This window comes from Halomonas urmiana (genome assembly GCF_005780185.1).
Taxonomy (GTDB): Bacteria; Pseudomonadota; Gammaproteobacteria; order Pseudomonadales; family Halomonadaceae; genus Halomonas; species Halomonas urmiana.
Genome location: NZ_VBUI01000014.1, coordinates 1 through 56868, shown reverse-complemented (window position 1 = coordinate 56868; position 56868 = coordinate 1). Strand labels below are relative to the sequence as shown.

Sequence of the window (56868 nt, the reverse complement as noted above, 5' to 3'; positions counted from 1 at the left end):
CCAGCGTCGAGGTGGTGAAGGGCACGCTGCCCGACCAGGTGCTGCTGGAGGAGAACGGCGTGCGCTTCGTCGCGCCGGTGCTCGACGGCCAGAAGACCGGCTGGTTCTATGATCACCGGGTCAATCGCACCTGGCTCAACGGCCTGGTGGCCGGCAAGCGGGTGCTGGACCTGTTCAGTTACGTCGGCGGCTGGGGCGTGCAGGCCGCGGCCAGCGGCGCCAGCGAGGTGCTCTGCGTGGATGCCTCCGGCGCGGCCCTCGAGCGGGTCGCAGAGAACGCCACCCTCAACGGCCTGCAGGAGCAGGTGGCGGTGGGCGAGGGCGATGCCTTCGAGGTGCTCGCCGCCCTCAAGGCCGAGGGGGAGGAGTTCGACGTGGTGATCCTCGACCCGCCGGCCTTTATCCGCAAGCGCAAGGACATCCCCAACGGCGAGCGGGCCTACGGCAAGCTCAACCGCGAGGCGATGCGCCTGCTCGGCCGCGATGGCCTGCTGCTCTCGGCCTCCTGCTCCATGCACCTGGCCCCGGAGCGCCTGGTCGACGTGGTGCGCGGCGCGGTGCGCCACCAGGACCGCCAGGGCCAGATCCTCTTCCAGGGCCATCAGGGGCCGGATCATCCGGTGCATCCGGCGATTCCCGAGACCGCCTACCTGAAGGCCCTGGGCGTGCGCGTCTTCCGGGACTAGCTCGCCATGGTGCCCGGGTACGTTCGCGCCTTCGCCCATTCCAATGCGCTGCTGGTCAGCCACGTGCATAACGTGCTGACCGCGGCCGGCATCCCGGTGGAGCTGCGTAACCTGACCCTGGGCGGCGGCGCCGGCGAGCTGCCGCTGGGCGAGTGCGAGCCGGAGGTCTGGGTGGCGCCCCACAACCGCGAGCGGGCCGAGGCGCTGATTCGCCAGGCCCTCCACGGGGGGAGCGAGCGCCCGGCCTGGATCTGTCCCGGCTGCGGCGAGCGCCTCGAGGGCGCCTTCGACACCTGCTGGCACTGCGGCGCCACCCGAGAGGGAGCGGACTAGCCCGGTGAGCGGGCAGGGGAGGTGCCTGTCTCCCGTGCGTGGGAGGCATGGCCGCTCGTTCCTGGCCACAGGGTTTTCTGTAGACGCCTTTTCTCATAGAAGATTTTCTGGTGAAAAAGCCGGCGTTTACTCATCCTTTTTGTTCTTCTGCGTGGACTCTTCGTGTATCGACTGCCTGTGCTGTAATGGAGGAACACCGATTCCGTCACCCCTAGCAGGAGAGTGCCATGCAGATCGCCGTGCCCAAGGAAATCAAGAACCACGAGTACCGCGTCGCCCTGACCCCCTCGGGGGCTCGGGAACTGGTCGGCCGTGGCCACACGGTCACCGTGCAGGCCGGGGCCGGCGAGGGTGCCGGCTTCCATGACGCCGCCTATGAGGCCGCCGGGGCTCGCCTCGAGGCCGACGTGGCCAAGGTCTGGGGTGAGGCCGAGCTGATCCTCAAGGTCAAGGAGCCCCAGGCCGAGGAGGTCGCTCGCCTCACCAAGGGCCAGACGCTCTTCACCTACCTGCACCTGGCCGCCGAGGAGACCCTGACACGCGGGCTGATGACCAGCGGCGCCACCTGCATCGCCTACGAGACCGTCACCGATCGTCAGGGCGGGCTGCCGCTGCTGGCGCCGATGAGCACCGTGGCCGGCCGCATGGCCGTGCAGGCCGGCGCACACAGCCTGGAGAAGGCCCAGGGCGGGGCCGGCGTACTGCTGCCCGGCGTGCCCGGCGTGGCCCCGGCCAAGGTGGCCGTCATCGGCGGCGGCGTGGTGGGCGAGAATGCCGCCCGCATGGCGCTGGGCCTGGGGGCCGAGGTCACGGTGCTCGACACCTCCATTCCGCGCCTCGAGACCCTCGATGACCGCTATCAGGGGCGCATGAAGACCGTCTTCTCCACCGCTGACGCCATCGACGAGGCGGTGCGCGAGTGTGACCTGATCGTCGGCGCCGTGCTGATCCCCGGGGCGGCGGCGCCTAAGCTGATCACCCGTGAGATGCTCGCCGAGATGAAGCCGGGCAGCGTGCTGGTGGACGTGGCCATCGATCAGGGCGGCTGCTTCGAGACCAGCCGGGCCACGACCCATACCGACCCGACTTACCTCGTCGACGGGGTCGTGCACTACTGCGTGGCCAACATGCCTGGCGCCGTGGCGCGCACCTCCACCCAGGCACTGACCAACGCCACCCTGCCGTTCGTGCGGGCGCTGGCCGACAAGGGCTGGAAGCAGGCCCTGGCCGACGACTCGCACTTCGCCGCCGGCCTCAACGTCCACGACGGCCAGGTCACCTATCAAGCGGTGGCGGACGCCTTCGGGCTGGAGCATGTCGCGCCAGAAAAGCTGTTGGACTGAAACCCAGGCGCGCACTATCGAGGCGAGCGGCGCCGGGGGCAGGTCGTAGGGGAGGTCCGAGGACCAGGGATGGTCGAGGTAGCGTACAGGGACGTATTCACAGCGCCTCCCTGGAGACCTGTCGCCGGCAAGCCGCGGATCAGGGCCCGGTTGCCGGTTCAGCCAGCCCGGTCGCCTTGATCGGGGCCTCGCGTTACCATAGCGGCCATTCGAGAGTCAGCAGAGTCCCGCCTTCATGACCGCACCGTCCGACAAGACCCGTGTCCTCACCGGTATCACCACCACCGGCACGCCCCACCTCGGCAACTACGTGGGGGCGATCAAGCCCGCCATCGCCGCGAGCCAGGACCCGACCGTCCAGTCCTACTACTTCCTCGCCGACCTGCATGCGCTGATCAAGTGCCAGGATCCGCGGCGGATACAGGAGTCGCGCCTGGAGATCGCGGCGACCTGGCTGGCGCTGGGGCTGGATACCGACAACGCCATCTTCTACCGCCAGTCGGACGTGCCGGAGATCCCGGAGCTGACCTGGATGCTCTCCTGCGTCTGCGCCAAGGGTCTGATGAATCGCGCTCACGCCTACAAGGCGGCGGTGGCCGAGAACGAGGCCGCCGGCAACCAGGACCCGGACAAGGGCATCACCATGGGACTGTTCGGTTACCCGGTGCTCATGGCGGCGGACATCCTGATGTTCAACGCCCACAAGGTGCCGGTGGGGCGCGACCAGATCCAGCACATCGAGATGGCGCGCGACATCGCCGGGCGCTTCAACCACCTCTACAAGGGGCAGTACTTCACCCAGCCCGATGCGGTGGTGGATGAGCGAGTGGAGGTGCTGGGCGGCCTCGATGGACGCAAGATGTCCAAGAGCTACAACAACACCATCCCGCTGTTCGTCTCGGAGAAGAAGCTGCTGAAGCTGGTCCGCAAGATCAAGACCAACTCCCTGGAGCCCGGCGAGCCCAAGGACCCTTCGAGCTGCACGCTGTTCCAGATCTTCGCGGCCTTCGCGACGGCCGACGAGACCGAGGCCATGCGCGGCGAATACGCCAACGGCATCGGCTGGGGCGAGGCCAAGAATCGCGTCTTCGAGCTGCTCAACGAGCAGCTGCGCGAGCCCCGCGAGCGCTACCAGGCGCTGATGGAGGACCCCGGTCATATCGAGCGGGTGCTGCGCCAGGGCGCCGAGCGGGCCCGGGCCGAGGCGGCGCCCTTCATGGATCGCCTGCGCCAGGCGGCGGGTCTCGGTCGCTTCGTCTAGGCGTCGTCCGGGCGACGCCCATGGTCACGGGCCGGCCCCCTTGGGGTCGGCCCTTTTATTGCCGGATCGAATGAAAACCATACAGGCAATGATTTCACGTTCTTGCCGGGATTCGTTAGGCTGCGTTTCTTTCCCGGGCTCGGCCCGGACGATTCTGGAGGAGTCGCCATGAGTGCTTTCGCCCTGACGAGACGTTCCCGCCTGGCCCTGCCGGCCATCGCCGCCGCGGCTCTGCTGCTGGGCTCGCTGGCGGTGGGATCCGCCTTCGGCGCGCGCCTCGGGGCGCTGATGGTGGTGGGTGGCCTGCTCGGCATGGTGCTCTACCACGCCGCCTTCGGCTTCACCGCCGCCTGGCGGGTCTTCATCACCGAGCGTCGCGGCCGCGGCCTGCGCGCCCAGATGGTGATGCTGGCCATCGCCGTGGTGCTGTTCTTCCCGGCGCTCTCATCCGGCAGCCTGTTCGGCCAGTCCGTCTATGGCTTCGTGGCTCCCATCGGCGTGTCGGTCGTCGTCGGCGCCTTCCTCTTCGGCCTCGGCATGCAGCTGGGCGGCGGCTGTGCCTCGGGTACCCTCTTCACGGCCGGCGGCGGCAATGCCCGCATGCTGGTCACCCTGCTGTTCTTCGTGGTCGGCTCGGTGATCGGCACCGCCCACTTCGCCTGGTGGCAGAGCCTGCCGGCCTTCCAGCCGGTCTCGCTGGTCAAGACCGCCGGCGCCGGGGGCGGCATCGCGATCAGCCTGGCGCTGTTCGCCGCCATCGCGGCCCTGACCGTGGTGATGGAGCGGCGCCGCCACGGCCAGTTGGAGCAGGCGCCCCGGGTCGATGCCGGCAACTGGCGCTGGCTCACCGGTCCCTGGCCGCTGCTGTTCGGTGCCGTGGCGCTGGCGCTGCTCAATTTCGCGACCCTGTCGCTCGCCGGTCGCCCCTGGGGTGTGACCTCGGCCTTCGCGCTCTGGGGCGCCAAGGGCTTCGAGCTGCTGGGCGGCGACGTCGGCCAGTGGGGCTACTGGCAGGCTTCCTGGAACGCCAAGGCGCTGGAGGCCAGCGTGTGGGGCGACATCACCACGGTGATGAATATCGGCATCATGGCCGGCGCCCTGGTGGCGGCCGCCCTGGCCGGCAAGTTCGCGCCCAACTTCCGCATCCCGGCGAGGTCCCTGCTGGCCGCGGTGATCGGCGGCATCCTGCTGGGCTACGGGGCCCGCCTGGCGTTCGGCTGCAACATCGGTGCCTACTTCGGCGGCATCGCCTCTGGCAGCCTGCATGGCTGGGTGTGGCTGGTGGCGGCCTTCGCCGGCAACATGCTCGGGGTGAAACTGCGGCCCTTCTTCTTCGAGGGGCAGGTCGCCCGGGTGCCGGCAGCGAAAGGTTGCTGAGCTCCCCTGTCATCGACATCTCTGGCGCCCCGGCCACCGGTCGGGGCGTCGTCGTTTTCGGCGTGGTAGAGTGTCGCCAATGGCGCCGGGAGAGCGCCAACGGCCCGTTCCAGTCACCCTATCGAGGCGAGAGATGACCATCGAACACAAGCGCCCCCTCTACATTCCCTATGCCGGCCCACCGCTGCTCGAGATGCCGCTGCTCAACAAGGGTAGCGCCTTCACGCGTGAGGAGCGCCTGGAGTTCAACCTGATCGGGCTGCTGCCGCAGAATGTGGAGACCATCGAGGAGCAGGCGGAACGGGCCTATCGGCAGTACAGCCAGTGCCAGAATGACCTCGACAAGCATATCTATCTGCGAGCGATCCAGGACGACAACGAGACCCTCTACTACCGGCTGGTCTCCGAGCACCTCGAGGAGATGCTGCCGATCATCTACACCCCCACGGTCGGCAAGGCGTGCGAGGAGTTCTCCAACATCTACCGCAACCACCGCGGTCTCTTCATCGCCTACCCCGACCGCGATCGCATGGATGACATCCTGCGCAGCGCCACCAAGGACAACGTCAAGGTGATCGTGGTCACCGACGGCGAGCGCATCCTGGGGCTCGGCGACCAGGGCATCGGCGGCATGGGCATCCCCATCGGCAAACTGGCGCTCTACACCGCCTGTGGCGGCATCAGCCCGGCCTATACCTTACCGATCATGCTCGACGTGGGCACCAACAACCAGGCGCTGCTCGACGATCCCATGTACATGGGCTGGCGCCACCGGCGGGTCTCCCAGGAGGAGTACGACGCCTTCATGGCGGAGTTCATCGCCGCGGTGAAGCGCCGCTGGCCCGGCGTGCTGCTGCAGTTCGAGGACTTCGCCCAGGCCAACGCCCTGCCGCTGCTGGATCGCTACCGCGACGAGCTGTGCTGCTTCAATGACGACGTCCAGGGCACGGCCTCGGTGGTGGTGGGCACCCTGATGGCGGCCTGCCAGGCGCGTGACGAGGGCATCGGCCGGCAGCGGGTGGTGTTCGTGGGCGCGGGCTCCGCCGGCTGCGGTATCGCCGAGCAGGTGGTGGTGGCCATGCAGGCGGAGGGGCTGACCGAGAAGGAGGCGCGCTCGCGCATCTACATGGTCGATCGCGAGGGCCTGGTCACCAACGAACAGGCCTGGCTGCGCGACTTCCAGGAGCGCCTCGCCCACGATCCGGCCCTGGTGGCCGAGTGGGATGGCCAGTCGCTGCTCGAGGTGGTCCGCCGCATCGAGCCCACGGTGCTGATCGGGGTCTGCGGCATGCCGGGCATCTTCACCGAGGAGGTGGTGCGCGCCATGCACGCCAACTGCGAGATGCCGCTGATCATGCCGCTCTCCAACCCGACCTCGCGGGCCGAGGCGGTGCCGGAGGACGTGATCCGCTGGACCGACGGCCAGGCCCTGGTGGCCACCGGCAGCCCCTTCCCGCCGGTGGAGTACGAGGGGCGTAGCATCCCCATCGCCCAGTGCAACAACGCCTACATCTTTCCGGGCATCGGCCTCGGTGTGGTGGCGGCCGGAGCGAAGCGGGTCACCGATGCCATGCTGATGGCCTCGTCCCGGGCGCTGGCCCGCGAGGCGCCACTGGTCAAGGAAGGGAAGGGCGCGCTGCTGCCGCCCCTCTCCAAGATCCGGGAGCTCTCCACGGCCATCGCCTTCGACGTGGCCGCCCAGGCCCAAGGCGAGGGCGTGGCGCTGAAGACCAATGGCATCAAGCTGCGCCAGGCCATCGAGCGCAACAGTTGGATGCCGGAGTATCGGCGCTATCGTCGCCGCTCCTTCTGACGCTTCGCCTGGAACGACAAAGGCCCTGCCGGATAACCCGGCAGGGCCTTTTGCTGCTAGAAGGACTGTGCCCGGGTCAGGCCGCCCCGATCATCTTGCGCAGCACGTAGTGGAGGATGCCGCCATGGCGGTAGTACTCCAGCTCGTTGGCGGTATCGATGCGGCACAGCGCCTCGACCTTCTTCTCGCCCTGGTCGGAGGCGATGGTCACCTTGACCTTGCCCCCCGGGGTGAGCTCGCTGAGCCCCTCGATGGAGACTCTCTCCTCGCCGGTCAGGCCCAGCGTCTTGCGGCTCTCGCCTTCTGGGAACTGCAGCGGGACCACGCCCATGCCGATCAGGTTGGAGCGGTGGATGCGCTCGTAGGACTCGGCCAGCACCGCGCGCACCCCGAGCAGGCGCGTACCCTTGGCGGCCCAGTCGCGGGAGGAGCCGGTGCCGTACTCCTTGCCGGCGATCACCACCAGCGGGGTCCCCTCCTGCTGGTAGCGCATGGCGGCATCGTAGATGGGCATCTGCTCGCCGGAGGGCACATGGCGGGTCTCGCCACCAACCACGCCATCGAGCATCTCGTTCTTGATGCGCACGTTGGCGAAGGTGCCGCGCATCATCACCTCGTGGTTGCCGCGCCGTGAGCCGTAGGAGTTGAAGTCCACCGGCTTCACACCCCGCTCCTGAAGGTAGCGCCCGGCAGGGCTGTCGGGCTTGATGGCGCCGGCCGGGGAGATATGGTCGGTGGTCACGGAGTCCCCCAGCAGGGCGAGTACCCGGGCGTCCCTGACGTCCTCGATGGCGTCCGGCGTGCGGCCCATGCCCTCGAAGAAGGGCGGATGCTGGATGTAGGTGGAGTCGGTTGACCACTGGTACACCTTGCTCTGGGGCACCTCGATGGCCTTCCAGACCTCGTCGCCGTCGAAGACCTCGGCGTACTCCTTGCGGAACATCTCGGTGTTGACCTGCTCCACGGCCTCGGCGATCTCGGCCTGGCTGGGCCAGATGTCCTTGAGGAAGACCGGCTTGCCGTGATGGTCGGTGCCCAGGGGCTCCCGGATCAGGTCGAGCTGGACGTTGCCGGCCAGCGCATAGGCCACCACCAGGGGCGGCGAGGCAAGCCAGTTGGTCTTGACCAGCGGATGTACCCGGCCCTCGAAGTTGCGGTTACCGGAGAGCACCGAGGCCACGGTCAGGTCGCCCTCCTCGATGGCCTCCTCGATGGGGCCTGCCAGGGGACCGGAGTTGCCGATGCAGGTGGTGCAGCCATAGCCGACCAGGTTGAAGCCCAGGGCGTTCAGGTCCTCCTGTACGCCTCCGGCGACCAGGTAGTCGGTGACCACCTTGGAGCCCGGCGCCAGGGAGGTCTTCACCCAGGGCTTGGTGTGCAGCCCCTTCTCGCGGGCCTTCCGGGCCAGCAGGCCGGCGGCCATCATCACGCTGGGGTTGGAGGTATTGGTGCAGGAGGTGATGGCGGCGATCACCACGGCCCCCGGGTTCAGCCGGAAGGCCTCGCCGTCGAGGGCCACGTCCTGGCTGTCGTGGTGCTCGTAGCTCTCCTCGACGCCCACGGCGGTCTGGCCGCCTTCGGAGAATAGCCGGCCCTTGTCCTCGGAGGGCGTGGCGGACTTGCCGTCGTCCTCCATCACCTTGGCGAAGGCCGACTTCATGTCCTTGAGTGCCACTCGATCCTGGGGCCGCTTGGGGCCGGCCAGGCTGGCCTCGACCTCGGTCATGTCCAGCGCCAGGGTGTCGCTGAAGATGGGCTCGTCGCCGGGCTCGCGCCACAGCCCCTGGGCTTTGCTGTAGGCCTCGACCAGCGCCAGCTGGGCGTCGTCGCGGCCGGTCAGGCGCATATAGGTGAGGGTCTCGTCGTCCACCGGGAAGAAACCACAGGTGGCGCCGTACTCCGGGGCCATGTTGGCGATGGTGGCGCGGTCGGCCAGCGGCAGGTCCTTGAGGCCGTCGCCGTAGAACTCGACGAACTTGCCCACCACGCCCTTCTTGCGCAGCATCTCGGTGACCGTCAGCACCAGGTCGGTGGCGGTGATGCCCTCGCGCAGCTTGCCGGTGAGCTTGAAGCCCACCACCTTGGGGATCAGCATCGAGACCGGCTGTCCGAGCATGGCCGCCTCGGCCTCGATGCCGCCGACGCCCCAGCCGAGCACGCCCAGGCCGTTGATCATGGTGGTGTGGGAGTCGGTGCCGACCAGGGTGTCGGGGTAGGCCAGGGTCTTGCCGTCCTGCTCCTTGGTCCATACGGTCTGGCCCAGGTACTCGAGGTTGACCTGGTGGCAGATGCCGGTGCCGGGGGGCACGACGCGGAAGTTGTCGAAGGCCTGCTGGCCCCAGCGCAGGAACTCGTAGCGCTCGTGGTTGCGCTCCATCTCGATGGCGACGTTGTCCTTGAACGCCGTGGGGTTGCCGAACTTGTCGACCATTACCGAGTGGTCGATGATCAGGTCCACCGGCGACAGCGGGTTGATGCGCGCGGGATCCTCACCGAGCGCCTCCACCGCGGCGCGCATGGAGGCCAGGTCGACGACGCCGGGCACGCCGGTGAAGTCCTGCATCAGCACCCGGGCCGGGCGATAGCCGATCTCGCGATCGGAGTGGCCCTGCTGCTGCCAGTCGACCAGTGCCTGCAGGTCCTCGCGCTCGACGCTCTCGTCATCGGCGAAGCGCAGCTGGTTCTCCAGCAGGGTCTTCAGCGTCTTGGGCAGTCGATCGATGTCGCCGAGCGTCTCGGCGGCCTTGGGCAGGCTATGGAAGTGGTAGGTATGACCGCCGGCGTCCAGCGTCTCAAGGGTATCCGGTAGGGCGTCGTTGCTCATGCTGTCTGTCCTCCTTTCGCATCGCGGGGAGTAGGGGCCACCTTCCTGGCGCCTCTCTGCTACATGGTCATGATAGAGGGCGTTTTCAAGCAGTGCCCGGGGACGTCGGCGCTCGGGCACCCTTGAAATGGCGGACGTGGCCCTCCATATTGCTGCAACATCACATGAGGGCGGTGAACGCCGAATGAACGAGGAACAGCTCGAGTCGCGGGAGGTGCACTGCCCCTACTGCGACACGCCGTTCGACCTGCTGGTCGACCTCTCCCAGGGCAGCCACGCCACCTGGGAGGACTGCCCGCGGTGCTGCGCCCCGATCCAGCTGCGCATCGAGGTCTCGCCGATCAGCGGTGAGCTCGACTCGCTGGCGCTGGGTCGCGACGACGACGTGCTCTAGCCGGCGCTGCTCGCCGGGGCCCTAGGAACGCCGCGGCGTAGAACGCACGGCACTGATGTCACCTAGAGTGAGCGGCCTGCGCCATGCCGGCATCCGTCGGCATCGCCCAGCCCACTGTGCCATTCCCGACTCCACGAGGTCATTCCATGAGCGACGCGCGTCACGAACGCCTGATCATCCTCGGCTCCGGCCCCGCCGGCTACACGGCGGCCGTCTATGCGGCCCGTGCCAACCTCAAGCCGCTGCTGATCACCGGCATCCAGGCCGGCGGCCAGCTGACCACCACCACCGACGTCGACAACTGGCCGGGCGATGACGCCGGCGTCCAGGGCCCCGATCTGATGGAGCGCATGAAGCGCCACGCCGAGCGCTTCGACACCGAGGTGCTGTTCGATCACATCAACGAGGTCGAGCTGCGCGAGAAGCCCTATACCCTGAAGGGCGATGGCGGCACCTACACCTGTGACGCGCTGATCATCGCCACCGGCGCCAGTGCCCGCTATCTGGGACTGCCCTCCGAGCAGGCGTTCATGGGCCAGGGCGTCTCGGCCTGCGCCACCTGCGACGGCTTCTTCTATCGCAACCAGGAGGTCGTGGTAGTCGGCGGCGGCAACACCGCCGTGGAGGAGGCGCTCTATCTCTCCAACATCGCCTCGAAGGTGACCCTGGTGCATCGCCGCGACAGCCTGCGCGCCGAGAAGATCCTCCAGGACAAGCTCTTCGAGAAGGCCGAGAGCGGCAACGTGGTGCTCGAGTGGAACCAGACTCTCGACGAGGTGCTGGGCGACAACAGCGGCGTGACCGGTGTGCGGTTGCGCTCCACCGAGACCGGCGAGACCAGGGAGCTGGCGGCGCCGGGCGTGTTCATCGCCATCGGCCACAGCCCCAACACCGGCATCTTCGAGGGGCAGCTGGAGATGGCCGGCGGCTACATCCGAGTGCAGTCCGGCCTCGCGGGCAACGCCACCGCCACCAGCGTGCCGGGTGTGTTCGCCGCCGGCGACGTCATGGACCATGTCTATCGCCAGGCCGTGACCTCCGCCGGCACCGGCTGCATGGCGGCGCTGGACGCCGAGCGCTACCTGGACGAGCTCTGATAGCGCCCTCCGGGCAGCGGCAAGTCGCAAGCGCCGAGCGCCAAGCTGATAAGTGCCGGCAGGGTTGTTGGTGCTGAAACAACACTGACCCCGTTGGTTGTGAAAGCCAACGGGGTTAATTATTGACGCAAGCCAGGCGTCAGCGATGATTCTGCGGCGCTCGGCGCTCGGCGCTCGGCGCTCGGCGCTCGGCGCTCGGCGCTCGGCGCTCGGCGCTCGGCGCTCGGCGCTTGTGGCTAGTAGTGCGGCGGCCGCTCGTCCTCGGGGCGTGAGGCGGCCGCGTCGCCCCCCTGCAGCGCCCGCTGCTGGCCGCGCAGTCGCTCCTGCATCAGCGCGTTGATCCGCTCGAGCTGGGTCAGGCGCCGCTCCTGGCCGGCCACCGCCTCGTCCAGGGTGTCGAGCCAGTGCTCCTGATAGGCGATCCGGCTCTCCAGGGCCTCCAGGCGGCGGGCCAGCTCATCAGGCGTCGTTGCATCGCTCATGATAGAATCCTTGTGCTGCGTGTCACCGTTCATCGTGGCACCTTCATGCATGAGGGTCCCTTTCTTCCTTTCACCACTACCAGAGAGTTTTACAGGTCCATGAATCGAAAGGTCGTGTTTCGTTGCAGTCTCATCAGCCTGCTGCTGGCCGCCCCGGCGCCGTTGCTGATCGCCCTGCTCGTCCATCTCACCGGCGGCGTGCTGTCCCGTGAGTTGTTTGCCAGCCTCGAGGTCGGCGGTGTAGCCGCGGTCTATTTCGCCGCCGCGGTCGCGGTCTTCCTGCTGCTGATGATCGCCACCCTGGCGCTCAACGCCCTGACGCCCCAGCTGGTCAACCTGGCCGAGGTCGAGGACGACGATCGCGAGATCGGTGAGGTCAAATGGTTCAACGTCAACAAGGGCTACGGTTTCATCACTCGCGATGACGGCGAGGATGTCTTCGTGCACTTCCGGGCCATCCGTGGGCGCGGGCATCGCACCCTGGCCGAGGGCCAGAAGGTGCGCTACCACGTCATCCAGAACGAGCGCGGGCTTCAAGCCGACGACGTCACGGTGATTACCTGAATCGAAGCGCCTGGCCATCGCTCGGCAGCTTCTGGCTTGGAAACACCGCTGGATGCCAGCCTTTAGACACATCGCCCCGCTTCGGCGGGGCGCTGTCGTGTCGGGTCTACTGGCCGGAGTCGGGCCAGTCGATCGGCTGTTCGGTGCCGTCGGGCAGCACCTGCAGGAAGCGGTCCGGGTCGTCGCCGGGCTGCCAGCCGCCCAGCGAGCAGCGCACCTCGCACTCGAGCCATCGGGCGGCGTCTCGGGCGCACTCCGCGTCCGTCGCCCAAGGCGTCTCGGGGCTGTCGAACCACAGGCTGGCGAAGCCGTCGGCGGCCTTCTCCACCAGCAGCACCGGTACCGACGCCGGATCCTTCCCGCCGCGGGTGCGCCACTGGCGCTTGCCGGTGGGGGTCAGCGCCGCGGCCCCGATGGCCTCGGCGAGCCAGGCGTCGAGGCGCGCGATGTCACCGCGGGCCAGGTAGATCTCGATATCGGGATAGGATTCCATGGATGCCTCAGGGCCGCGCCGTGCCGTTGACGAAGAGCCTGGCGAGGATCGCCTCGTAGACCCGGCTCAGGTCGTCGAGATCGGTGGCCCGCACCCGCTCGTTGACCTGGTGGATGGTGGCGTTGCAGGGGCCGAGCTCGACCACCTGGCTGCCCAGGGTGGCGATGAAGCGCCCGTCGGAGGTGCCCCCGGAGGTGGAGAGCGTCGGGCGGATGCCCACGGCTTCCTCCACGCCGGCCACCGCGGCCTCCACCAGATCGCCCTCGGCGGTCAGGAAGGGCTCGCCGTTGAGCGTCCAATCTAGCCGGTAGTCGAGGCCGTGGGCATCGAGCAGCGCCTCGGTGCGGGCACTAAGCTGCTCATGGGTCACCTCGGTGGAGAAGCGGAAGTTGAACACCACCTCCACGTCGCCGGGGATGACGTTGGTGGCGCCGGTGCCCGAGCGGAGGTTGGAGATCTGGAAGCTGGTCGCCGGGAAGAAGGCGTTGCCTTCGTCCCAGTGCTCGTGGGTCAGGGCGTCAAGGGCGGGCATCGCCTGGTGAATGGGGTTGCGCGCCAGGTGCGGGTAGGCCACGTGACCCTGGATGCCCTTGACGTGCAGTACGCCGCCCAGCGAGCCGCGCCGGCCGTTCTTGATCACGTCGCCGAGGCGGTCGGTGGAGGAGGGCTCGCCGACGATGCAGTAGTCGAGCCGGTCGTGGGTCTCGCGCAGGTGCTCGACCACGGCGCGGGTGCCGTCCACCGCCGGGCCCTCCTCGTCGGAGGTGATCAGGAAACCGATCCGCCCGTGGTGGTCCGGTTGGGCCGCGATGAAGCGCTCCACCGCGGTGACCATCGCCGCCAGGCTGCCCTTCATGTCGGCGGCCCCACGGCCCCGGAGCATGCCGTCCTCGTCGATGCTGGGCTCGAAGGGCGGAGTATCCCAGTGCGTGTGGGGGCCGCTGGGCACCACGTCGGTGTGCCCGGCGAAGGCCAGCAGCGGGCCGTGATGGCCGCGGGTCGCCCAGAAGTTCTCCACGTCGCCGAAGGGCAGGCGCTCGACCCGGAAGCCGAGCGCCTCGAGGCGCTCGATCATCAGCGCCTGGCAGCCCAGGTCATCCGGCGTCACCGAGGGGCGCCGAATCAGATCGAAGGCGAGTGCCAGGGTCGGCGAGAGTTCGGCGGCCTCAGTTGTTGGCATGCAGCGCCTCGTTCAGCGCGATGGCGCTCTTGTTGGTGAGGCACTCGATGCGACCGTTCTGGGAGTTGCGGCGCAGCAGCAGGTCGTCCTGGCCGGCGAGGTCGCGGGCGGCCACGGTGTCGGCGACCAGGCCCTGGTCGTCGAGCACGGTGACCTTGGCGCCGGCGGTCAGATAGAGGCCGGCCTCCACGGTGCAGCGATCGCCCAGCGGGATGCCGATGCCGGCATTGGCACCGATCAGGCAGCCCTCGCCGACCTTGATGACGATGTTGCCGCCACCGGAGAGGGTGCCCATGGTGGAGCAGCCGCCGCCCAGGTCCGAGCCCTTGCCGACCATCACGCCGGCGGAGATGCGCCCCTCGATCATGCCCGGCCCCTCGGTGCCGGCGTTGAAGTTGACGAAGCCCTCGTGCATCACCGTGGTGCCCTCGCCGAGGTAGGCGCCCAGGCGCACTCGGGCGGTGTCACCGATGCGCACGCCGGTCGGCACCACGTAGTCGGTCATCTTGGGGAACTTGTCGACGCAGTCCACGGAGAGCGGGCGGCCTTCCAGGCGAGCCTTGAGGCGGCGTGCCGGCAGCTCCTCGATGTCGATCGCGCCTTCGCTCGTCCAGGCGATGTTGCGCAGCAGGCCGAACATGCCGGTGAGGTCCAGGCCATGGGGCTTGACCAGGCGATGGGAGAGCAGGTGCAGCTTGAGGTAGACCTCCGGGGCGCTCTGGGGCGGGGCGTCGACGTCGAGGAACATCGCCACCAGCGGGCGCTGGCTCGCCGCCAGGGTCTCGGCCAGCTCGGCCTGTTCCGGGTGGCCGGCGTCACGCAGCGCGCCGGCCAGTGCGCCGCACTGCTCGGGCAGGAAGCTGACCGCGGCGTTGCCGTCGGGGGCATCGAGCACCTCGGCGGCGGCGGCCACCAGGCTCGCGTCCGGCCCGAGCAGCGGGGCCGGGTAGTAGATCTCCAGCCAGTCGCCCTGGGTGTTCTGGGTGCCGATTCCGAGTGCAAAGCTCAGCATGGGAGGTGTCCTCTGAAAGCGTGGGGAGGGGCGATGGCGCCCCTAGAGTGAGTCGTAGTCGCCGTCGCGGTAGCCGACGAGGATCTCGTCGCCGTTTTCCAGCAGCGGGCGCTTGAGCAGGGTGGGGTGCGCCAGAAGCAGCTCGCGGGCCGAGTTGGCGTCGAGGTTCTCCTTCTCCTCGTCGTCGAGTTGGCGCCAGGTGGTGCTGCGCTTGTTGAGCACCTCCATGAGCGGCACCCGATGCAGGATGTGCTCGAGCAGCGGGGCCGAGAGGCCGTCCTCGCGCAGGTCGTGGACCTGGAAGGGAATGCCCTTGTCCTCCAGGGCCTTGCGGGCGCGGCGGCAGGCATCGCAGTTCTTGATCACGTAGAGCGTCAGCATCGGGGGCTCCTCTCGATGAAGCGGCGCAGGCGGCGCGCGGCCTCGGCGGTGGCCTCGACCTCGGCTACCAGGGCCAGGCGCAGGCGCCCGGCGCCGGGATTCGTGCCGTCGTGTCCCGGACGGCCCATGTAACTGCCGGGCAGCACGCCCACGTGCTCCTCAGCGTACAGGGCCCGGGCGAAGACCGCGTCGTCGCCGCCCGGTACCGCGGGCCACAGGTAGAAGCCCGCCTCGGGAGTGGGGAAGTCCATCACCGGGGCGAGGACCTCGGTCACCGCGGCGAACTTCTCGCGGTAGGCGTCGCGATTGGCGCGCACGTGGGCCTCGTCGTTCCAGGCGGTGATCGAGGCGTGCTGCAGTGGCAGCGACATGGCGCAGCCGTGATAGGTGCGATAGCGCCGGAAGGGCGCGATCAGGTCGGCATCACCGGCCACGAAGCCCGAGCGCAGCCCCGGCAGGTTGGAGCGCTTGGAGAGCGAGTGGAACACCAGGCAGCGCCGGTAGTCGTGGCGGCCCAGGCGCGCGCAGGCCTCGAGCAGCCCCGGGGGCGGCGCCGCCTCGTCCAGGTAGAGCTCCGAATAGCACTCGTCCGAGGCGATGATGAAGTCATGCTCGTCGGCGAGCTCGAGCAGCCGTTCGAACTCCGCGAAGGGTGTCACCGCTCCGGTGGGATTGCCCGGCGAACAAACGAATACCAGCTGGACCTCGCGCCAGGTCTCGGCCGGCACCGCATCAATATCCGGCCGGAAGCCCGTCTCGGCGCGGCAGTCCAGGTAGAGCGGCTGGCCGCCGGCGAGCAGGGTCGCCCCCTCGTAGATCTGGTAGAAGGGGTTGGGCATGGCCACCCGGGCGGGGCGGGTGCGATCCAGCGCCGCCTGCACGAAGGCGAAGAGCGCCTCCCGGGTGCCGTTGACCGGGAGTACCTGGTGCTCGGCGTCGAGGCCCTCGAGCCCGAAGCGCCGGGTCGCCCAGGCGGCGATGGCGCCGCGCAGCTCGGGAATGCCGGCGGTGGCCGGGTAGCGGGCGAAGGCCTGGCGGTGATCGTCAAGCGCCTGGAGCGCGGCGGCGTAGGGCGCGTGCTGGGGCTCGCCGATCGTCAGCGAGATCGGCGCAATCCCCTCGGGCGGCATCACGTCGGCCCGGAGGGCGGCGAGCTTCTCGAAGGGGTAGGGCTTGAGGGCGTCGAGGTCGGGGTTCATGGGTGTCCAGGTGCGCCTTGGGCGTGCAAGTGCCAGCGTCGTTATCGGTGATGCCCCGGCCGGGCCGGGCCGGGCCGAGGCGCGCGGGCGGGGCGTCGATTATAGGGAAGCCCCGAGGCGGCCTCAAACGCCGGCCGCCCCGCGCGCTCATCCGGCGACCGACAGTACCTCGATGAGCCGCTCACGAAGCTGCTGCTGGCGGTCGGGGTCGGTGAGCGGCGCGCCGGTCTTGTCGGTGATGAAGAAGACGTCCTCGACCCGCTCGCCGAGAGTGGCGATCTTGGCCGCCGACAGGGCGATGTCCTGCTCCATGAAGATGCGCCCCACCCGGGCCAGCAGGCCGGGGCGGTCGGGGGCGACCACTTCGAGCAGGGTGCGCTCGTTGGCCGGGTCTTGCTCGATACTGACCTCGGTGGGCACGCGGAAGTGCTTGAGCTGGCGTGGGGTGTGGCGGGTGACGATCTGCGGATAGTCGTCCGGGTCGTCGAGCTCCTCCACCAGGTGGCGGCGGATCGTCTCGATGCGCTCGCGGTCGCGGATCGCCTGGTCGTGATCGTCGAGCACGATGAAGGTGTTCAGCGTCCGGTCGTTGCTCGAGGTGGCGATGCGAGCGTCATGGATCGATAGCCCCAACTGGTCCATGGCGGCGGCGGTGGCGGCGAACAGGTCGTCCACCGAGCGGGTGTGGATGAACACCTTGGTGCCGCCCTCGGCCATGTCGTCGGTGGGGGCATTGATCAGGATCAGCGGCAGCTGGCTGTCGCCGTGGTCGAGGATGCCCTGGGTCTGCCAGACGATCTCGCTGGGCGCGTACTGCAGGAAGTAGTCCTCGCCCAGTGACTCCCAGAGTCGGTCGACCCGCGCCATGTCGGCGCCCACCGTGGCCAGCAGCGAGTGGGCCTCGCTGCGGGTCTCCTGCACCCAGTCGTCGCGTTCCAATGGGTTCTCCAGGCCGCGGCGCAGGGCGCGCTTGGTTTCGCCGTGCAGCTGGCGCAGCAGCGAGGCGCGCCAGCCGTTCCACAGGGTTGGGTTGGTGGCGTTGATGTCGGCCACCGTCAGCACGTAGAGGTAGTCGAGTCGGGTCTCGTCGCCCACCAGGCGGGCGAACTCGGCGATCACGTCCGGGTCGGTGATGTCGCGCTTCTGGGCCACCATTGACATCATCAGATGGTGCTCCACCAGCCAGCTGACCAGGCGGGTGTCGCGGCCCGAGAGCCCATGGCGCTCGCAGAAACGCTCGGCATCTCGGGCGCCGAGGATCGAGTGGTCGCCGCCACGACCCTTGCCGATATCGTGATAGAGCCCGGCGATCCACAGCAGCTCCAGCTTGGGCAGTTGGTGGATCAGGGTGGCGGCCACCGGGAACTCCTCGCGGGCCTCGGGCTTGCGGAAGCCGTGGATGCACTTGAGCAGGCGCAGAGTGTGGGCGTCTACGGTATAGATATGGAACAGGTCGTGCTGCATCAGCCCCACGGCCTGGCCGAACTCCGGCAGGTACTTGCCGAGCAGACCGTAGCGGTTCATGCGCCGTAGCTGGCGGGCGACATTGCCGCCGGAGCGCAGCAGGGCCATGAACAGGCTCTGGTGGCGCAGGTCGTCGCGGTAGAGGTCGTCGATCTGGTGGCGGTGGTCGCGGAGCAGGCGGATGGTCGCGGCGCGTACCCCCTCGATCTCCGGGTGCTCGGCCATTAGCAGGAAGAGCTCGAGCAGCGCCGAGGGGCGCTTGCGGAAGACGTGGCGCGAGCGGGCCTGGATGTAGCTGCCCTTGATCTCGAAGCGTTCGTTGAGCGGCACCGTGGGCAGCGCCTGGCCGGCGTGCAGGATCGCCTCGTCGAAATGCTGCAGCAACATGTCGTTGAGCCCGGCCAGCGCCGTGACGTGGCGGTAGTAGCGCTTCATGAACTGCTCGACGGCCAGGCGTTCCGGAGTGTCGCGGAAGCCGAACAGCTCGGCGATGGTGCGCTGGTGGTCGAATAGCAGCCGATCCTCGGCCCGGTCGGTGAGCATGTGCAGGGCGTAGCGGACCTGCCAGAGGAAGGCCTGGCCCTGGCTCAGGATGCGCAGCTCGGCGTCGTTCATGAAGCTGCCGGCGACCAGGTCCTCGTAGCGCTGGGTATCGAAGTGGCGCTTGGCCACCCAGCCGATCATCTGGATGTCGCGCAGTCCGCCGGGCGAGCTCTTGATGTTGGGCTCGAGGTGATACTCGGAGTTGTTGTAGCGGTAGTGGCGGCTGATCTGTTCCTGCCACTTGGCCTCGAAGAAGCGATCCGCCGGCCACAGCCGGTCGGTGGAAAGCCGCGCCTGCATCGCCTCGCGCAGCCGTTCGGGGCCGGCCAGGGTGCGGGTCTCGAGCAGGTTGGTGATCACCGTCACGTCCGCCTCGGCCTCCCGCTCGCAGTCGGCGAGCGAGCGCACGCTGTGGCCGATCTCCAGGCCGATGTCCCACAGGAAGGTGATGAAGGCGGTCAGCGACTCCCTGAAGGGCGTGTCGTCGTCCTCCTCGAGCAGCAGCAGCAGGTCGACGTCGGAGTGGGGGTGCAGCTCGCCGCGGCCGTAGCCGCCCACGGCGAGCAGCGCCACGCCATCGCCGGGCCAGTCATGCTGCTCCCAGGCGATGGCCAGCAGGCGGTCCAGGCACCAGGCCCGGCCGTGCACCAGATCGCGGATGTCGGCCCCGGCGCGGAAGCGCTCGTCGAGGCGGGCCTGGATGCCCCGCAGCGCCGCCTTGAAAGGGGCGATGGGCGAGCGCTCGCCGGCGAGCTCGGCGCGGAAGGCCTCGACGTCGAAGAGGCTGGCGTCGGGCGCGAAGCGATAATGATGCAGCAGCATGGCGTCGACTCAGTGGTCGAGGAAGGAGAGGTCTTCGTCGCCACGGGCGGTCAGCACCTCGACCCCCGTCGCGGTGACCAGCAGCGTGTGCTCCCACTGGGCGGTGAGGCTCTTGTCCTTGGTCACGGCCGTCCAGCCGTCGCGCAGCACCTTGGTCTGGTGGCCGCCGACGTTGATCATCGGCTCGATGGTGAAGCACATGCCCGCCTCGAGGGCGATGTCGGCCTCGGGGGCGTAGCCGTCGTAGTGCAGGATCTGCGGGTCCTCGTGGAAGCCGGCGCCGATGCCGTGGCCGCAGAAGTCGCGCACCACCGAGTAGCCGTTCTCCTCGGCGTGGGACTGGATGGCCCGCGCCAGTTCGGACAGGCGCGCGCCCGGACGGACCAGGGCGATGCTGCGGTATAGGCACTCCTGAGTGACGCGGCACAGGCGCTCGCCCTGGATGCTCTCGCCGACGATGAACATCATGCTCGAGTCGCCGTGATAGCCGTCCGCGGTCTTCACGGTGATGTCGATGTTCATGATGTCACCTTTCTTCAGCTTCTTGGCGTCATCGGGGATGCCGTGGCAGACCACGTGGTTGATCGAGGTGCAGATCGACTTGGGGAAGCCATGATAGTTCAGCGGCGCCGGGGTCGAGCCGAGCTCGTCGACGATGAAGTCGTGGCAGAGCCGATCGAGCTCGCCGGTGCTCACGCCGGCCTTCACGTGCGGAATGATCATCTCGAACACGCTGGCGGCCTGGCGACCGGCCTCACGCATCTTCTCGATCTCGTCGGGCGTCTTGATGGGTACGTTCATGGAATCTCGAATCAGGGGTGGGGCCGCCCGGAAAACGGCAGGGACGGACAACGGGCGACTTCATCTCGGAGGTCATCCATGGTATAAAGCTGCGCGCTTTCCTGCAATCGCGAAGCCTTGTCGATCCTTCGGCACCTCGGCGAGGCATGGGAGGCGCGTCAATCAATGCAATGCCTTGAAAACACACATGCACCGGCACATGGTCCCGGGTGCTGTCGTGGCCATCCTCGATGACGCGACGGTCGGATCCATGGGGTGCGTGGAGGCCTAACCCGATTTTTCAGGAGTCATCCATGGCACACGTCAACATGCGTGACCTGCTCAAAGCAGGTGCTCACTTCGGTCACCAGACCAAGTACTGGAACCCGAAGATGAGTAAGTTCATCTTCGGCGCCCGCAACAAGATTCACATCATCAACCTCGAGCACACCCTGCCGGCCCTCAACGAGGCCATCGATGTGGTCGAGAAGATGGCAGCGGCCAACAACAAGATCATGTTCGTCGGCACCAAGCGCAGCGCGAGCAAGATCATCAAGGAAGAGGCTAACCGCGTCGGTCAGCCGTTCGTCAACCACCGCTGGCTCGGCGGCATGCTGACGAACTACAAGACCATCCGCGTCTCCATCAAGCGCCTGCGCGAACTCGAGGCCATGCACGAGGACGGCACCTTCGAGAAGCTGACCAAGAAGGAAGTGCTGATGGCGACCCGCGAGCAGGACAAGCTCGAGCGGTCCGTGGGCGGTATCAAGGAAATGGGCGGCCTGCCCGATGCCCTGTTCGTGATCGACGTCGATCACGAGCGCATCGCCATCAACGAGGCGAACAAGCTGGGCATCCCGGTCATCGGCGTGGTGGACACCAACTCCAACCCCGATGGCGTCGACTACGTGATCCCGGGCAACGATGACTCCATCCGTGCCATCCAGATCTACGTCAAGGCCGTCGCCGACGCCTGCGCCCGTGCGAAGGAAGGTCGTCCCGACGAGTTCGTCGAGGTGACCGAAGCCGAAGAGAGCCAGAGCGACGCCGCCGCCGAGTGAGCGTCGGCCCGCCTGGGCCGGCCCGTCTGCCGTCGCCTCGGTGACGGCTCGCCGGACAGGCGAAAGGGGGCCCAGGCCCCCTTTTCTCTCTTCTTCCCCGCTATTATTCCAGGTCGAACCATTCAGAGGACACTACCATGGCAGCTATCAGCGCCTCCCAGGTCAAGGAACTGCGCGAGCGTACCGGGCTCGGCATGATGGAGTGCAAGAAGGCACTCACCGAGACCGATGGTGACATCGAGCAGGCGATCGAGAACCTGCGCAAGAATTCCGGCCTCAAGGCCGCCAAGAAGGCCGGCCGTACCGCCGCCGAAGGCGCCGTCGTCACCCGTGTGGCCGAGGACGGCAGCTACGGCGTGATGGTCGAGATCAACTCCGAGACCGACTTCGTCGCCCGTGACGAGAACTTCACGGCCTTCGCCAAGAAGATCGCCGACGCCTTCTTCGCCGCCAAGAGCGAGGACGTGGCCGCGGTGATGGACGGTGAGCTCGAGACCGCTCGCGAGCAGCTGGTGCAGAAGATCGGTGAGAACATCGGCGTGCGTCGCTGCGTCGTGGTCGAGGCCGGCGACGGCAACCTGGTGGGCGAGTACGTCCACGGTGGCCGCATCGGCGTGCTGACCGTGCTCAAGGGCGGCAACGCCGAGACGGCCCGTGACGTCGCCATGCACGTCGCCGCCATCAACCCGACCGTGGCGCATCCCGAGGACATGCCTCAGGAGCAGCTGGACGCCGAGAAGGCGATCATCCTGGCCCAGCCGGACATGGCCGGCAAGCCCGAGCAGATCGCCGAGAAGATGGTCCAGGGCCGCCTGAAGAAGTATCTGGCCGAGAACAGCCTGACCCAGCAGGCCTTCGTCAAGAATCCCGACCAGACCGTGGCCGAGTTCGCCAAGGCCGCCGGTGGCGAAGTGATCGGCTTCACCCGCTTCGAAGTGGGCGAGGGCATCGAGAAGGAAGAGGTCGACTTCGCCACAGAAGTCATGGAACAGGCCAAGCGCAGCTAAGGTCGCAGGTTCCAGAGTGACGATGGCGTGCGCGCGAGCGCACGCCATCGCGTATCCGGCCGGTACATCCGGCCACCCCACCAGGTCCCATGCGTCGAGAAACCCGGAGACATCCCATGACCAGCGCCGATCAACCCGCCCCCAGCAAACCAGAGAAATCCCGTTCCGAGGTGTCCAAGTACAAGCGTATCCTGCTCAAGCTGTCCGGTGAGGCGCTCACCGGAGATGCCGAGTTCGGCATCGACCCCAAGGTGCTGGATCGCCTGGCGCTGGAGATCGGCCAGCTGGTGGGCATCGGCGTCCAGGTCGGCATCGTGGTCGGCGGTGGCAACCTGTTCCGCGGCGCGGCGCTGCACGAGGCGGGCATGGATCGCGTCACCGGCGACCACATGGGCATGCTGGCCACGGTGATGAACGCCCTGGCCATGCGCGACGCCCTGGAGCGCTCCAACATCCGTTCGCGGGTGATGTCGGCGATTCCCATGAGCGGCGTGGTGGAGCATTACGACCGCCGCACCGCCATCCGCTACCTGACTTCCGGCGATGTAGTTATGTTCTCGGCCGGCACCGGCAACCCCTTCTTCACCACCGATTCCGCGGCCTGCCTGCGCGGCATCGAGATCGACGCCGACGTGGTGGTCAAGGCCACCAAGGTGGATGGTGTCTACGACAAGGATCCCGTCAAGTACGCCGATGCGGTCAAGTACGAGCAGCTGTCCTATGATGATGCGCTCGACCAGAAACTCGGCGTGATGGATTTGACCGCTATCTGCCTGGTGCGGGACCATGACATGCCGGTGCGGGTCTTCAACATGAACAAGCCTGGCGCCCTGCTGAACCTGGTGGTGGGTGGCAAGGAAGGCACGCTGATTGACAGAGGGTGAGACAGTGATCGACGACATCAAGAAGGATGCGGAAAGCCGCATGAAGAAGAGCCTCGAGGCCCTTCACTCCAACTTCAACAAGATCCGTACCGGTCGGGCGCATCCCAGTATCCTGGATGCGGTGACCGTCGAGTACTACGGCAGCCAGATGCCGCTCAACCAGGTGGCCTCGGTCAACGTCGAGGACGCCCGCACCCTGAGTGTGGTGCCCTGGGAGCAGAGCATGGTGCCGAAGATCGAGAAGGCCATCATGACCTCCGACCTGGGCCTCAACCCGGCGAGTGCCGGCAACGTAATTCGCGTGCCGATGCCGATGCTGACCGAGGAAACCCGCAAGGGCTACATCAAGCAGGCACGTCAGGAGGCCGAGCACGCCCGGGTGGCGGTGCGCAATGTGCGCCGCGATGCCAACGGCGACCTCAAGTCGCTGCTCAAGGGCAAGGACATTACCGAGGACGAGCAGCATCAGGCCGAGGATGCGATCCAGAAGCTGACCGACGGCATCGTCGCCGAGATCGACAAGGCGCTGGAGTCCAAGGAACACGACCTGATGCAGGTCTGAGGACGGCGATCGGCGCAGGCGAGCGCCGTCGGCGATGGATCGCCCTTCGGCGAGCCGCGGGCCCTCGGTCCGCGGCTCGCCGGCCTTCATGCTCTTACCCGCCATGCGAGACATCATGACGTCACCGCACTCCCCCCGCGGCCCCGCCGCCTCTGAGGCCCCGCTGCCGCGCCATGTCGCTATCATCATGGATGGCAACAACCGCTGGGCAAAGGCTCGCGGCCTGTCCGGCATCCGCGGCCACCATGCCGGCGTCGAGTCGGTGCGTGCCGTCATCCGCCGCGCCGCCGAGCGCGGCATCGAGACCCTCACCCTGTTTGCCTTCTCCAGCGAGAACTGGAAGCGCCCCCCCAGCGAGGTCAACGCCCTGATGGAGCTCTTCCTGATGGCGCTCCAGCGCGAAGTGAAGAAGCTTCACCGCCACGGCATACGCCTCTCGGTGATCGGTGAACGCAACGGCTTCTCCGCCTCGATCCAGAGGCACATCGCGAGCGCCGAGGCGCTGACCCGCGACAACACCGGCCTGCACCTGGTGATCGCGGCCAACTACGGCGGGCGCTGGGACATCGCCTGTGCCGCGCGTCTCCTGGCCGAGCGTGTCGCCGCCGGCGAGCTCGAGCCCGAGGCGATCGACGAACAGGCCCTCGACGATGAAGTGAGCCTGTCCGGCGACGCCCCGGTGGACCTGTGTATCCGCACCAGCGGCGAGCAACGCATCTCCAACTTCCTGCTCTGGCAGATGGCCTACGCCGAGCTTCATTTCACGCCCGTGCTGTGGCCGGACTTCGACGGTGAGGCCTTCGATCGTGCCCTGGCCGATTACCAGGGTCGCCAGCGGCGCTTCGGCATGACCGATGAACAGCTCGAGGCGCAGCAGGGGGAGTAACCACGTGCTCAGACAACGCATCATCACCGCGGCCTGGCTGGCTCCCCTGGCCCTGTTCGGCCTGTTCGGCCTCGAGGGCGCGGGCTTCGGCCTCTTCACCGCGGCCATCGTGCTGCTCGGTGCCTGGGAGTGGACCAACCTCGCCGGCGTCGACGCGCCGGCGCGTCGCCTGTGGCCGGTGGCCGGCCTCGCCGTGCTGATCGCGTTGTGCTGGTTCAGCGGCGCGGCCGGGGCCACCTGGCTGCTGTGGCTCGGCGCGCTGGGCTGGCTCGTCAATCTCTACTGGGTGACCGGCTATCCCGATCGCCTCGCGCAGTGGCAGTCGACCGGCATGCGCCTGGCCATGGGGCTCTGGGTGTTGCTGCCTAGCTGGGTCGGCTTCAACGTGTTGCGCGAGAGTGGCGCCGTCTGGCTGCTCTTCGTGCTGCTGTTGGTGTGGGGCGCCGATATCGGCGCCTACTTCGTCGGCAAGGCGTTCGGGAAGCGCAAGCTGGCACCCGCCGTCAGCCCCGGCAAGACCCGTGAGGGCGTGGCCGGCGGGCTCGTAATCACCGCCTTGTTGGCGATCGTCTTCGCCGTCTGGCAGGGCCTCGGCCTCGCTGCCGGCCTGGCGCTGCTGGCGGCGACCCTGGTGGTGACCCTGGCTTCGGTGCTGGGCGATCTGCTCGAGAGCATGCTCAAGCGGCATTGCGGCATCAAGGACTCCAGCCGGCTGCTGCCGGGCCATGGTGGGGTGCTCGATCGCATCGACAGCCTGACCGCCGCGGTGCCGCTGTTCGCCCTGCTGCAGGGAGGCGTGCTGTGATGCCGCGCCGGGTGACCGTGCTGGGCGCGACCGGCTCCATCGGCACCAGCACCCTTGAGGTGCTGGCCCTTCACCCGGACCGCTACCGGGTGCATGCGCTGACCGCCCATCGCTCTCGAGAGGCGCTGCTGGCCCAGTGCCGGGTCCACCGGCCGGCACTGGCGGTGCTCGACACCGAGGCCGACGCCGCCTGGCTGCGCGCCCGGCTGGACGAGGCGGGGCTCGCCACCGAGGTGCGCGCCGGGGCCGAGGCCCTGGTCGAGGTGGCCGAGGCCGCCGAGGTGGATACCGTGATGGCGGCCATCGTCGGGGCCGCCGGCCTGCTGCCGACGCTTGCCGCCGTGCGCGCCGGCAAGCGGGTGCTGCTGGCCAACAAGGAGGCCCTGGTGATGTCCGGGGCACTATTCATGGACGCGGTGGCGCGCCACGACGCCACCCTGCTGCCCATCGATTCCGAACATAATGCCATCTACCAGTGTCTACCCGTCGAGCATCGCGGCGGCCTGGCGCGTCACGGGGTGACCCAGCTGCTGCTGACCGCCTCCGGCGGACCCTTTCGTGGCTGGACGGCGGCCGATCTCGCCGCCGTGACCCCCGAGCAGGCTTGTGCGCATCCCAACTGGTCGATGGGACGCAAGATCTCGGTGGACAGCGCCAGCCTAATGAACAAGGGGCTCGAACTGATCGAGGCGTGCTGGCTCTTCGATGCCCGCCCCGATCAGGTGCAGGTGGTGGTGCATCCGCAGAGCGTGATCCACTCGATGGCGGCCTACAGCGACGGCTCGGTGATCGCCCAACTGGGTAACCCGGACATGCGCACGCCGATCGCCTACGGGCTCGCCTGGCCGGAGCGCATTGAGGCCGGCGTCGAGGCGCTGGATCTCTTCCGGGTCGCGCGGCTCGACTTCGAGCCCGCCGACGAATCCGCCTTCCCCTGCCTGCGCCTGGCCCGCGAGGCCATGGCGGCCGGAGGGACGGCGCCGGCGGTGCTCAATGCCGCCAACGAGGTGGCGGTGGAGGCCTTCCTCGATGGCCGCCTCGGCTTCACCGGCATCGGCGAGCTGGTGGCGCGGGTGCGTGATGCGCGTCCGGTCGAGGCCGTGCGTGATCTCGAGACCGTCCTCGCGGCCGATGCCCTCGCCCGGCAGGCGGCACATGACTGGCTGGCGCGGCAATGAGGCGCGCGCCATGACGCTGTTGACTGCAAGGAGACTGCCGTGGGCCTGATCCAGAACGTGTTGGCCGTCATCGTGGTACTCGGCCTGTTGATTACCTTTCACGAGTTCGGCCACTTCTGGGTCGCGCGGCGCTGCGGCGTCAAGGTGCTGCGCTTCTCGGTGGGCTTCGGTACGCCGCTCTGGTCGCGCCGGGATCGCCACGGCACCGAGTTCGCGGTGGCCGCCATCCCGCTGGGCGGCTACGTGAAGATGCTCGACGAGCGCGAAGGCCCCGTCGACCCCGCCGAGCGACACCTCGCCTTCAACAACAAGACGGTCTGGCAGCGCATCGCCGTGGTCTCCGCGGGTCCCCTGGCCAACTTCCTGCTGGCCATCGTCGCCTACTGGGCGCTGTTCGTGGCAGGCACCACCACGGTGGCGCCGGTGGTCGGCAGCGTGGCGCCCGACTCCCCGGCGAGCCAGGGCGGACTCACCCCGGGTCAGGAGATCACCGCGGTGCAGGGCGCGGCGGTGCGCTCCTGGGAGGAGATCAACCTCAAGCTGGTGTCGGCCATCGGCGAGAGCGGCGCGCTCGAGGTGGCGGCGCGCGACGACACCACCGCTACGTCCCGGACCTATCGACTGCCGGTCGAGGACTGGCTGGTGCGTCAGGATCCGCCGCAGCCGTTGGCGACCCTGGGCGTGACGCCCTGGCGGCCGGAGATCCCGGCGGTGCTCGGCCAGGTGGTCGAGGGCGAGGCCGCCGCCGAGGCCGGCCTACGGGCCGGAGACGAGGTGGTGGCGGTGAGCGGCGAGCCGGTGGCCGACTGGATGGCCTTCGTCGATCGCGTGCGCGAAAGCCCCGGCGAGACCCTCGAAGTCGCGGTGCGCCGCGACGGCGAGCGGCGTACGCTCTCCCTCACGCCCCGGCGTCGCCCGCAGGAGACGGGGGAGGCCATCGGCTATATCGGCGCCGGCGCCGAGCCCGTCGCCTGGCCCGAGGAGTATCGCCGCGAGATCCGCTACGGGCCGTTGGCCGCCGTAGGCGAGTCGCTGTCGCGCACCGGCGAGATGACGGTGCTGACCCTGGGCGCCATTCGCAAGATGGTGGTGGGCCTGATCTCGCCGTCGAACCTCTCCGGTCCGATCACCATCGCCCGCATCGCCGGTGATTCGGCGCGCAGCGGCTTCGAGAGCTTCGTCAGCTTCCTGGCCTACCTCTCGATCAGCCTGGGCGTGCTGAACCTGCTGCCGATCCCGGTGCTCGATGGCGGCCACCTGCTCTATTACTTCGTCGAGGTGGTGCGCGGCCGTCCGGTCTCCGAGCAGGCCCAGGCGGTGGGGTTGCGCATCGGCCTGGCCCTGGTCGGCACCCTGATGCTGATGGCGCTCTATTTCGACCTGATGCGGCTCTGGTAGCCGGGCGCCGGCTTGTCAGTGGCCATGACAAATGTATAAGGTGCCTGTCTGGACCGGACGGCAGACCAACGCGAGCGAATCGATTGCATGAAAATCAAGACCATCGGACTGGCGGCGCTGCTGCTTGCCGGTGCCCAGACGGCACTGGCGCAACCTTTCGACGTTGCCGACATCAGGGTTGAAGGACTGCAGCGGGTCTCTCCTGCCTCCGTGTTCAACGCCTTCCCCGTCACGGCCCGCGACCGGGTCGACGAGCTCGAACTGGCCGAGGCGGCCCGCGAGCTCTTCGCCACCGGCCTGTTCGAGGACGTGAGCCTCGCCCGCGAGGGCGACGTGCTGATCATTCAGGTGGTCGAGCGGCCGACGCTGGCGCGCCTCGAGATCGAGGGCAACAGCCAGATTCCCGACGAGGACCTGCGCAACGGCCTCAAGCAGGCCGGCCTCAACGAGGGTCAGGTCCTGCAGCTCTCCACCCTCGAGGAGATCCAGCGTGAGCTGGAGGGCGTCTACCAGTCCCAGGGTCGCTACAGCGCCCGCATCAAGACCTCCGTCGAGGAGGTGGGGGAGGGGCAGGTCCAGGTCAACATCGACATCGACGAGGGCGCGGTCGCCAAGATCCGCCAGATCAACATCGTCGGTAATCGCGACTTCGAGGATGAGCGCCTGCGCGAACTCTTCGAGCTCGAGGACTCCCCGGGCTGGTTCTTCGGCTGGTTCTCCAGCGACGAGTACTCCCGCGAGGCCCTGGCCGGCGATCTGGAGCGGCTGCGTTCCTTCTACCTGGATCGTGGCTACGTGAACTTCGCCATCGAGTCCTCCCAGGTCTCGATCAGCCCCGACAAGTCGAAGATCTTCGTCACCGTGAACATCGACGAGGGCCGCCAGTACCGCCTCGGCGACATCCGCTTCTCCGGCGAACTGCGCATCGCCGAGCGCGAGGCCCGGGAGCTGCTCGAGGTCGAGAGCGGCGAGATATTCTCGCGCAGCGACGTCACCGCTTCCACGGAGGCCCTGCGCTCGCGGCTCGGCGCCGAGGGCTTCGCCTTCGCCAATGTCGACGGGATTCCCGAGGTCGCCGCCGTCGGCGATACCGTGGACCTGGTCTTCCGGGTCGAGCCCGGCCAGCGCGCCTACGTGCGGCGCATCGAGTTCACCGGCAACACCACCACCCAGGACGAGGTGCTGCGTCGCGAGATGATCCAGATGGAGGGCGCGCCCGCCTCCACCGAGTCGATCAGCCGCTCGAAACAGCGCCTGGAACGCCTGGGCTTCTTCAAGCAGGTCGACGTCGAGACGCGGCCCGTGGCCGGCCAGCCCGACAAGCTCGACGTCACCTACACGGTGGAGGAGCAGCCCTCGGGTTCGATCTCGGCGAGCATCGGCTTCTCCCAGAGTGCCGGCGTGATCTACGGCGCGTCGCTCTCCCAGAACAACTTCCTGGGCACCGGCAACCGTGTCAACATCGGCGCCCAGCGCAGCGACACCTACACCAGCCTCAACTTCGGCTTCACCGACCCCTACTGGACCCTCGACGGCATCTCCCGCGGCTACAACCTCTTCTACCGCGAGACCGACTACGAGGACTCGGACATCTCGACCTACTCCACCGATTCCTACGGCGGGGGGATCAACTTCGGTTACCCGATCAACGAGCTGACTCGCCTGAACTTCGGCGCCAGCGTTGAGGATCTGTCGATCAAGACCTATCGCGATACCTCCTCGGAGGTTCAGCGCTACGTCGACGACCAGGGTAGCGATGCCCAGAGCCTGAAGCTCTCGGCCAGCTGGACCCGTAACAACCTCAACCGCGGCATCATGCCGACCGCAGGCAACTACCAGCGGCTGTCGCTGGAGACCGCAGTACCGGGCAGCGACGCCGAGTACTACAAGCTGCGCGCCCGGGCCCGCCAGATCTTCCCGTTCAACGAGGAGCAGACCTGGGGGCTGAAGTTCAGCGGCGAGCTGGGCTATGCCGACACCGTCGGCAACGATCCCTACCCGTTCTACGAGAACTTCTTCTCCGGTGGCCTGGGCTCGGTTCGCGGCTTCACCGGCAACACCCTGGGCACGCCCACCACGCCACCGGAAGGCTCCGGCAGCGAGGACCGCACCCTGGGCGGCAACGTCCTGGTGGAGGGCAGCGCCGAGGTGCTCTTTCCGGTGCCCTTCGTCGAGGATCAGCGCTCGCTGCAGGCCTCGCTGTTCCTGGATGCCGGCAACACCTTCCTCACCGACTGCTACCCGGTGCGCGATGAAGAGGCCGGCCGCCAGCGCTGTGAGTCCGGCGTGGACCTGGGCGAGCTGCGCTACAGCGCCGGTCTCGGCCTCTCCTGGCTGACGCCGGTGGGGCCGCTGACCTTCAGCGTCGCCGAGCCGCTCAACGACAAGGACGGGGACGATACCCAGTTCTTCCAGTTCTCGCTGGGTCAGACCTTCTGATCCGGCCCTGTCCGAGGAAGCCCGCATGCGCAAGCTCACTGCCGCCCTCTGCCTCGGCCTGCTGGTCGCCACCACCGCGCCGGCCCAGGCCGCCGAGGTGGCCGTGCTCGACTGGCGTGCCGCGCTGATGGAGACCGATGCCGCCGAGCGCACCATGAACGACCTGCGCGCGCGCCTCGCCGGCCGGCAGCAGGAGGCGAAGGCCCTGAGCGAGGAACTCCAGGGCATGCAGCAGCATCTGAAGGGCGGCGGCGAGAGCATGACCGAGACCGAGCGGCGCACCACCCTGCAGACGTTCCAGGAGAAGGGGCGGCGCTTCGAGCGGCTGCGCCGGGAGATCGGTCAGGCGCGCCAGCAGGCCGAGCAGGGCTTCCTCCAGGAGGCCGAGCCCAAGCTGGATCAGGCGGTTCGTCAGGTCATCGATCGCCATGGCATCGCGGTGCTGGTGGAACCCAACGGCGTGCTGCATGCCGAGCAGGATCTGCAGGACCTGACCGGCGAGGTCACCGAGCGCCTCAACGCCCTCTACTGAGCCGGCCGTCCCACCACGATAGTGAGTCCCCATGAACCAAGACGCCCGAACCCTCACACTGGCCGACATCGCCGAGCGCCTGGGAGCCCGCCTCACGGGCGACGGCGAGCGGCGGGTGAGCGGCCTGGCCACGCTGCGCGATGCCACGCCGAATCAGGTGGCCTTCCTCGCCAACCGCGCCTACCTCAAGGACCTGCCCGACACCCGTGCCGCCGCGGTGCTGCTGGCGCCCGCCCACGGCGAGGCCTGCCCGGTGGCCTGCCTGGAGCTGGACAACCCGTACCTCGGCTATGCCGAGCTGTCGCGTCTCTTCGACCCCCTGGTCGGGCGCACGCCGTCCGGCACCCATCCCACGGCGGTGGTCGCCGATGACGTCCGCCTGGGCGACAATGTGGCCATCGGCCCCCAGGCGGTGATCGAGGCCGGGGTCACGCTTGACGACGACGTCGTCATCGGCGCCGGCTGCGTGGTGGGGGCGGACTCGTGCATCGGCTCCGGCTCGCGCCTACATGCCAATGTCACCGTCTGCCATGGCGTGGTGATCGGGGCCCGGGCCATCCTGCACAGCGGCTGCGTGATCGGCGGCGACGGCTTCGGCTTCGCCCACGACGGCGGGCGCTGGCACAAGATCGCCCAGCTGGGCGGCGTGGTGCTGGGCGACGACGTCGAGATCGGCAGCTGCTCGAGCATCGATCGCGGGGCGCTCGGCGACACCGTGATCGGCGATGACGTCAAGATCGACAGCCAGGTGCAGATCGCCCACAACGTGCAGATCGGCGACCACAGCGCCCTGGCCGGGTGCGTGGGCATCGCCGGTTCCACCCGGGTGGGCAAGCACTGCATGCTGGGCGGCGGCGTGGGGCTCTCCGGCCACCTGACCATCGCCGATGGCGTGCAGGTCACCGGCATGAGCCTGGTGACCAATTCACTCCTCGAGCCCGGCATCTACTCCTCGGGCACCGGCGCCATGGACAACGCCCAGTGGCGTCGCAACGCGGTGCGTTTCAAGCAGCTCGACGACATTGCCCGTCGCCTGTCGCGGCTCGAGAAGGTCGGTCGCGGCGGTTGAGGCCCGATCATAGGGCGGTATAATCCTCCGCCTGTCTTTGCCGGCGCCCAAGCGCTGGCCTTGCCCCTCCCCGGGAAGGGCATCCTGTCATTTCAGAGGTCGCTACGATGGTAATGGACATCAACGAGATTCGTGAGTATCTGCCCCACCGCTATCCTTTCCTGCTGGTGGATCGGGTCACGGAGCTCACGCTGGGCGAATCCATCGTTGCCTACAAGAATGTCAGCATCAATGAGCCGTTCTTCAACGGCCACTTTCCGCATCACCCGATCATGCCCGGCGTGCTGGTGGTCGAGGCCCTGGCCCAGGCCTGCGGCATCCTCGGCTTCAAGACCGTCAACAAGCTGCCCGCCGACGGCTACGTCTACTACCTCGTCGCCAGCGACAACGTGCGCTTCAAACGCCCCGTGATGCCCGGCGACCAGCTGGTGCTCGAGGCTCGGGTCGAGCGCACCAAGCGCGGCATCTGGAAGTTCATCTGCCGTGCCACGGTGGGCGGCGAGCTGGCCTGCGAGGCCGACATCACCTGTGCCGAGAGGAAGGTCGCTTGATACACCCCACCGCCCTCATCGATCCCGCGGCGCGCCTGGCCGATGATGTCGAGGTCGGCCCTTTCGCCGTGATCGGGGCCGATGTCGAGATCGGGGCCGGTAGCCGCATCGGCCCCCATGTCGTGATCAAGGGCCCCACTGTGCTGGGCGCGCGCACCCGCATCTTCCAGTTCGCCTCGGTGGGTGAGGATTGCCAGGACAAGAAGTACGCCGGCGAGCCGACCCGCCTGGTAGTGGGCGACGACAACGTCATCCGTGAGGGCGTCACCCTGCATCGCGGCACCGTCCAGGATCGCGGCGAGACCGTCATCGGCTCGCGCAACCTCTTCATGGCCTACGTCCATGTCGGTCACGACTGCGTGATCGGCAACGATGGCATCTTCGCCAACCAAGTGACCCTGGCCGGTCATGTGAAACTGGGCGACTTCGTCATCCTCGGCGGGCTCTCGGCGGTCCATCAGTTCTGCCATTTCGGCGACCATGCCATGGCCGGCGGCGGCTCGATCATCACCAAGGACACCCCGGCCTACGTGATGATCAACGGCAATCCGGCCCAGGTTCATGGCCTCAATCTCGTGGGGCTGCGCCGTCGCGGCTTCTCCAAGGAGGCCATTCGCGGCCTGAGCGAGGCCTACAAGCTGGTCTATCGTCAGGGGCTGACCACGGAGCAGGCACTCGAGCAGATTCGTGCCAGCTTTGCTCTGCCCGAGACCGAGGCCTTCGTCGCCTCCATCGAGGCCTCGACCCGCGGCATCGTTCGCTGAGGTGGGCGCGAACATGACGGTGCGTCGCGTCTATCTCGTCGCCGGCGAGCTCTCCGGTGATATCCTCGGCGCCGGCCTGATGCGAGCGCTCAAGGCCCGCCATCCGGGCATCGAGTTTCGCGGCATCGGCGGCCCGCGGATGATCGAAGAGGGCATCGAAACCCGCTATCCCCTGGAAATGCTCTCGGTGATGGGACTCGTGGAGGTGCTCAAGCACCTGCCGGGTCTGGTGCGGGTGCGTCGCGCGCTGAAGCGCGATGCGTTGGCCTGGCGGCCCGACATCATGGTCGGCATCGACGCTCCGGACTTCAACCTGGGGCTCGAGCGTCAGCTGCGCGAGGCCGGCCTCACCACCGCCCACTACGTCAGTCCCTCCGTGTGGGCCTGGCGCCAGGGGCGCGTCAAGGGCATCGCCCGGTCCGTGGATGCCATGCTCACCTTCCTGCCCTTCGAGGCGGCCTTCTACGTGCGTCACCGGGTGCCCGTGGCCTTCGTCGGCCATCCGCTGGCCGACGAACTGCCGCTCGAGAACGACCGCGAAGCGGCCCGCCAGGCGCTGGGCCTGGTGGCGGGGGGAGACGAGTCGCATGACGAGGCGGGGCGAGGTGAGGTGGCAAAGAGGCCGTTGCTCGCGGTGCTGCCCGGCTCCCGCGCCACCGAGATCCGTTTTCTCGGCGCGACCTTCCTCGAGGCCGTCGAGCGCCTGTGCCGGGAGCGTCCGGCGCTCTCGGTGGTGATGCCGGCCGCCACGCCGGCCCGGCGAGGTGAGCTCGAGGCGCTGCTGGCGACGCGTCCGGCCCTCGCGGGGCGCGTGACCCTGATCGACGGTCGGTCGCGGGAGGCCATGGTGGCGAGCGACGCAGTACTGCTCGCCTCCGGCACCGCGGCACTCGAGGCGATGCTCTGCCATCGTGCGATGCTGGTCGCCTACCGCATGGCGCCGGCGACCCACTGGCTGGCCAAGCGGCTGGTCCACACCGACTGGATCTCGCTGCCCAACCTGATCGCCCGCGAGACCCTGGTGCCGGAGCTGATCCAGGACGCGGCAAGCCCCGAGGCGATCGCCGACCGGCTCGGGGTGATACTCGACGACGAGGCGGGACGCAAGGCCCTGGAGGTGCGCTTCGCGGAGATGCACGTGGCCCTGCAGCGCGATGCCAGTCGGCGCGCGAGTGAGGCCATCGAGGCGCTGGTGGCGGGGCGCGCTCTGCCGCAGAGCGTGGCCCCCGAGGCGGGCGAGGTCGCGATCGCCGGGGGCGAACGATGAAGGGCTGGTCATGAAGGAACCGGTCGTGAAGGGCAAGACGCTGCCGCCGCTCTCGATCGACTACGTCGGCGACCGGCTGGCCGGGGTCGACGAGGTGGGCCGCGGCCCGCTGGTCGGTCCGGTGGTCGCCGCGGCGGTAATCCTCGATCCCGCGCGACCCATCGAGGGGCTGAACGACTCCAAGGCGCTTACGGCGCGTCGGCGCGAGGCGCTGGCCACCGACATCCGCGAGCGCGCGCTGGCCTTCGCCGTGGCCGAGGCCAGCGCCGCCGAGGTCGATGCGCTGAACGTCTTCCATGCGACCCATCTCGCCATGCGGCGTGCCATCGACGCCCTGGCGCCGGTGGCCGAGTACCTGCTGGTGGACGGCAATCGCCTGCCCGGGCATCATGTCCCCGGCCAGGCGGTGGTCAAGGGCGATGCCCGCCATCCGGCCATCGCCGCCGCCTCGATCCTGGCCAAGGTCGAGCGCGACGCCGGCATGGTGGTCCTCGATGCGCAATACCCCGAGTACGGCTTCGCCCGCCACAAGGGCTACCCGACCCGCGAGCATCTGGCCGTCCTGGAACGTCTGGGACCGCTGCCCGAGCATCGCCGCTCCTTCGGCCCGGTGAAACGCCAGCTGGCCCTGTTCTAGGTCTCGCAAGCGGCACCACGAGAGGCGCCGGGAGCAGGTCGCAGAGGAGGTCCTATGCCAGGGGTGAGGAGGATTCCTCCGAACGGGCTGGCCATGGATGGCCAGCACCGGCCCTGCAAGCGGAGCAGGACGCGAGAGCGCCGCAGGGCATCGGTAGCGCCCAGGGAGGGGTTCACAGCGCCTCCTCGGATGCCTGCTCCCGGGATAGCCTCGAGCTTCCTGTACTGATTATTTACCGCCAAGCCCCGAGCCCTTTATGACAACGCCCTTCGTTCATCTTCGCGTTCACAGCGAATTCTCCCTGGTCGACGGCCTGGTGCGTCTCAAGCCGCTGATCAAGGCCGCCGTGGCCCAGGGCCTGCCCGCCGTGACGCTGACCGACGAAGCGAACCTCTTCGCCCTGGTCAAGTTCTACACGGGCGCCCAGGACGCTGGACTCAAGCCGATCATCGGCAGTGACCTGTGGCTGGCCAATCCCCACGACGAAGCGCACCCCTATCGCCTGACCCTGCTGGCCATGGACGACACCGGCTATCGCAATCTCACCGAGCTGATTTCCCGGGGGTGGATGCACGGCCAGCGCCAGGGCCAGGCGCTGCTCGACAAGGCCTGGGTGCTGGAGCAGAGCGCGGGGCTGATCGCGCTCTCCGGCGGCCGGGAAGGGGAGGTGGGTCGTCACCTGCTGAGCGACCACCATGACGAGGCCAGCGAGCTGCTCGAGGAGTGGAACGCCGCCTTCCCGGGGCGCTTCTACCTGGAGCTGACCCGCACCGGGCGCTCCCTGGAGGAGGAGTGCGTGCACCTCTCGGTGGATCTGGCCCTCGAGACCGGCACCCCGGTGGTGGCCACCAACGACGTGCGCTTCCTCGAGCGCGAGGACTTCTGGGCCCACGAGACTCGGGTGGCCATCGGCGAGGGCAAGGCGCTGGACGACAAGCGTCGCGAGCGGCGCTACACCGAGGAGCAGTACCTCAAGAGCCCCGAGGAGATGGCCGAGCTGTTCGCCGACATCCCCGAGGCGATCGAGAACAGCGTGATGATCGCGGCGCGCTGCAACGTGGAGGTGCGCCTGGGCGAGATCTTCCTGCCCGAATTCGAGATCCCCGAGGGGCTGACCCAGGACGAATTCTTCCGCAAGATCTCCCACGACGGCCTCACCGAGCGCCTGGACTTCCTCTTTCCGGCCGAGCGCTACCCCCGGGACGGCCAAGAGTACGCCGAGATCGACGCCCGCTACCGCGAGCGCCTCGACTTCGAGCTCAACATCATCATCCAGATGGGCTTCCCCGGCTACTTCCTGATCGTGATGGACTTCATCCAATGGGCCAAGGACAACGACGTTCCGGTAGGGCCGGGGCGTGGCTCCGGTGCCGGCTCGCTGGTGGCCTACGCGCAGAAGATCACCGACCTCGACCCCATCGGCTACGATCTGCTGTTCGAGCGCTTCCTCAACCCCGAGCGGGTCTCGATGCCCGACTTCGACGTCGACTTCTGCATGGAGAAGCGCGACCGCGTCATCGACTACGTGGCCGACCGCTATGGCCGCGACGCGGTCTCGCAGATCGTCACCTTCGGCACCATGGCCGCCAAGGCGGTGGTGCGCGACGTGGCCCGCGCCCAGGGCAAGCCCTATTCGCTGGGCGACAAGCTCTCCAAGCTGATCCCCTTCGAGGTCGGCATGACCCTGGCCAAGGCCATCGAGGCCGAACCCCAGCTCAAGGAGTACCTCGAGGCCGATGACGAGGCCGCCGAGATCTGGGAGATGGCCCTGAAGCTCGAGGGCATCACCCGCGGTACCGGCAAGCACGCCGGTGGCGTGGTGATCGCGCCGACCAAGCTCACCGACTTCTCGCCGCTGCTGTGCGACGAGGAGGGCAACGGCCTGGTGGTGCAGTTCGACAAGAACGACATCGAGGAGGCGGGCCTGGTCAAGTTCGACTTCCTGGGCCTGCGCACCCTGACCATCATCGACTGGGCGCTGGAGATGGTCGACAAGGTGCGCGCGGTCGAGGGCCAGGGGCCGCTTAACATCGACACCATCCCGCTCGACGACGCCCCGACCTTCGAGATGCTCAAGAAGGCCGAGACCACGGCGGTCTTCCAGCTCGAATCCCGCGGCATGAAGGAGCTGATCAAGCGCCTGTTGCCCGATTCGCTGGAGGACATGATCGCCCTGGTGGCGCTGTTCCGCCCCGGCCCGTTGCAGTCGGGCATGGTCGACGACTTCATCAACCGCAAGCACGGCCGGGCGGAGATCTCCTATCCGCACCCGGACTACCAGCACGAGCTCCTGAAGCCGGTGCTCGGGCCCACCTACGGGATCATCCTCTACCAGGAACAGGTGATGCAGATCGCCCAGGTGATGGCCGGCTACAGCCTGGGCCAGGCCGATATGCTACGGCGTGCCATGGGCAAGAAGAAGCCGGAGGAGATGGCCAAGCAGCGCGCCGGCTTCATGGAGGGCTGCGCGGCCAATGGCATCGACAAGGACCTCGCCGGCAACATCTTCGACCTGGTGGAGAAGTTCGCCGGTTACGGCTTCAACAAGTCGCACTCGGCGGCCTACGCGCTGGTCTCCTACCAGACCGCCTGGCTCAAGGCGCACTACCCCGGGCCCTTCATGGCCGCGGTGATGTCCACCGAGATGGACAACCTCGACAAGGTGGTGCCGCTGATCGAGGAGTGCCGCCACCTGGGGCTCACGGTGACCCCGCCGGACGTCAACGTCGGCGGCTACAAGTTCACCGTCGATGAGCAGGCGCGGGTGGTCTATGGCCTGGGCGCGATCCGCGGCGTCGGCGAGGGCCCGATCGGCGCCATCGTCGAGGCCCGCGAGGCGGGCGGCCCTTTCGCGGATCTCTTCGACTTCTGCCGTCGGGTCGACCCCAAGCGCATGAACAAGCGCACCCTGGAGGCGCTGATCCGCTCCGGGGCGCTGGACACCCTGGGGCCGAGCCGGGCGGTGCTCACCGCGGCGCTGGAAGACGCCCTCAAGGCCGCGGCCCAGAACCAGACCAACCAGAACCTCGGCATGATGGACATGTTCGGCGAGGCCTTCGCCGAGCCGGACGAGGGCGAGCAGGACGCCTACGGAGACTATCACCATGCCCGGGAGTGGACCGACAAGGAGCGCCTGGCCGGCGAGAAGGATACCCTGGGGCTCTACCTCACCGGGCACCCCATCGACGAGTACGAGCAGGAGCTCGCCCGCTTCGTCTCCACCCGCATCGGCGACCTCAAGCCGTCGCGCGAGCCCCAGCGGGTGGCCGGCCTGGTAGTCGGCGTACGCACCATGAAGTCCAAGCGCGGCGACACCATGGCCTTCATCACCCTGGACGATCGCACCGGGCGCATCGAGGCGTCGCTGTTCGGCGAGCTCTTCGACCAGCTGCGCGGCCGCCTCGAAGCCGACCAGGTGATGATCGTCGAGGGCGAAGTCTCCAGTGACGACTACTCCGGCGGGTTGCGCCTGCGCGGCAAGGAGGTCACCCCCATGGTCGAGGCGCGCAGCCGCTTCGGGCAGGCGGTGGAGCTCTCCCTGGACGGCGAACGCCTCAACGGCCGCCTGGTCGACAGCCTGCGCGCGAGCCTCGCGCCCTACTGTGATGAGGCGGGCCTGCCGGTGCGCCTCAAGTACCGCAACGCCGAGGCCACGGGCTGGCTGGAGCTCGCCGAGGCGTGGCGGGTCACGCCCTCCGACGAGCTGCTTACGGGGCTGCGCGAGGTGCAGGGGCAGAACGGCGTGCGGTTGAAGTACCGCTAGGCTGGCACGAGGGCGACGGCGGCGTGCTGTCTCCGCGTGATAGCGGCGAGAGGCGCCGGGGACAGGGCGCAGTGGAGGTCCGAGGCCCATGGATGGCCGAGGTAGCGCCCAAGGAGGGGGTCACAGCGCCTCCACGTAGGCCTGTCGCCGGGTTAGCCCCGAGCCGCGGCGCCATACGCTGCTGCCTTGCGCCTTGCGTTGAGGGTGCGATAATGCTCGCCACGCGCAATTTTTTGGCATCGCCCTCCCGGGTCGGAGGGGCGATGAAACTCGACAAGGCGTCTGGCCAATGAACCCCAACTATCTCGATTTCGAACAGCCCATCGCCGAGCTCCAGGCCAAGATCGAGGAGCTGCGGCTGGTCGGCAACGACAGCCAGGTCAACCTCAGCGACGAGATCGGTCGCCTCGAGGAGAAGAGCCGCAAGCTCACCGAGTCCATCTTCAAGGACCTTTCTCCTTGGCAGGTCTCCCAGCTCTCGCGTCACCCTCAGCGGCCCTACACCCTGGACTATCTCGAGCATGTCTTCACCGACTTCGACGAGCTCCACGGCGATCGCCACTTCGCGGATGATGCCGCCATCGTTGGCGGAATCGCCCGGCTGGACGACAAGCCGGTGATGGTCATCGGCCACCAGAAGGGCCGCGACGTGAAGGAAAAGGTGCGCCGCAACTTCGGCATGCCGCGTCCCGAGGGGTATCGCAAGGCGTGCCGGCTGATGGAGATGGCCGAGCGCTTCAAGATGCCGGTGCTGACCTTCATCGACACCCCCGGCGCCTATCCCGGCATCGACGCCGAGGAGCGTGGCCAGTCCGAGGCCATCGCCTACAACCTCGCCGTGATGTCGCGCCTCAAGACGCCGATCCTGGCCACCGTGGTCGGCGAGGGCGGCTCCGGCGGGGCGCTCGCCATCGGCGTCTGCGACGAGCTCGCCATGCTGCAGTACTCCACCTACTCGGTGATCTCCCCCGAGGGCTGCGCCTCGATCCTCTGGAAGAGCGCCGAGAAGGCCCCCGACGCGGCCCAGGCCATGGGCATCACCGCCGAGCGCCTCAAGGAGCTGGGCCTGGTCGACACCCTGATCGCGGAGCCGCTGGGCGGCGCCCACCGCCACCCGGTGACCACCGCCGAGCGCATCAAGTCCTCGCTGCTGGCGAGCCTCGATCGCCTCGAGGCGATGGACACGGAGACGATGCTCGAGCGCCGCTACGAGCGCCTGATGAGCTACGGCGCCCCGGTGTAAGTCCGCGTGCGCGACGCAAGCGCACTGCAGTCCTCGATCGACGACGCCCTGGCCCAGACCCCGCCGGGGCGTTGCGTCTGGATCGCCCTGTCGGGCGGCCTGGATTCCTCCCTGCTGCTGACCCTGGCGGCCCACGCCTGCCTTCGCCATCCTCGCCCGCTGCGCGCTCTGCACGTCCATCATGGCCTGCAGGCCGCCGGCGACGACTTCGAACGCCACTGCCACCGACTCGCCTCGCGGCTCGGCGTGCCGCTCTGGGTCGAGCGCGTCGAGGTCGACCTGACCGCTGGGCAGGGAGTGGAGGGCGCCGCCCGGGAGGCGCGCTACGCCGCCTTCGCCCGGCGCCTGATGCCGGGCGAGACCCTGTGGCTGGCCCAGCACGCGGATGATCAGGCCGAGACCCTGCTGCTGGCCGCCCTGCGGGGCAGCGGGGTGCGCGGCCTGGCCGCCATGCCATCCGGCCGCGACGGGCGAGGGTGGCGCCTGGCGCGTCCGCTGCTCGGTGCGTCGCGGGTCGCGCTCGAAGCCGAGGCGAGGCGTCACGGGCTCGCCTGGGTGGAGGATCCCTCCAACCGCGACGAGCGCCTGGATCGCAACTTCCTGCGCCATCGCGTGCTGCCGCTGCTCGAGACCCGCTGGCCCGCGGCGACTCACTGCCTCGCGCGCAGCGCGGCGCTGGCCGGCGAGGCCGACGGCCTGCTCGACGAGCTCGCCGCGCTGGACATCGAGCGCCTCGGCGGCGATCCCGCCCGACTGCCGGCGGCGGGGCTGCAGGGGCTCTCCGCACCGCGCCGCCGGCTGCTGATTCGCCACGCCTGCCAGCGCCTGGGGCACTCGACTCCGCCCGCCCGGCGCCTCGCGTCGCTGCTCGATCAGCTCGATGCCCGCGCGGACGGCGAGGTACGGGTGGCCTGGCCCGGCGCCGAGGCGCGGGTCTGGCGGGGCCATCTGTACCTGCTGAGTCCTGCCGAGGCCGTGCCGTCGGACGATGAGCGGGGCGAATGGCCGGTGGCGTGGTATGGGCAGACGCCACTCGTCACGCCCCTGGGCGAGTGGAACGTCACGCTGCGTCGAAATGACGGCGCCTCGGCCCCCTTGAGGGTGGCGCCGCGCCGGGGCGGTGAGTGCCTGCGGCTGGCCGGGCGCGGCCGGCGCGACCTCAAGCGGCTGCTGCAGGAGCTCGATGTGCCGCCCTGGGAGCGCGGGCGGCTGTTGGTGGTCCATCGGGGCGAGGAGGCGGTGGCGGTGCTGGCGCCGTCGGGGCGCTGGCGGCTGGTGGCCGAGGGGTGGTCAGTCGCGTGACAGCGTCAGGGTGAAGCCGGCGGCCGCCTGATAGTCGACCTCCTGCTCCAGGTCGTTGAGCAACAGGGCCGGATCCTCCTCCGTGGCGAGGGTCAAGTGTAGCGCCTCGCCGTCGGCCGCGAGGCGCGGCACGCCGGGCGGCTGCTCGGGGCGGGAGTGGTTGATCAGCACGGCCAGGCGCAGCAGGCGGGCCAGCCGGGCGTGGGAGTGCCGCTCGCTGGCGGGAAGCGCCTGCCACTCCTTGAGTGGGAACTTGCGCCGGTGGGCGCGCACCAGGAAGGCCAGCAGCCGCTGCTCCGGGCGTGAGAAGCCGGCCAGGTCGGAGTGCTCCAGCAGGTAGGCGCCGTGCCGGTGAAACTGGCTATGGGAGATGGCCTGGCCGATCTCGTGGAGCCGGCTTCCCCAGTCGAGGAAGCGGACCTCGTCGTCGTCCAGCGCCCAGGCCTCGCGCACCTGCGCGCAGAGCGCCAGGGACGTGGTGGCCACGTGCTCCGCCTGACGTGAGTCCACCCGGTAGTTGCGAGCCAGGCCGGCCAGGGTCTTGAGCCGCGAATCCTCTGGGCTGTGGCGGCCCACCATGTCGTAGAGCACGCCCTCGCGCAGGGCGCCGTCGGCGTAGCGCATCTGCTCCAGGTCGAAGGCCTCGAAGATGGCGCCGAGGATCGCGATGCCGGCGGGGAAGACGCTGGCACGGTCTTCCTTGAGGCCGTCCATGGCCACCTTGTCCAGGCGCTTGCACTTGAGCAGCCGCTTGCGCAGGTCTGCGAGGCCCTTGCGGGTGATCACCCCCTCGGGCCCCTTGCCGGCCGCCGCGATCACCGCGGCGGCGGCTTTGATGGTGCCGCTTGAGCCCACCGGGTCGCTCCAGCCCAGGCGCTGGTAGGGGCGCCGGATGTTGGCCAGCTCGGAGAGGGCGGCGAGCTCGGCGCGGCGCATGCGCTTCTCGCTGAGCTCGCCGCCGCCGAAGAAGCGCCGGGTGAAGGTTACGCAGCCCATCCTCAGGCTCTCCAGGGCCAGCGGTTCGAAGTGCTCGCCGATGATGAACTCCGTGGAGCCACCGCCGATGTCGACGATCAGCCGGCGGCCATCCTCGGCCACCGCATGGGCCGCGCCCAGGTAGATCAGGCGCGCCTCCTCGCGGCCGGCGATGATCTCGATGCGGGTGCCCAGCAGGGCCTCGGCGCGCTCGATCAGCTCTTGGCTGTTGCGCGCATCGCGCAGGGCGTTGGTGCCGACCACGCGCAGGTCGCGGCGGGCGATGCCCTCGAGGAAGGGGGCGAAGCGGGCCAGGCAGTCCAACGCCCGGGTCATGGCATCCTCGCGCAGTACGCCCTCCTCGTCGAGCCCGGCCGCCAGCTGCACCTTCTCGCCGAGGCGGGCGACCACCTGCAGTCGGTCGTCCTGGTAGTTGGCGACCAGCAGGTGGAAGCTGTTGGAGCCGAGGTCGATGGCGGCGAGGCGGCGGGGCTCGGCGGCGATCGCGGGTTCGCTCGCGGTGGCGGAGAACCGGTCCGTTGGCACTATCATGGCGAGTCCTGATGGGCTATGGGAAAGGAGGTTGCGGGTGGCATCCGGCGTTGTCAATTGCCCCGCGACGGCCGCAGCGGCAGGGCTTGCGTTTGCTCGCGCCCTTGACTAATATCGAGGCGTTCGCCTGTTCCGAATGCTTCACGACCGTCCCACGGCGTTCCCGTCGCGGTCAGTATCCAAGTCGTCAGACAGCCCACTGCTTCAGCCTGCGATCCCGGCCGCGTGCCCGACATCGCTGATCAGGCGAAAACGAACCTGCTTCCTCGCTTCCGATATCGGCCCGGCAACCCCTCTCGATGGCGGCTGCCCGCCCAGGCCATTCGATGCTTCACGACGAGAGGTAGCCTGTCCGGGCTCTGAACGCATCCACAGGGCGTCATCGTCTCGCCTCCTGTCTTTCCTCACGGCGCACTGCCGCCCGGCTTCCACGAGCAAACTCTGATCACACCGATGAATCTTACCGAACTCAAGCAAAAGCCAGTGCCGGAGCTTCTGGAGATCGCCCGCGAGATGGGCATCGACAACCTGGCGCGCTCCCGCAAGCAGGACATCATCTTCGCCATCCTCAAGAAGCATGCCAAGAGCGGTGAGCCGATCTTCGGTGATGGCGTGCTGGAGATCCTGCAGGACGGATTCGGCTTCCTGCGCAGCGCCGACAGCTCCTACCTGGCCGGCCCCGATGACATCTATGTCTCGCCGTCGCAGATTCGCCGTTTCAACCTGCGCAAGGGCGACTCCATTTCCGGCAAGATTCGTCCGCCGAAGGAGGGGGAGCGCTACTTCGCGCTGTTGAAGGTCAGCGAGATCAACTTCGACAAGCCGGAGAACGCCAAGCACAAGATCCTCTTCGAGAACCTCACGCCGCTGTTCCCCCAGGAACGGCTGCGCATGGAGATCGGCAACGGCTCCACCGAGGACCTCACCGCCCGGATCATCGACCTCACCGCGCCCATCGGCAAGGGCCAGCGCGGCCTGCTGGTCTCCCCGCCCAAGGCGGGCAAGACCCTGATGCTGCAGAACATCGCCACCTCCATCACCCGCAACAATCCCGAGTGCCACCTGATCGTGCTGCTGATCGATGAGCGCCCCGAGGAGGTGACGGAGATGTCGCGCACGGTGCGCGGCGAGGTGGTGGCCTCGACCTTCGACGAGCCACCGGCCCGTCACGTGCAGGTGGCCGAGATGGTCATCGAGAAGGCCAAGCGCCTGGTCGAGCACAAGAAGGACGTGGTGATCTTGCTCGACTCCATCACCCGCCTGGCGCGCGCCTACAACACCGTGGTGCCGAGCTCCGGCAAGGTGTTGACCGGCGGTGTCGACGCCCATGCCCTGGAGAAGCCCAAGCGCTTCTTCGGCGCGGCGCGCAACATCGAGGAGGGCGGTAGCCTGACCATCATCGCCACGGCGCTGGTCGACACTGGCTCCAAGATGGACGAGGTGATCTTCGAGGAATTCAAGGGCACCGGTAACATGGAGGCCCACCTCGACCGCAAGCTGGCCGAGCGTCGCGTCTACCCGGCGATGAACATCCGCCGCAGCGGCACCCGTCGCGAGGACCTGATCGCCTCCGAGGACGAGATGCAGCGCATGTGGATCCTGCGCAAGCTGCTCAATCCCATGGAGGATACGGCCGCCACCGAGTTCCTGATCGACCGCCTGAAGGATACCAAGACCAATCTGGAGTTCTTCGAGGCCATGAAGCGCCGCTAGTCGGTATCGGGCAGTGAGCAAAGGGGCAGCATGCTATGCTGCCCCTTTCGTCATTCTGGAATCGGGAAATCCGAATGAAGTACAAGGACCTGCGCGAGTTCATCGCGGTGCTCGAGGAACAGGGCGAGCTCACGCGCGTCACCGCCGAGGTGGACCCCTACCTCGAGATCACCGAGGTCTGCGATCGCACCCTGCGGGCCGGCGGGCCGGCCCTGCTGTTCGAGAACGTCAAGGGCCACGACATGCCGCTGCTCGGCAACCTCTTCGGCACGCCGAAGCGGGTGGCCATGGGCATGGGGCAGGATTCGGTGGCCGCGCTGCGTGAGGTGGGCGAGCTACTGGCCTTCCTCAAGGAGCCGGAGCCCCCCAAGGGCTTCCGCGATGCCTGGAGCAAGCTGCCGATCTTCAAGCAGGTGATGAGCATGGGGCCCAAGACGGTGCGCCGGGCCCCGGTCCAGGCGCTCGTCTATGAGGGTGACGAGGTCGACCTCGATCGCCTGCCGATCCAGCACTGCTGGCCGGGCGATGCCGCGCCGCTGGTCACCTGGCCGCTGGTGATCACCCGCGGGCCCCAGAAGACTCGCCAGAACCTCGGCATTTACCGCCAGCAGAAGCTTGGCAAGAACCGGCTGATCATGCGCTGGCTCTCCCATCGCGGCGGGGCGCTCGACTTCCAGGAGTTCCAGAAGGCGCATCCCGGCGAGCCCTTCCCGGTGGCGGTGGCGCTGGGCGCCGATCCGGCCACCATCCTCGGCGCCGTGACACCGGTGCCGGACAGCCTCTCGGAATACGCCTTCGCGGGGCTGCTGCGCGGCTCGCGCACGGAGCTCGTCGAGTGTGGTCATGCCGAGCTTCAGGTGCCGGCCTCCGCCGAGATCATCCTCGAGGGCTTCATCTACCCGGACGACAGGGCGCCCGAGGGACCCTACGGCGACCATACCGGCTACTACAACGAGGTCGAGCAGTTTCCGGTGTTCACGGTGACGCGCATGACCATGCGCGAGAACGCCATCTACCACTCCACCTACACCGGCCGGCCGCCCGATGAGCCGGCGATCCTGGGGCTGGCGCTGAACGAGGTGTTCGTGCCCATCCTGCGTCGCCAGTTTCCCGAGATCGTCGACTTCTACCTGCCCCCCGAGGGCTGCTCCTACCGCATGGCGGTGGTGACCATGAAGAAGCAGTATCCGGGGCACGCCAAGCGGGTGATGATGGGCGTGTGGAGCTTCCTGCGCCAGTTCATGTACACCAAGTTCGTGGTGGTGCTCGACGACGACGTCGACGCCCGCGACTGGAAGGACGTGATCTGGGCCATCACCACCCGCATGGACCCCGCCCGGGACACCGTGATGGTGGAGAACACCCCCATCGACTACCTGGACTTCGCCTCCCCCGTGGCCGGCCTGGGCTCCAAGATGGGCCTGGACGCCACCAGCAAGTGGCCCGGCGAGACCGACCGCGAGTGGGGCACGCCCATCGTCATGGACGAGGCCGTCAAGGCCCGCGTCAGCGACCGCTGGAACGACCTGGGCATCACGCTTCCCCCTGACAACGACACGAGGCATTCATGACGCCAAGGACCCTGACCTGCCTGGTCACCGAGGTCGAGGACCTCACTCCGGACGTCTTCCGCGTTCGACTCGAGGGCCGCGCCGAGGCCGTGGCCCACGACCCCGGCCAGTACCTGGAACTGAAGCTCGCCGAGGACACCTGGGTGCCGTTCTCCATCGCCAACGCCCACGCCGGCGATGGCACGATCGAGCTACACATCCAGCATTGGCCGGAGCGCGACAATTCGGCGCGGCTGCGTGAGCTGATGCAGGTCGCCGAGCGGCTGACCGTGCGCCTGCCCGGCGGCGACTGCGTGCTGGACCCGTACAGCACGCGCCCGCTGCTGCTGGTCGCCGCCGGCACCGGCTTCTCGCAGATGAAGGCGATCGCCGAGGCGGCCCTGCACGAGGATCCCGACCGCGAGATCGATCTCTGGTGGGCGGCCCGCGAGCGCCGCGACCTCTACCTGGAACGCCTGCCCAGCGAGTGGGCGGAAGGGCATGCCAAGGTGCGCTTCCATGCCGTGACCGAGGTCGCGCCGGAACAGGCCATCGACGGGCCGCGCGTTCAGGCTCATCATGGCCGCATCGACCGCGCGCTAGCGACGAGCCTCGAGGACGTCTCCGGCCACGATGTCTACGTCTCCGGCTCGCCGGGCATGGTCTATGCCTGCGTCGACGTGCTGGCGTCGCTGGGGCTCTCGGCCTCGCGGGTCTTCTCGGACGTCTTCGCCTACGCCCCCCGCGATCCCATCGTGCCCACCGCGGGGAGCCTGGTGAGGGAGAGCGGTTCATGAGCGCCTCGCCGATCCTGATCACCGGCGGGGCCCAGCGTTTAGGGCGCCACTGCGCCGAGCGTCTGCGCGACGACGGCCATCCGGTGATCATCAGCTATCGGCGCGAACGCGAGGAGCTCGAGGCACTGCGCGGCCGGGGCATCGTCACCCTGCCGGCGGACTTCTCGAGTGAGGCGGGCATCCTCGACTTCCTCGAACGGCTCCGCGCCGAGACCTCCTCGCTGCGTGCCATCGTGCACAACGCCAGTGATTGGGCCCCTGACAGCCGCGGTGACGATGCCGGCGCCAACTTCGAGCGGCTGTTTCGCGTGCACATGCTCGCGCCCTACCTGATCAACCTGCACGGCCGCGAGCTACTCGAGGCGTGCAGCGAGCCCCAGCGCGATATCGTTCACCTGACCGACTACGTGGTACAGAAGGGCTCCCGCAAGCACGCCGCCTACGCCGCCACCAAGGCGGGGCTGGATAACCTGACGCTGTCGTTTGCCGCCATGTTCGCGCCCTCGATCCAGGTCAACGCCATCGCCCCGGCGATGATCATGCTCAACCAGGGCGACGACGAGGCCTACGCCGAGAAGGCTCGTGCCAAGTCGGCCATGGAGATGATTCCCGGGCCTGGCGTGATCTATCAGAGCCTGCGTTACCTGCTCGACAATCGCTTCGTGACGGGCATCACCCTGCCAGTCGATGGCGGGCGGCATCTTCGCTAGAATGTCGGGCACCCCTGATGATAACCCCGAAGAGGATCACGAGATGGCGGGACATGACGAGAACTTCAAGGATGACAGCGGCCTGCTGGCCGTCTTCCTGGGCCTGGCGGTGCTGCTGGGCATGAGCGCGCTGCCGGCCACCATTGGCTGGATCCAGCTCGCGACCGGCTGATCGCCGCCGCGCCGCCCCTTGCCGAGGTCGCCTCGATGCGGCAGGATGGCAGCATCGCTCAGGAGATGACCATGACCCCCGCTTCGCCCTCGATCCTTCGTTCCCATGTCGACGCCCCGCGCCGAGATGTCGTGTGCCTGGGCGCCTGGATCGGCGAGGCGGAGCTGCAGGGCTTCCAGGGCTGGTATGGCTATTGGTTTAGCACCGGTGTGCCGGTGGCCATGTCCTGAGCCGCATCAAGGACAGCGCCACGAGGCACGCCCACCGGGTTGCCTCCTCCCAGAACCCCCGGACGGCAACCCCGCCCGGGGGTTCTGCGTTTCACGGCATACGAGCTTCACGACGACAGACAAGGAGAGAGACCATGACCGCATCCATCGCCATTCGCCAGACCCGGGGCTTCGTGGGCTATTACGGCTATTACGGCTATTGGCGATTTAGCGAGCTGCGGTCGGCTCTCTCCGCCACGCCCGGCCGTAGCGAGATCGGTGGCTCCCGACAGACACGATGTACGATCGCTACCCGGAGTTGATGCCCATGAATGCCCCCGTTTCGCTGACCCCCGCGCCGCGCCAGGCTGTCTCGACGCCCGCCGCCTCCCTGCCCACCCCCGGCGAGCTGCGCCGAGCGCTACCGCTCGCCCCGCCCCTCACCGAACAGGTAGCGGCCCAGCGCCGGGCGATCCGCGCCATCCTCGACGGCCACGACGACCGCCTGCTGGTGGTGGTCGGCCCCTGCTCCGTCGACGATCCCGAGGCCGCCCTGGACTATGCGCGTCGCCTGGCCAGGCTGGCACCGGCGGTCGCCGATCACCTGCTGATCGTGATGCGCGTCTATGTCGAGAAGCCGCGCACCACCGTGGGCTGGAAGGGACTCGCCTACGATCCCGACCTGGACGGCAGCGGCGACATGGCCCGTGGTCTGCATGCCTCCCGCGCGCTGATGCGCGAGATCGCCGCGCTCGGCCTGCCGGTGGCCACCGAGCTGCTGCAGCCGATGCTCGCGCCCTACCTGGACGACCTGCTCGCGTGGGTGGCGATCGGCGCCCGCACCACCGAGTCGCAGCTGCACCGCGAGGTGGCCAGCGGCCTGGAGGCCGTGGTCGGCTTCAAGAACGCCACCGGCGGCGAGCTGCAGGTCGCGCTGGATGCCATGCAGTCCGCCGCTCACCCCCATCGCCACTTCGCGATGGCCGAGGATGGCCGGCCCATGGTCAACGAGACCGCCGGCAATCCATACACCCACCTGGTGTTGCGTGGCGGCCACGGCGAGCCCAACTACTCGGCCGCCCATGTCCTCGCGGCGCGCCGTACCCTCCAGGCCGCCGGCCTCGCGCCGCGGATCATGGTCGACTGCAGCCACGCCAACGCCCGCAAGGATCACCGCCGCCAGAGCGAGGTGCTGCTCGACGTGCTGGGCCAGCGGCTGGCCGGCGACGCCTCCCTGGTGGGGCTGATGATCGAGAGCCACCTCCACGAGGGCAAGCAGCCCCTCGTGCCGGGGCAGCGGCGCTACGGCGTCTCGGTCACCGACGCCTGCATCGGCTGGGAGACCACCGAGCACCTGCTGACGACCGCGGCGGAACGCCTGCGGAACATAGAGGGTCGAGCGGCCCTGGGCGAGTAAAGCGTAAAGGAAGCCGAGCGGCCCTGGGCGAGTAAAGGAAGTCGAGCAGCCCCGGGCGAGTAAAGAAAGCCGAGCGTCAGCGGGCGAGCATAAGAAGGGCGGCGCAGCGCCTGCGGGCCTCGCGCTGAGGCGCTCGGCAGCGCGCCCGCGCCTGTACCCGGGGAGGCGATGTGCGGATAATCGCCGCATCGTTTCCCATCGCACAGGTCTTCCATGACGTTTCGCTTCGAACACCACGACCCCGCCACCTACCGCCGCCTCTCGCGCCTGACGGGCCTGGCCATGGCCGGCCAGCTGATCGTCTGCGGGCTGCTGTTCTCGCAGCTGCTGGTCGCGGCCTTCGGCGGCAGTCTCTGGATCAATGCCTTGGGCGTGCTGCTGGGCCTGGCCGCCACCAGCCTGGTCTTCGCCGTGCTGCGCCAGCGACCCTGGATGGCCGGCATCCGCTACGTCTGGCGCCTCAAGCATCACCTGGCGCGGGTCAGCGCCTACCTGCCGGCCCTGCGCCGCGGCATGGGCGAGGGCGCCGAGGCGGCGCTGGCGGTGCTGGCCTTCTACCACCAGGGCATGGCGCAGCTCTCCGAGCTCGAGGGGCGCACCCTCGACGACGATGCCGAGCTGCTCGCCGAGCGCGAGGTGGTGCGTCACGCCCGCCGCGAGCGGGGGCTTCCCGAGCGCGTCGACGGCCTCGACCTCGAGGACCTGAGCGGCTTTCGCAAGGGGTAGGGCGCGGCCGATTCATCGCCCTGTCACCTGCTTGCTCTAGGCTCGACTCGTCGACCCGAAGGCGCCCGCGGCGCCTCGCCCCCCAGACGAGGAGAGCAGCATGAGCAAGGAAATCGAAGATCATCGCGTCCACAACGCCAGCGGCAACGAGCCTTTCACCTCCGTTCTCGCCCGTCACGTCTCTCGGCGCAGCGTGATGCGCGGCGGTGCTGGGCTGGCGGCTCTGGCGGTGCTGGGGCTTGGGGCCGGGTGTCAGATGCCCGGCCTGCGCGACGCGACGCGCCGGACGCCACTGACGCTGGGCTTCACCTCGATTGCCGGGTCGCGCAGCGATGCCGTGATCGTGCCCGAAGGCTATACCGCCCAGGTGCTGGTGCCCTGGGGCACGCCGCTCAATGGCCAGGCGTTCGAGTGGCACGCGGGGCTCGCGATGACTCCCGAGCGCCAGGCGCAAAGCGTCGGCATGCACCACGACGGCATGGTCCACTTTCCCCTCGACCGCGCCGGCGGCTCCCGGGAGTTCCTGCTCGCGCTCAACAACGAGTACATCGATCAGGCGGCGCTCTGGGCGCCCCAAGGCGGACCGACCCACGCCGACCAGGGGCGCCGCCCCGCCGACGAGGTGCGCACCGAGATCCACGCCCACGGCGTCACCCTCGTGCATCTCAAGAAGCAGGCCGACGGCCGCTGGAGCCACGTCCCCGACTCCGCCTATAACCGCCGCTACACCAGCGCCTCGGTGATGGCGCTCGGCGGGCCGGTGGCCGGCAGCGACTACGTGCGCACGCGCTTCTCGCCGGAGGGCCGGCTGACCCGCGGCACCAACAACAACTGCGCCAGCGGCCACACCCCCTGGGGCACCTACCTCACCTGCGAGGAGAACTGGCCGAACTACTTCATTCGCCGCGAGGCCCGGGAGCGGGACGACGAACGCCTGGGCATCGGCCGCGAGCGCGGCCGCTACGGCTGGGAGAGCGCGGCCGGCGACGCCTCCGAGCAGGACGGCGAGTTCGCGCGATTCGACACTACCCCCACCGGCGCCGACGCCCGCGAGGATTACCGCAACGAGGCGCGCACCTTCGGCTACGTGGTGGAGATCGACCCCTACACCGGCGAGCGCGCCGTGAAGCGCACCGCCCTGGGACGCTTCCGCCACGAGGGCTGCTGGCCGGGCAAGCTCGACCGGGGCCGCCCCGTGGTCTTCTACTCCGGCCACGACGCCCGCAACGAGTACATCTACAAGTTTGTCTCCCGGGCCGCCTGGGATCCCGCCGATGCCAATCGCCCGGGCGAGCCCATGGACCGGTTGGCGATCGGCGCGAAGTACCTGGACGAGGGCACTCTCTACGTGGCGCGCTTCGAGGCCGGCGGCCGCGGCGAGTGGCTCGCGCTGACCCCGGACGCCGTGACCCGTGACGGTCGCCGCCTGCACGAGGCCCTGGGGCTTGCCGCCGACGACCAGGCGGGCATCCTCATCCACACCTGCGACGCCGCCGACCTGATGGGGGCGACGCCGATGGACCGGCCCGAGTGGGGCGCCGTGGACCCGAGCTCCGGCGACGTCTACATGACCCTGACCAACAACAGCCAGCGCACCGCCGAGGGCAGCGCCGCGACCTTTACCGGTGACGGCCAGGCGATCGACGAGCCCGGCGTGGGCTTCGCCACGGCCCCGGTCAACGCGCCCAACCCGCGCCCCGACAACGCCGCCGGCCAGATCATCCGCTGGCGAGAGGCCGACGATGCCAGCCGCTTCGACTGGGAGGTGTTCGTCTTCGGCGCGGCGGCCGACGATGCCGACAACCCCTCTGGCCTGACCGAGGCCAACCAGTTCGCCAGCCCCGACGGACTGTGGTTCGATGATCGTGGCGAGGGCGACGGCATCCTGTGGATCCAGACCGACAACGGCTTTGATGGCGTCGCCGAGCACACCAACGACCAGGTGCTGGCGGTGGTGCCCGGTGCCCTGGGCGCGACCGAGGACGCCTCCTCGGTGGTGAACGCGAGCAATCAGCAGGCGCTCAGGCGCTTCGCCGTGGGGCCCAACGGTAGTGAGGTGACCGGCATCTTCGCCACCCCGGACCGCACGGCGCTGTTCATCAATATCCAGCACCCAGGCAACTGGCCGGCGAGCGAGGATGCCACCCTCGCCACCGATGGCCAGGTGCGGCCCCGAGCGGCCACCGTGGTGATCCAGAAGCGCGACGGTGGCCAGATCGCCGTGTAAAGAAAGTCGAAAGCTGGAAGAGCCGGGCTGCGCCCGGAAGCTTGAAGAAGAACACCCCCGCAGCTCAGCTACGGGGGTGTTGCTTTCTGCTTCCCGAGATCCTGCTGTCTTCCAGCTTCCAGCTTCCAGCTTCGCTCAGGCCCGGTCGGCGTAAGCGTAGAGTAGGGTCTCCTGGGCGCTGATCGGCGCGGCACCGCCGGCCTGCTGCTTGACATAGAGGCCGTCGCTGCCGAGCAGCCAGCTCTGGCAGTTGTCGACCAGGTAGGTCTCGAGGTCCTTGCGGACTCGGGCGGCGAGCTTCCTGTCGAGAAGCGGGAAGCAGGTCTCCACCCGGTGGAACATGTTGCGTGCCATGAAGTCGGCACTGGAGCCCCAGGTCTCAGACTTGCCGTCGTTGTGGAAATGGAACACCCGGGTGTGCTCCAGGAAGCGGCCGATGATCGAGCGCACCCGGATGTTCTCGGATATGCCCGGCAGCCCAGGGCGCAGGCAGCACATGCCGCGGATGATCAGTTCGCACTCGACGCCGGCTCGAGAGGCGCGGTAGAGCGCCTGGATCAGCTTCGGCTCGGTGAGCGAGTTGCACTTGATGATCAGGTGGGCACGCTTGCCCTTGCGGGCATGTTCGGCCTCGCGGTCGATCTTGGCCACGATCTGCTCGTGCAGGGTGAAGGGAGCATGCAGCAATTGCTCGATATGCCGCGCCCGGCCCATGCCCGAGAGCTGCTGGAAGACCTTGTGCACGTCGGCGCAGAGTACGGGGTCGGCGGTAAGCAGGCTGTAGTCGGTATAGAGTTTGGCCGTTCGCGAATGGTAGTTGCCGGTGCCCAGGTGGGCATAGTGACGCAGCTTGCCTCTTTCACGGCGCACGATGTGCATCATCTTGGCATGGGTCTTGTAGGCCATCACGCCGTAGATGACGATCGCCCCGGCCTCCTGCAGGCGCGAGGCCAGGGCCAGGTTGTCGGCCTCGTCGAAGCGGGCCCGCAGTTCGATCACCACCGTGACTTCCTTGCCGTTGCCGGCGGCCTCGACCAGGGCGTTGACAATGGGCGAGTCGGCACCGGTGCGGTAGAGGGTCTGCTTGATGGCCAGCACATCCGGGTCTCGGGCGGCTTCGCCGAGCATCTCCTCCACCGGCGAGAAGGACTGGAAGGGATGGTGAAGCAGGATATCGCCATCGGTGATCGCGGCCAGCACGCTGTCGGCCTTGCGCAGCACCTTGGGCAGGCCCGGCGTGAAGGGGCGATAGAGCAGCTCGGGACGCTCCACATCGCCCAGTACGGACATCATGCGGGTCAGGTTCACCGGGCCGTTGACTCGGAAGAGATCCGTCTGCTCGAGCTGGAACTGCCTGAGCAGGAACTCGGTCAGTTTGTCGGGACAGTTGTCGGCCACCTCCAGGCGGACCCCGCTGCCGTAGCGCCGCGACAGCAGCTCACCGCGCAGCGCCGAGGCCAGATCCGAGACCTCCTCGGGATCCACGGAGAGGTCGGCGTTGCGGGTCAGGCGGAACTGGTAGCAGCCGAGCACCGCCATGCCCGGGAAGACCTCCTCGGCATGGGCATGGATCATCGACGACAGGAAGACATATTCGCTGAATCTCTCCTCGCAGAGCTCCTCGGGCAGGGCGATGACGCGGGGCAGTGAGCGTGGGGCCGGCAGGATGGCCAGGCCCCCCTCGCGGCCGAAGGCGTCCTTGCCCTCCAACTGGACGATGAAGTTGAGGCTCTTGTTGACCAGGCGCGGGAAGGGGTGAGAAGGATCCAGGCCGATGGGACTGATCACCGGCATGATCTCGGCCTCGAAGTAGTCGCGCACCCAGGCTCGCTGCTCCTCGGACCAGTCCCCGCGGCGGCGGAAACGGAGTCGTTGGGCCTCCAGGGCGGGGATCAGGACCTCGTTGAGGATCTGGTACTGACGCGCCACCTGCTCATGGGCGATCTGGGAAATCTCGGCGAGGACCGAGCGCGGCGAGCGACCATCGGCACCCGTGGAATCATCGTCGAGCAGGATCTGGTTCTTTAGGCCCGCCACGCGGATCTCAAAGAACTCGTCCATGTTGGACGAGAAGATCAGCAGGAACATCAGCCGGTTGAGCAGCGGATGAGCCTTGTCTAGGGCCTGTTCCAGCACCCGGACGTTGAACTGGAGGTGGGAGAGCTCGCGATTGAAGTAGAGACCGGGGTCGGCAAGATCTGCCTCGGGGTCCGGCAGTGCCTTGGGCTTGATGCCGGTGCGGGTCTGATTCAGCCGCGGGGCAGGGGGCCCGGGGGGCTCACCGCCCTGCGCAGGCGTAGTCTCATCGGACTGCCGGTCGGGACCGCGTGTCTCTTCCATGGGGTTTCCCTGCCGTCGTTTATGGTGTGGCGAGCAGCCGGGCCGCCCGCTTGGCGAAATAGGTCAGCACACCGTCGGCCCCGGCGCGCTTGAAGCAGAGCAGCGACTCGAGGATGACCGTGTCGGCCTCCAGCCAGCCGTTCTCGAAGGCGGCCATGTGCATGGCGTACTCGCCGCTCACCTGGTAGGCGAAGGTGGGCACCTTGAGCTCGTCCTTCACCCGACGCACCACGTCCAGGTAGGGCATGCCGGGCTTGATCATCACCATGTCGGCGCCCTCGGCCAGGTCCAGGGCCACCTCGTGCAGCGCCTCGTCGCCGTTGCCCGGATCCATCTGATAGGTGGTCTTGTCCGCCTTGCCCAGGTTGCCGGCGGAACCCACGGCATCGCGGAAAGGACCGTAGTAGCGCGAGGCATATTTGGCGCTATAGGCCATGATCCGCGTGTTGACCAGCGTCTCCTGTTCCAACACCCGGCGGATCTCGCCGATGCGTCCGTCCATCATGTCCGAGGGGGCCACCACGTCGGCGCCGGCCTCGGCATGGGAGAGCGCCTGTTTGATCAGTGTGGCCACGGTGCGATCGTTGTGCACGTAGCCGGCCTCATCGAGGATCCCGTCCTGGCCATGGTTGGTGTAGGGATCCAGCGCCACGTCGGTGATGACGCCGAGCTCGGGCAGCGCCGCTTTGAGGGCCCGCACGCTGCGCTGGACAAGTCCCGAAGCGTTGTATGACTCCTCGGCCAGCTCGCTCTTGAGTTCGGGGCTGACCACCGGGAAGAGCGCGATGGCCGGGATGCCGAGCTCCTGGGCTTCACGAGCCTCTTCGATCAGCAGGTCAATGGACAGGCGCTCCACGCCGGGCATCGAGGGCACCGCCTCGCGTTGGCCCTCGCCCTCCAGCACGAAGACCGGCCAGATTAGGTCGGCGGCGGTCAGGGTGTGCTCGCGCATCAGCCGGCGCGAGAAATCGTCGCGGCGCATGCGGCGCGGGCGGGCGGTCGGGAACTGGCGCGGGGTCGTGAAGCTCAAGGCGTCTCTCCGAAAGTGAGGATCTAGGCCGCCACGGTTCGATGGTGGCGGCATAAGATGACGAAACGATGACATGGGGTCGACTGCCCTCGAGTATATCAGTGTCGACAGGCGTCGAAAGTCGCGCCTTGTCGCACCCCCGCCGACTCTCTAAAGTGGATACCTTGTGATTTCAGGGCCTGGCTTCGACAGGCGCCAACCTTCAAGGAGAAAGGCATGAGCAAACAGGTGGCGGTGGTTCTCTCGGGGTGCGGGGTGCAGGACGGGTCCGAGATCTACGAAACCACCCTGACGCTGCTGCGCCTCGATCAGCTGGGCCTGGGCTATCGCTGCTTCGCCCCCGATATCGAGCAGCACCAGGTCATCGATCATCGTCAGGGCGTGCCGGTCGAGGGCGAGACCCGCAACGTGCTGACCGAGTCGGCGCGCCTGGCGCGCGGCGAGATCTCCTCCCTGGACGAGCTCGAGGCCGAGGCGTTCGATGCGGTGATCCTGCCCGGCGGCTTCGGCGTCGCCAAGAACCTCTCGGACTTCGCCTTGGCGGGCGATGGCCTGCAGGTGATCGAGGCGCTGACCGAGGCGTTGGCCGGCTTCCACGAGGCGCGCAAGCCGATCGGCCTGATGTGCATCAGCCCGGTGCTGGTGCCGCGCCTGCTCGGCCCGGGCATCGCCGTGACCGTGGGCAGTGATCCCGGCGTCGCCGGGGCGATCAGCGCCATGGGCGGCCTGCATCGCAGCTGTGGGGTGGAGGACATCGTGCTGGACTTCGAGAACCGGGTGGTGACCACGCCGGCCTACATGCTGGCGACCCGCATCAGCGAGGCGGCGACCGGCATCTTCAAGCTGGTCGATCGCATCGACGAGCTGATGGACCTGTAAGCTTCAAGCGCCGAGCGCCGAGCGCCGAGCTAAAAGCAAACCCCCGAAGGCCGAGACCTTCGGGGGTTTGCTTTTGCTGGCTCGGGCCTTGATCCTGCTGGCCGCTTGGCCGCTTGGCCGCTTGGCCGCTTGGCCGCTTGGCCGCTTGGCCGCTTGGCCGCTTGGCCGCTTGGCC

50 protein-coding genes (1 of these 50 only partly in view) are annotated in these 56868 nt (G+C 68.2%); 38 read left to right on the top strand and 12 right to left on the bottom strand.

All coding sequences use genetic code 11. The features are described 5' to 3' along the window. The 6 genes from FEI13_RS10205 to FEI13_RS10180 form a co-directional block, all read left to right on the top strand. Window positions 1–686, top strand: partial view of a class I SAM-dependent rRNA methyltransferase gene (locus FEI13_RS10205; RefSeq protein ID WP_138181435.1) — the 3' portion only. Its footprint begins 508 nt before the window's first position; 686 of the gene's 1194 nt are visible here — the last part of the coding sequence; its start codon lies beyond the left edge, outside the window; it ends in the stop codon at window positions 684–686. 6 nt (window positions 687–692) lie between these two features. Then, the gene (locus FEI13_RS10200; RefSeq protein WP_138181434.1) at window positions 693–1019 is read left to right on the top strand and encodes a putative signal transducing protein; all 327 of its coding nucleotides are present in this window, start codon (window positions 693–695) and stop codon (window positions 1017–1019) included. Between the two features lie 227 nt (window positions 1020–1246). After that, the gene (gene ald, locus FEI13_RS10195) at window positions 1247–2362 is read left to right on the top strand and encodes an alanine dehydrogenase (RefSeq protein WP_138181433.1); all 1116 of its coding nucleotides are present in this window, start codon (window positions 1247–1249) and stop codon (window positions 2360–2362) included. A gap of 235 nt (window positions 2363–2597) precedes the next feature. Beyond that, a complete protein-coding gene (gene trpS / locus FEI13_RS10190; protein ID WP_138181432.1) occupies window positions 2598–3623 on the top strand; it encodes a tryptophan--tRNA ligase in 1026 nt (341 codons plus the stop codon). A gap of 168 nt (window positions 3624–3791) precedes the next feature. Further along, window positions 3792–5000 (top strand): YeeE/YedE family protein, encoded by a 1209-nt coding sequence (locus tag FEI13_RS10185; protein ID WP_138181431.1) that lies wholly within the window; start codon window positions 3792–3794, stop codon window positions 4998–5000. Window positions 5001–5133: 133 nt separating this feature from the next. Then, window positions 5134–6813 (top strand): NAD-dependent malic enzyme, encoded by a 1680-nt coding sequence (locus tag FEI13_RS10180; protein ID WP_138181430.1) that lies wholly within the window; start codon window positions 5134–5136, stop codon window positions 6811–6813. A 76-nt stretch (window positions 6814–6889) separates the two neighbouring features. Here the strand turns inward: FEI13_RS10180 and acnA are convergent, their stop codons facing one another. Beyond that, the gene (gene acnA, locus FEI13_RS10175; protein WP_138181429.1) at window positions 6890–9637 is read right to left on the bottom strand and encodes an aconitate hydratase AcnA; all 2748 of its coding nucleotides are present in this window, start codon (window positions 9635–9637) and stop codon (window positions 6890–6892) included. Between the two features lie 184 nt (window positions 9638–9821). Here acnA and FEI13_RS10170 point away from each other — a divergent pair, with 184 nt between their 5' ends. Further along, entirely contained in the window at window positions 9822–10031 is a 210-nt protein-coding gene (locus FEI13_RS10170; protein WP_138181428.1) for a zinc ribbon domain-containing protein, read from the top strand. A 146-nt stretch (window positions 10032–10177) separates the two neighbouring features. Further along, window positions 10178–11128, top strand: coding sequence for a thioredoxin-disulfide reductase (trxB, locus tag FEI13_RS10165; protein WP_138181427.1), 951 nt, complete (start codon window positions 10178–10180; stop codon window positions 11126–11128). Window positions 11129–11364: 236 nt separating this feature from the next. Here the strand turns inward: trxB and FEI13_RS10160 are convergent, their stop codons facing one another. Then, window positions 11365–11610, bottom strand: coding sequence for a SlyX family protein (locus FEI13_RS10160; protein WP_138181426.1), 246 nt, complete (start codon window positions 11608–11610; stop codon window positions 11365–11367). Window positions 11611–11709: 99 nt separating this feature from the next. Between FEI13_RS10160 and FEI13_RS19655 the strand changes: the two genes are divergently transcribed. Continuing rightward, the gene (locus FEI13_RS19655; protein WP_275668729.1) at window positions 11710–12174 is read left to right on the top strand and encodes a cold-shock protein; all 465 of its coding nucleotides are present in this window, start codon (window positions 11710–11712) and stop codon (window positions 12172–12174) included. A gap of 106 nt (window positions 12175–12280) precedes the next feature. Here FEI13_RS19655 and FEI13_RS10150 read toward each other — a convergent pair whose 3' ends face one another. The 7 genes from FEI13_RS10150 to map all read right to left on the bottom strand — a co-directional run bounded on the left by FEI13_RS10150 (window position 12281) and on the right by map (window position 20069). Next, the gene (locus FEI13_RS10150; protein ID WP_138181425.1) at window positions 12281–12667 is read right to left on the bottom strand and encodes a hypothetical protein; all 387 of its coding nucleotides are present in this window, start codon (window positions 12665–12667) and stop codon (window positions 12281–12283) included. A gap of 7 nt (window positions 12668–12674) precedes the next feature. Further along, entirely contained in the window at window positions 12675–13847 is a 1173-nt protein-coding gene (gene dapE, locus FEI13_RS10145) for a succinyl-diaminopimelate desuccinylase (protein ID WP_138181424.1), read from the bottom strand. After that, window positions 13834–14859, bottom strand: a complete 1026-nt coding sequence (gene dapD / locus FEI13_RS10140; RefSeq protein WP_138181423.1) for a 2,3,4,5-tetrahydropyridine-2,6-dicarboxylate N-succinyltransferase — start codon at window positions 14857–14859, stop codon at window positions 13834–13836. The genes dapE and dapD overlap by 14 nt, the downstream gene beginning before the upstream one ends. Window positions 14860–14901: 42 nt before the next feature. Beyond that, window positions 14902–15240 (bottom strand): Spx/MgsR family RNA polymerase-binding regulatory protein, encoded by a 339-nt coding sequence (locus FEI13_RS10135; protein ID WP_138181422.1) that lies wholly within the window; start codon window positions 15238–15240, stop codon window positions 14902–14904. Then, window positions 15234–16439 (bottom strand): succinyldiaminopimelate transaminase, encoded by a 1206-nt coding sequence (gene dapC / locus FEI13_RS10130; protein WP_138181421.1) that lies wholly within the window; start codon window positions 16437–16439, stop codon window positions 15234–15236. Before dapC ends, FEI13_RS10135 begins: the two co-directional genes overlap by 7 nt. Before the next feature lie 147 nt (window positions 16440–16586). Continuing rightward, complete coding sequence (locus FEI13_RS10125; protein ID WP_138181420.1) at window positions 16587–19268, bottom strand: [protein-PII] uridylyltransferase; 2682 nt, start codon at window positions 19266–19268, stop codon at window positions 16587–16589. 9 nt (window positions 19269–19277) lie between these two features. Beyond that, the gene (gene map / locus FEI13_RS10120; RefSeq protein WP_138181419.1) at window positions 19278–20069 is read right to left on the bottom strand and encodes a type I methionyl aminopeptidase; all 792 of its coding nucleotides are present in this window, start codon (window positions 20067–20069) and stop codon (window positions 19278–19280) included. Between the two features lie 293 nt (window positions 20070–20362). Between map and rpsB the strand changes: the two genes are divergently transcribed. From rpsB to tilS, 18 genes are all read left to right on the top strand, one after another. Then, a complete protein-coding gene (rpsB, locus tag FEI13_RS10115; protein WP_138181418.1) occupies window positions 20363–21109 on the top strand; it encodes a 30S ribosomal protein S2 in 747 nt (248 codons plus the stop codon). A gap of 137 nt (window positions 21110–21246) precedes the next feature. Then, window positions 21247–22116 carry a translation elongation factor Ts gene (gene tsf / locus FEI13_RS10110; protein WP_138181417.1) on the top strand — a complete coding sequence of 290 codons (870 nt, stop codon included), beginning with the start codon at window positions 21247–21249 and terminating at the stop codon, window positions 22114–22116. Window positions 22117–22232: 116 nt separating this feature from the next. Then, complete coding sequence (gene pyrH / locus FEI13_RS10105) at window positions 22233–23000, top strand: UMP kinase (protein ID WP_138181416.1); 768 nt, start codon at window positions 22233–22235, stop codon at window positions 22998–23000. Window positions 23001–23004: 4 nt separating this feature from the next. Then, a complete protein-coding gene (frr, locus tag FEI13_RS10100) occupies window positions 23005–23562 on the top strand; it encodes a ribosome recycling factor (protein WP_138181492.1) in 558 nt (185 codons plus the stop codon). A gap of 115 nt (window positions 23563–23677) precedes the next feature. Then, the gene (gene uppS, locus FEI13_RS10095; RefSeq protein ID WP_240036492.1) at window positions 23678–24448 is read left to right on the top strand and encodes a polyprenyl diphosphate synthase; all 771 of its coding nucleotides are present in this window, start codon (window positions 23678–23680) and stop codon (window positions 24446–24448) included. Between the two features lie 4 nt (window positions 24449–24452). After that, on the top strand, window positions 24453–25253 hold the full coding sequence (locus FEI13_RS10090) for a phosphatidate cytidylyltransferase (RefSeq protein WP_138181415.1): 801 nt from the start codon (window positions 24453–24455) through the stop codon (window positions 25251–25253). After that, a complete protein-coding gene (gene ispC / locus FEI13_RS10085) occupies window positions 25253–26431 on the top strand; it encodes a 1-deoxy-D-xylulose-5-phosphate reductoisomerase (RefSeq protein WP_138181414.1) in 1179 nt (392 codons plus the stop codon). The genes FEI13_RS10090 and ispC overlap by 1 nt, the downstream gene beginning before the upstream one ends. Before the next feature lie 39 nt (window positions 26432–26470). Then, on the top strand, window positions 26471–27829 hold the full coding sequence (rseP, locus tag FEI13_RS10080) for a sigma E protease regulator RseP (protein ID WP_138181413.1): 1359 nt from the start codon (window positions 26471–26473) through the stop codon (window positions 27827–27829). An 87-nt stretch (window positions 27830–27916) separates the two neighbouring features. Next, window positions 27917–30268: an outer membrane protein assembly factor BamA gene (gene bamA, locus FEI13_RS10075; protein ID WP_193555731.1), complete on the top strand. Its 2352-nt coding sequence runs from the start codon at window positions 27917–27919 to the stop codon at window positions 30266–30268. A 25-nt stretch (window positions 30269–30293) separates the two neighbouring features. After that, complete coding sequence (locus FEI13_RS10070; protein ID WP_138181412.1) at window positions 30294–30800, top strand: OmpH/Skp family outer membrane protein; 507 nt, start codon at window positions 30294–30296, stop codon at window positions 30798–30800. Between the two features lie 31 nt (window positions 30801–30831). Next, entirely contained in the window at window positions 30832–31869 is a 1038-nt protein-coding gene (lpxD, locus tag FEI13_RS10065; RefSeq protein ID WP_138181411.1) for a UDP-3-O-(3-hydroxymyristoyl)glucosamine N-acyltransferase, read from the top strand. Between the two features lie 107 nt (window positions 31870–31976). Beyond that, window positions 31977–32420 (top strand): 3-hydroxyacyl-ACP dehydratase FabZ, encoded by a 444-nt coding sequence (gene fabZ / locus FEI13_RS10060; protein WP_108445272.1) that lies wholly within the window; start codon window positions 31977–31979, stop codon window positions 32418–32420. After that, the gene (gene lpxA / locus FEI13_RS10055) at window positions 32417–33184 is read left to right on the top strand and encodes an acyl-ACP--UDP-N-acetylglucosamine O-acyltransferase (RefSeq protein ID WP_138181410.1); all 768 of its coding nucleotides are present in this window, start codon (window positions 32417–32419) and stop codon (window positions 33182–33184) included. Before fabZ ends, lpxA begins: the two co-directional genes overlap by 4 nt. A gap of 13 nt (window positions 33185–33197) precedes the next feature. After that, window positions 33198–34451, top strand: a complete 1254-nt coding sequence (lpxB, locus tag FEI13_RS10050) for a lipid-A-disaccharide synthase (RefSeq protein WP_138181409.1) — start codon at window positions 33198–33200, stop codon at window positions 34449–34451. Window positions 34452–34461: 10 nt separating this feature from the next. Further along, window positions 34462–35088: a ribonuclease HII gene (rnhB, locus tag FEI13_RS10045; RefSeq protein WP_138181408.1), complete on the top strand. Its 627-nt coding sequence runs from the start codon at window positions 34462–34464 to the stop codon at window positions 35086–35088. A 256-nt stretch (window positions 35089–35344) separates the two neighbouring features. Next, window positions 35345–38851, top strand: a complete 3507-nt coding sequence (dnaE, locus tag FEI13_RS10040; RefSeq protein WP_138181407.1) for a DNA polymerase III subunit alpha — start codon at window positions 35345–35347, stop codon at window positions 38849–38851. A 289-nt stretch (window positions 38852–39140) separates the two neighbouring features. Beyond that, window positions 39141–40094: an acetyl-CoA carboxylase carboxyl transferase subunit alpha gene (gene accA, locus FEI13_RS10035; protein ID WP_138181406.1), complete on the top strand. Its 954-nt coding sequence runs from the start codon at window positions 39141–39143 to the stop codon at window positions 40092–40094. Between the two features lie 6 nt (window positions 40095–40100). Next, a complete protein-coding gene (tilS, locus tag FEI13_RS10030; protein ID WP_138181405.1) occupies window positions 40101–41396 on the top strand; it encodes a tRNA lysidine(34) synthetase TilS in 1296 nt (431 codons plus the stop codon). Here tilS and ppx read toward each other — a convergent pair. Beyond that, a complete protein-coding gene (ppx, locus tag FEI13_RS10025; RefSeq protein ID WP_138181404.1) occupies window positions 41385–42923 on the bottom strand; it encodes an exopolyphosphatase in 1539 nt (512 codons plus the stop codon). The genes tilS and ppx overlap by 12 nt on opposite strands. 453 nt (window positions 42924–43376) lie before the next feature. Between ppx and rho the strand changes: the two genes are divergently transcribed. From rho to FEI13_RS09990, 10 genes are all read left to right on the top strand, one after another. Next, complete coding sequence (gene rho, locus FEI13_RS10020) at window positions 43377–44636, top strand: transcription termination factor Rho (protein ID WP_138181403.1); 1260 nt, start codon at window positions 43377–43379, stop codon at window positions 44634–44636. A 74-nt stretch (window positions 44637–44710) separates the two neighbouring features. Beyond that, window positions 44711–46207, top strand: coding sequence for a 4-hydroxy-3-polyprenylbenzoate decarboxylase (gene ubiD, locus FEI13_RS10015; protein ID WP_138181402.1), 1497 nt, complete (start codon window positions 44711–44713; stop codon window positions 46205–46207). Then, entirely contained in the window at window positions 46204–46983 is a 780-nt protein-coding gene (locus FEI13_RS10010) for an FAD-binding oxidoreductase (RefSeq protein ID WP_138181401.1), read from the top strand. Before ubiD ends, FEI13_RS10010 begins: the two co-directional genes overlap by 4 nt. Beyond that, window positions 46980–47693 (top strand): dihydromonapterin reductase, encoded by a 714-nt coding sequence (gene folM, locus FEI13_RS10005; RefSeq protein WP_138181400.1) that lies wholly within the window; start codon window positions 46980–46982, stop codon window positions 47691–47693. Before FEI13_RS10010 ends, folM begins: the two co-directional genes overlap by 4 nt. Before the next feature lie 43 nt (window positions 47694–47736). Further along, window positions 47737–47865, top strand: coding sequence for a hypothetical protein (locus FEI13_RS19650; RefSeq protein WP_275668727.1), 129 nt, complete (start codon window positions 47737–47739; stop codon window positions 47863–47865). Window positions 47866–47936: 71 nt separating this feature from the next. After that, window positions 47937–48095 carry a hypothetical protein gene (locus FEI13_RS19080; protein WP_158294538.1) on the top strand — a complete coding sequence of 53 codons (159 nt, stop codon included), beginning with the start codon at window positions 47937–47939 and terminating at the stop codon, window positions 48093–48095. A 134-nt stretch (window positions 48096–48229) separates the two neighbouring features. Continuing rightward, complete coding sequence (locus FEI13_RS19175) at window positions 48230–48397, top strand: hypothetical protein (protein WP_166462132.1); 168 nt, start codon at window positions 48230–48232, stop codon at window positions 48395–48397. 5 nt (window positions 48398–48402) lie between these two features. Continuing rightward, complete coding sequence (locus FEI13_RS10000) at window positions 48403–49491, top strand: 3-deoxy-7-phosphoheptulonate synthase (protein WP_138181399.1); 1089 nt, start codon at window positions 48403–48405, stop codon at window positions 49489–49491. Between the two features lie 213 nt (window positions 49492–49704). Beyond that, on the top strand, window positions 49705–50217 hold the full coding sequence (locus FEI13_RS09995) for a DUF3087 family protein (protein WP_138181398.1): 513 nt from the start codon (window positions 49705–49707) through the stop codon (window positions 50215–50217). 100 nt (window positions 50218–50317) lie between these two features. Then, on the top strand, window positions 50318–52444 hold the full coding sequence (locus FEI13_RS09990) for a PhoX family protein (RefSeq protein ID WP_138181397.1): 2127 nt from the start codon (window positions 50318–50320) through the stop codon (window positions 52442–52444). Between the two features lie 135 nt (window positions 52445–52579). On the opposite strand, the gene ppk1 is transcribed toward FEI13_RS09990, so the two are convergent. Beyond that, window positions 52580–54784 (bottom strand): polyphosphate kinase 1, encoded by a 2205-nt coding sequence (ppk1, locus tag FEI13_RS09985; RefSeq protein WP_138181396.1) that lies wholly within the window; start codon window positions 54782–54784, stop codon window positions 52580–52582. Between the two features lie 19 nt (window positions 54785–54803). Continuing rightward, window positions 54804–55814, bottom strand: a complete 1011-nt coding sequence (hemB, locus tag FEI13_RS09980; protein WP_138181395.1) for a porphobilinogen synthase — start codon at window positions 55812–55814, stop codon at window positions 54804–54806. Between the two features lie 216 nt (window positions 55815–56030). Here hemB and elbB point away from each other — a divergent pair, with 216 nt between their 5' ends. Further along, complete coding sequence (elbB, locus tag FEI13_RS09975; RefSeq protein ID WP_138181394.1) at window positions 56031–56693, top strand: isoprenoid biosynthesis glyoxalase ElbB; 663 nt, start codon at window positions 56031–56033, stop codon at window positions 56691–56693. The last annotated feature ends 175 nt before the right edge of the window (window positions 56694–56868 follow it).

What these genes read in the sequence shown, in the direction of transcription:
- dapE (WP_138181424.1), bottom strand. Translation starts at nt 13,847, where the DNA reads ATGCCAACAACTGAGGCCGCCGAACTCTCGCCGACCCTGGCACTCGCC.
- FEI13_RS10010 (WP_138181401.1), top strand. Translation starts at nt 46,204, where the DNA reads ATGACGCCAAGGACCCTGACCTGCCTGGTCACCGAGGTCGAGGACCTC.
- FEI13_RS10070 (WP_138181412.1), top strand. Translation starts at nt 30,294, where the DNA reads ATGCGCAAGCTCACTGCCGCCCTCTGCCTCGGCCTGCTGGTCGCCACC.
- rho (WP_138181403.1), top strand. Translation starts at nt 43,377, where the DNA reads ATGAATCTTACCGAACTCAAGCAAAAGCCAGTGCCGGAGCTTCTGGAG.
- FEI13_RS10135 (WP_138181422.1), bottom strand. Translation starts at nt 15,240, where the DNA reads ATGCTGACGCTCTACGTGATCAAGAACTGCGATGCCTGCCGCCGCGCC.
- dnaE (WP_138181407.1), top strand. Translation starts at nt 35,345, where the DNA reads ATGACAACGCCCTTCGTTCATCTTCGCGTTCACAGCGAATTCTCCCTG.
- FEI13_RS10180 (WP_138181430.1), top strand. Translation starts at nt 5,134, where the DNA reads ATGACCATCGAACACAAGCGCCCCCTCTACATTCCCTATGCCGGCCCA.
- dapC (WP_138181421.1), bottom strand. Translation starts at nt 16,439, where the DNA reads ATGAACCCCGACCTCGACGCCCTCAAGCCCTACCCCTTCGAGAAGCTC.
- rnhB (WP_138181408.1), top strand. Translation starts at nt 34,462, where the DNA reads ATGAAGGAACCGGTCGTGAAGGGCAAGACGCTGCCGCCGCTCTCGATC.
- acnA (WP_138181429.1), bottom strand. Translation starts at nt 9,637, where the DNA reads ATGAGCAACGACGCCCTACCGGATACCCTTGAGACGCTGGACGCCGGC.
- trpS (WP_138181432.1), top strand. Translation starts at nt 2,598, where the DNA reads ATGACCGCACCGTCCGACAAGACCCGTGTCCTCACCGGTATCACCACC.
- map (WP_138181419.1), bottom strand. Translation starts at nt 20,069, where the DNA reads ATGAACGTACCCATCAAGACGCCCGACGAGATCGAGAAGATGCGTGAG.
- FEI13_RS09990 (WP_138181397.1), top strand. Translation starts at nt 50,318, where the DNA reads ATGAGCAAGGAAATCGAAGATCATCGCGTCCACAACGCCAGCGGCAAC.
- ispC (WP_138181414.1), top strand. Translation starts at nt 25,253, where the DNA reads ATGCCGCGCCGGGTGACCGTGCTGGGCGCGACCGGCTCCATCGGCACC.
- FEI13_RS10170 (WP_138181428.1), top strand. Translation starts at nt 9,822, where the DNA reads ATGAACGAGGAACAGCTCGAGTCGCGGGAGGTGCACTGCCCCTACTGC.
- FEI13_RS19655 (WP_275668729.1), top strand. Translation starts at nt 11,710, where the DNA reads ATGAATCGAAAGGTCGTGTTTCGTTGCAGTCTCATCAGCCTGCTGCTG.
- ubiD (WP_138181402.1), top strand. Translation starts at nt 44,711, where the DNA reads ATGAAGTACAAGGACCTGCGCGAGTTCATCGCGGTGCTCGAGGAACAG.
- FEI13_RS19175 (WP_166462132.1), top strand. Translation starts at nt 48,230, where the DNA reads ATGACCGCATCCATCGCCATTCGCCAGACCCGGGGCTTCGTGGGCTAT.
- folM (WP_138181400.1), top strand. Translation starts at nt 46,980, where the DNA reads ATGAGCGCCTCGCCGATCCTGATCACCGGCGGGGCCCAGCGTTTAGGG.
- dapD (WP_138181423.1), bottom strand. Translation starts at nt 14,859, where the DNA reads ATGCTGAGCTTTGCACTCGGAATCGGCACCCAGAACACCCAGGGCGAC.
- elbB (WP_138181394.1), top strand. Translation starts at nt 56,031, where the DNA reads ATGAGCAAACAGGTGGCGGTGGTTCTCTCGGGGTGCGGGGTGCAGGAC.
- ppx (WP_138181404.1), bottom strand. Translation starts at nt 42,923, where the DNA reads ATGATAGTGCCAACGGACCGGTTCTCCGCCACCGCGAGCGAACCCGCG.
- lpxD (WP_138181411.1), top strand. Translation starts at nt 30,832, where the DNA reads ATGAACCAAGACGCCCGAACCCTCACACTGGCCGACATCGCCGAGCGC.
- ald (WP_138181433.1), top strand. Translation starts at nt 1,247, where the DNA reads ATGCAGATCGCCGTGCCCAAGGAAATCAAGAACCACGAGTACCGCGTC.
- rpsB (WP_138181418.1), top strand. Translation starts at nt 20,363, where the DNA reads ATGGCACACGTCAACATGCGTGACCTGCTCAAAGCAGGTGCTCACTTC.
- lpxB (WP_138181409.1), top strand. Translation starts at nt 33,198, where the DNA reads ATGACGGTGCGTCGCGTCTATCTCGTCGCCGGCGAGCTCTCCGGTGAT.
- FEI13_RS19650 (WP_275668727.1), top strand. Translation starts at nt 47,737, where the DNA reads ATGGCGGGACATGACGAGAACTTCAAGGATGACAGCGGCCTGCTGGCC.
- pyrH (WP_138181416.1), top strand. Translation starts at nt 22,233, where the DNA reads ATGACCAGCGCCGATCAACCCGCCCCCAGCAAACCAGAGAAATCCCGT.
- FEI13_RS10125 (WP_138181420.1), bottom strand. Translation starts at nt 19,268, where the DNA reads ATGCTGCTGCATCATTATCGCTTCGCGCCCGACGCCAGCCTCTTCGAC.
- FEI13_RS19080 (WP_158294538.1), top strand. Translation starts at nt 47,937, where the DNA reads ATGACCCCCGCTTCGCCCTCGATCCTTCGTTCCCATGTCGACGCCCCG.
- accA (WP_138181406.1), top strand. Translation starts at nt 39,141, where the DNA reads ATGAACCCCAACTATCTCGATTTCGAACAGCCCATCGCCGAGCTCCAG.
- tsf (WP_138181417.1), top strand. Translation starts at nt 21,247, where the DNA reads ATGGCAGCTATCAGCGCCTCCCAGGTCAAGGAACTGCGCGAGCGTACC.
- FEI13_RS09995 (WP_138181398.1), top strand. Translation starts at nt 49,705, where the DNA reads ATGACGTTTCGCTTCGAACACCACGACCCCGCCACCTACCGCCGCCTC.
- FEI13_RS10000 (WP_138181399.1), top strand. Translation starts at nt 48,403, where the DNA reads ATGAATGCCCCCGTTTCGCTGACCCCCGCGCCGCGCCAGGCTGTCTCG.
- FEI13_RS10160 (WP_138181426.1), bottom strand. Translation starts at nt 11,610, where the DNA reads ATGAGCGATGCAACGACGCCTGATGAGCTGGCCCGCCGCCTGGAGGCC.
- bamA (WP_193555731.1), top strand. Translation starts at nt 27,917, where the DNA reads ATGAAAATCAAGACCATCGGACTGGCGGCGCTGCTGCTTGCCGGTGCC.
- FEI13_RS10200 (WP_138181434.1), top strand. Translation starts at nt 693, where the DNA reads ATGGTGCCCGGGTACGTTCGCGCCTTCGCCCATTCCAATGCGCTGCTG.
- trxB (WP_138181427.1), top strand. Translation starts at nt 10,178, where the DNA reads ATGAGCGACGCGCGTCACGAACGCCTGATCATCCTCGGCTCCGGCCCC.
- FEI13_RS10150 (WP_138181425.1), bottom strand. Translation starts at nt 12,667, where the DNA reads ATGGAATCCTATCCCGATATCGAGATCTACCTGGCCCGCGGTGACATC.
- FEI13_RS10185 (WP_138181431.1), top strand. Translation starts at nt 3,792, where the DNA reads ATGAGTGCTTTCGCCCTGACGAGACGTTCCCGCCTGGCCCTGCCGGCC.
- fabZ (WP_108445272.1), top strand. Translation starts at nt 31,977, where the DNA reads ATGGTAATGGACATCAACGAGATTCGTGAGTATCTGCCCCACCGCTAT.
- ppk1 (WP_138181396.1), bottom strand. Translation starts at nt 54,784, where the DNA reads ATGGAAGAGACACGCGGTCCCGACCGGCAGTCCGATGAGACTACGCCT.
- uppS (WP_240036492.1), top strand. Translation starts at nt 23,678, where the DNA reads ATGACGTCACCGCACTCCCCCCGCGGCCCCGCCGCCTCTGAGGCCCCG.